The organism is Arcobacter vandammei, from assembly GCF_016106035.1.
GTDB lineage: Bacteria > Campylobacterota > Campylobacteria > Campylobacterales > Arcobacteraceae > Aliarcobacter > Aliarcobacter vandammei.
Genome location: NZ_JADKPZ010000007.1, coordinates 57,672 through 109,229, shown reverse-complemented (window position 1 = coordinate 109,229; position 51,558 = coordinate 57,672). Strand labels below are relative to the sequence as shown.

Genomic DNA, 51,558 nt, shown 5'->3' with positions numbered 1-51,558 from the left:
AAAATAATGTTGATTTATATAAATAATTTATAAAAAATAACTAAATTTTAAAAAAGAGAAAATCTTCTCTTTTTTATTATTTTCCAAAAACTTGTTTTAGAATTGAGCTTGTTTGCTCAAGTGGATTTGCTCTAATACTTGCCTCTTTTTGTGCAATTATAGTAAAAAGTCCATCCATAGCTTTTGAAGTAATATAGTCATCTAAATTTTCACTACTATTTCCTGGAATATAAGAATCAACTCCTAAATTTTTTGCAAAACCTGTAACTGCACTATTTTGAACAAGATTTTTTGCAGTTCCTTGATAAAAATTATTTGCAGCATCATAATATTTTGCAACATTATTTTCTTTCATACTATCTTGAACTATTGGTTTTATCATAGCTTTAAGCTCATTTGAACTATTTTTCTTAAAATATTCAGTTGCAGCACTATCTCCACCATTTAAAATATTTTGAGCATCTGTTAAACTCATTTTAGAAATAGAGTTCATAAAAATTTCTGCTGTTTTAGGAGCTGCTTTTGATGCAGCACTATTCATTGAGTTTATTAAATCATCAGCCATTTTATCACCACCTGCTTTTCTAATAGCACTTTCAATAGTTGAAAGATTGTTTGGAAGTGGGATTTTTACATCTTTATTATTTAAGTAACCTCCATCAGCTCCTAAAGTTGAAGTAGCATAAGTAACACCAGTTTTTAAAGCCTCTTTTAATCCATTTGAGATTGTTGAGTTGTCTAAATTTGAACCTTTTGTTGAATTTTGAGTTGTTGTTGGTATATTTTTTGATACCTCACTTGCGATTTGTTTTAAATCAAATCCAAAACTTAGAGTTGAAAATAAAATAGTTGTAGCAATTAATGATTTTTTCATATCTTTTCCTTTTAAAATAAATTACAAGATTATATAAAAAACTATGTAAAAATTGTGAAATTAGGAAAATAATATTTTTATACCATTTTAGATAGAATATCTACTTTTATAGAAAAAATTAGGAAATTTATGGAACAATTTATTCAAGATTGGGGCTATATAGCTCTATTTTTATACACTTTTGGTGGTGGTTTTTTGGCTCTTGCTATTGCTGGAGCTTTTTCTTATGCAGGTGATTTAAATATATATATTTGTGTTGCGGTCGCTGCTACTTCAAATTTTTTAGGTAGCCAATTTCTATTTTATATGGGAAAATATAATAAAGCCTATGTTGATGATATGATGAAAAATCATAAAAAAAAGATAGCTTTGGTTAAGGTCTTGCTAAAAAAATATGGAATTTTAATAGTATTTATTCAAAAATATATTTATGGTATTAAAACTTTAATTCCTCTTGTAATGGGAGTTTCAGAGTATAATCCATATAAATTTATGATTTTAAATGTTTTTGCTTCTATTTTATGGGCTTGTGTTATTGGATATATTAGTTTTGTTGCTGGTGAATTTTTGATGAGTATAGCAGATAAGTTTCAATATTTAGGTTTTGTGATCGTTTTTGTGATTATTTTTATATTGATTTCAAATTTTAAGAAAAAAAGAAAAAAGGTAGAAAATAGTGAAGTTTAATGAGCTGAAAATAAGTGAAGATTTTAAGAAAAATCTTGAAAGTCAAGGATATATAAATCTTACACCAATTCAAGAGCTAAGTTTAAATAGCTCTTTAGAAGGAAGAGATTTAATTGCAAGAGCAAAAACAGGAAGTGGTAAAACTCTTGCTTTTTCTTTACCAATTGTTGAAAAATTAAGAGTAAAAGAGTTTAAGGTTCAAGCCTTACTTTTAGCACCTACAAGAGAATTAGCAAATCAAATCGCCCAAAATTTGAGACTTTTATTTAGACATATTCATAATGTAAAAATTTTAACACTTTGTGGTGGAGTTCCTTTTAAACCTCAAGTTGTCTCACTAAATCATCAAGCTCATATTATTGTAGGAACACCTGGAAGAGTTTTAAAACATTTAGGTGAGAAAAATTTAAATTTAGATTTTGTAGATACTTTTGTTCTTGATGAAGCTGATAAAATGCTTGATATGGGATTTTTTGAAGATATAGAAAAAGTTGCTAGTTTTTTACCAAAAAAGAGACAAACTATGCTATTTTCTGCAACTTATACAGATGATATTAAAAATTTAGTTTCAAATATTTTGGATAATCCACTTCATATTGAAGTTGAAAATGAAGAGAAAAATATAATTAAACAAGAGTTTTATGCTCTTGAAGAGAGAGAAAAAGCACAAAATATAAAAAAATTAATAAGAAGTTTTGAAGCAAAATCTACAATTATTTTTTGTAATCAAAAAATAACTTGTGAAGATTTAGCAGATATTTTACATGATGATGGTTTAGATGTTCTAACAATGCACAGCGATTTGGAGCAAAAGCAAAGAGATGAAACTTTAATCTTATTTTCAAACCAAACTTATCCAATTTTAATAGCATCTGATGTAGCTAGTCGAGGACTTGATATTGATGATGTGGATTTAGTTATAAATTATGATTTAGCACTAAACTCAAAAATTCATACTCACAGAATTGGAAGAACAGCAAGAGCAGGAAAAGGTGGAGTTGCAATTTCATTTTTTACAAATGATGAAGAGCAAAGAGCAAATGAATTTAAAGAGATATTTGATGATATTGAGTTTAAAGATGCAAAAACTATAAGAGATAATTCAAATTTTGAGATAGATTTAGGTTTAAGAGCTATTTTTATAAATGGCGGAAAAAAACATAAATTAAGAAAAATGGATATTTTAGGAAGCTTAACAGCTGGAATTGGTTTGGATAAAGATGATATTGGTAAAATCGATGTTTTAGACTTTTGTTCTTATGTTGCAGTAAAAAAAGATAAACTAAATATAATTTTAGATAGATTAAATAAAACAAAAATTAAAGGTAAATATTATAATATATATGAAAAATAATTCATATATTAACGAATTAACAGTAGAATAATCAAATAAATAATCAAAAGGAATACTTTGTTTAAAGATAAACTTTTTCTTAAAATAATAACAATTTTTACTCTTCCTATTTTATTAATATTGCTTTATAGTGCTTATTTAGTTTATGAAAAAACTTTGATGATAAAAGAAGTTGAGGTATTGAAGCAAAATGAAGTTTTTATAAAAAATGTAAAAGAGTTTATTTTTGCTATTGATAAAGAGGAAAAAAGTGTAATTAAATATTTTTTAGCACCAAGAAATTTGGCAGAGTTAAAAAATGATTATCTACTAAGTGATACTAGTTTTAAAAATCTTATACTTACAGTAGAAAAACTAAATTTAGATAGAAAAATTGAAAGTTTAGATTATGATTTAAAACAAGTAGAAGAAGTAAGAAAAGAGTTAGAAAGTGGAAGTGTTAATTTACAAAAAATCCAAGAAGCTTATTTTAATGCAAAGAAAAATATTTTAACTTCTATCTTTTTTTCAAAGCAGTTTAGATATGCAAATCAAGCAAATATTGATATGAGTAAAATTGTAGAGTTTTTATCAAGAGATGAAAATTCAAAATATTTAAGAGAAGTCTTAGGCTTATTAGTTCAAGCAGTTAATAAAGAGATAGATGATCTTGAAAGTTCTACTTTGAACTCAAAAGATCTTGCTATTATCTTTTTAGTTATTGTATTTTTTACTATGCTTTCTTTGTTTTTTGTTTTAAGAGATATTGTTTCAAAAGAGCAATCAAACTTTTTAAAAATAAAAAATTATAAAGAGATTTATGAGATTTTGAGTAAGACAAATAAATTTTTAACAAAAACTTATGATAAAAAATCTCTGTATCCAAATGTTTGTGAAATTTTAGCTCAAAATGAGAATTTAAAATTTGCATTTTTTTATGATGTTTATGAGAAAAAAATCTATGCTCAAGATGGAAAATTAAAAGATATTATATCTTCTCAAGTAAACTATTATCAAGATATTTCTCACGAAAATTTAGTTTCAAGAACTACAAAATGGCAAACAAATATTGTTATAAATAATTTCAATGAGAAAAATTTATCAGTTTTCTATAATGAAGCAAAAGGTTTAAATATAAACTCAATGGCAACATTTCCAATTAAAAGCTTTGGAGAAGTTATTGCTGTTATGATAATTTATTCAACAAAAGTTGGCTTTTTTGATAAAGAGGTTGAAGTTTTATTTGATAAGCTTGTAAATGATATTGACCATTGTATAGAGAAGATAAAATATGAAGAGCAAAGATTGGCACAAGAAGATGAATTAAGATTATCTTCTTACTCTTTTGATGTTGCAGAACCTATGTTAATTACTGATACAGAAGGATTTATTGTAAAAGTTAATCAATCATTTTGCTCTATTATGGGATACACAAAAGATGAACTTATAGGAAGAAATCCAAGAATATTTAAAACTGCTCACCAAGATGAGAAATTTATAGAGTCTTTATGGAATGATATAAGAATAAATGGTTTTTGGAGTGGAGAAATCTATAATAAAAAATCAAATGATGAGATAATTCCTTTAAAAGCAACAATAAATGCAATTAAAAATAATCAAGGAAAAATTACACATTATGTTGGACAATATTTTGATATTGGAAAAATAAAAGATAAAGAGAAAATCTTAGAGTATCAAGCAACACACGATAATTTAACAGGTCTTCCAAATAGAGTTTTATTAACAGATAGAATAGAACAAGCAATTAGAAAAGTAACAAGACATAAAATAATTGGTGGATTGATTTTTATAGATTTAGATAATTTTAAAATTATAAATGATACTTTAGGGCATGATATAGGTGATATTTTACTGATAAATGTTGCTAAAAAAATGAAAGAGAGCATTAGAGAAGAAGATACAGTTTCACGAGTTGGTGGAGATGAATTTGTAATTTTACTTGATAATTTAGGTTCAACAAAAGATGAAGCTAGAAGAAATATTATCTATCTTGCAACAAAAATAAAAGATACTTTAAACAGTATTGAAAAAATAGAAGGACACAAAAATATCTCAACACCAAGTATTGGTATAACTCTATTTAGTGATGATAGTGTTAGCGTAAAAGATTTAATAAAACAAGCTGATACGGCCATGTATGAAGCAAAAAAACAGGGTAAAAACTCTATAGAGTTGTTTGAAGATTAAAAATTAAAAGATTAGGGAGCTAATCTTTTAATTTCCCAAGAACCATTTTCTTGTAGTTCATAAGAAAATCTATCATGAAGTCTATCTTCTCCACCTTGCCAAAACTCTATTTTTACAGGTTTTAAGATATAACCACCCCAAAAAGATGGAAAAGGAATCTCTTTATTTAAAAATTTTTCTTTCATCTCTCTAAACTTATTTTCCAATAAAGCTCTTGAACTTATAACTTCACTTTGTCTTGAAACCCAAGCTCCTAATTGACTCCCTTTTGGTCTTGATAAGAAATATTTTAAAGAGTCAGCTTTTGATATTTTTTCTACATTTGCCTCTATTTTTATCTGTCTTTCTAGTGTTAGCCAAGTAAATAGTGCTGCTGCTTTTGGATTAGCTTCAAGTTGTTTTGCTTTTTTACTATCATAGTTTGTAAAAAATACAAAACCTTTTTCACTAAAATATTTTAAAAGTACAGTTCTTAAACTAGGCATCATATCAAGACCAGTTGTTGCAAGTGAAAAAGCATTTGGCTCTGGAAGATTTTCATTTATTGCATCATTGAACCAAATTTCAAATTGTTTAAATGGATTTTTATCTAAATCTTTTATATCAAAATCTTTAGTAGTATATTTTCCTCTAATATTTGCAATATCCAAAATTTATCCTTTTTTTATTCATATTTTATCTAAATAATATTTATTCTTTATTTTTTGTTAAATAAAAGAGGCTATAATTGAAAGAAATAATTTTAAAGGAATTGAGAATTGTTTAATTCTAAACTAAAAAAAGAGATTGAAGAGTTAAAAAAAGAGAATCATATCCTAAATCAATACTACAATGCTGCAAAAGAGACAAACATCGTATCAAGAGGTGATTTAGAAGGTAAAGTAACTTATGTAAATGATAAGTTTATTGAAGTTTCTCAATATACAAAAGATGAAGTATTGGGAAAACCTCATAGTCTTTTAAAAGGTGAAAATAATAAAAATAAATTTTTTGAACTATGGAAAACAATAAAAGGTAAAGATAGTTGGAAAGGTTTATTAAGAAATAAGAAAAAAGATGGAACATATTATTTTGTAGATAATGTAATTTCTCCTATTTTAGATGAAAATGGGGAGATTATAGAGTACATATCTTTTAGATATGAAGTTACTGATTTAGTTGAAAAAACAGTAAGATTAGAAAAGGCTTTAAGAGAAGATGTTGTTAGTAAAATAGCAAATAGATATAGCCTTTTGGAAGATATTAAAGAGGTAGAATGCCCATCTATCGTTCTTTTGGATATTGTTGATTTTAGCTCTGTAAATGACCTTTATGGAAATGTAAAAGGTGATAAATTATTAAAAACAATAGCAAAAAGATTGGATGATGAGATAAGAAATTATTCAAATTATAGTGTTTATAGAGTTCATTCAGATGAGTTCGCTATTTTGGCAGATTTAGAGATAAAAGATGAATTTATTTTAAATGTAAAAGAGATTATAAAAAAAGTTACAAAAGAGCCAATAATGCTAAGGGATAAAGATATTTTTATTGATTTTAGATATGTATTCTCTTTTGAAAATAAGGAATATTTGCTAGAAAGTGCAAATATGGTGAAAAAATACTCTAAAACAAATAAAGATGCAATTATCTATACAAAAGAGTTAGAGTTAGAGAAATTCTATGAAAATAATAGAAGTTGGACTTTAAAAATAAAAAATGCCATAAAAGAAGATAGAATAGTTCCATATTACCAAGCAATTTATAATACAAAAACACAAAAGATAGAAAAATATGAGTGTTTGGTTAGATTAATAGAAGATGATAAAGTATATTCACCATATTTCTTTTTAGATATTGCGAAAAAATCAAGACAATATTTGTCAATTACAAAAATAGTAATTGAAAAATCATTTGAATATTTTAAAGATAAAGATTTTGAATTTAGTATAAATTTAACACTAGAAGATATATCAAGCCCTAATATGAGAAAGTTTATTTTAGATAAATTAAATGAATATAATATAGCTTCTAAAGTTGTTTTTGAAATTGTTGAAAGTGAAGAGATAGCCGATTTTGACGAGATAAATGACTTTATTGCAACAGTTAGAAGAATGGGTTGTAAAATAGCAATAGATGATTTTGGAAGTGGTTATTCAAATTTTGCTTATTTGGTTAAATTGAAGGCTGATTATATAAAAATAGATGGTTCTTTGATTAAAGATTTTGTTAATAATAGTGACCATTGTGATATTGTAACAACAATTTTGGAGTTTGCGAAGCTTCAGAATATAAAAACTATAGCTGAATTTGTATCTCAAAAAGAGATTTTGGATAAAGTTTCAAAAGTAGGTATTGATTATGCACAAGGTTTCTATATTCACGAACCAAGTAAAACTATTTAAAACTCTTAAGAAAAATTCTTAAGAGTTTGTAAGTTTTGCAAGTTTTTGTAAAATAGCTTTTGCACTATCTTCATTTAGTGCTTTTTCGTAAGTTGTTAATATTTCTCTAGCTAAAATATTTGCTCCAAGGTGTTGAAACATAATTCTCATAGCTTGAAGACCTTTTTGTCCGCCACCACCACTGTGTGTTGCTAATGCTACATCTTTATCATTAAAAGCATCTCTCCAATTTTTTGTAGCTCTTGAAGTCCAAGCCATAGCATTATTTAAAACAGGTGGCATAACTCCGTTGTATTCAGGAGCAACAATAATAAAAGCTCTTAAATCCATAATTTTTGTCGCTAAATCCAAAACACTTTCAGGAATTCCATTTTTTTCCTCTTCATTTGTACTATAAAGTGGAAGATTATAATCAACTAAATTTATTAAATCTGTATCTATACTTAACTCTTTTGCTAACTCTTGAAATTTTAAACCAAGTTTTAAATTGTTATTTGAACTTGCAACTATTATTCCTATTTTTGACATATCCATTCCTTATAAAATTTTAAAAATTGATTATAACTTATAAAGGTAAATTAAATAATAAAGCAGAATTTATGAAAAAAATTCATATAATGAAGTAATAATTAAATTTTGTATTCAAGAAGTCCAATATGAATAAAGATAAAGATAAAGATAAAGAAAAACAGTTACTAAAAATAATAAGATATGCTCCTGTTTTATTAATACTATTTATCACTACATTTTTACTATTTTTTCTATATTTAGAAAATAAAAAAATGTTTTTAGTTGCAAAAAAAGATTTAGAAGAGAAGTTCTATTTACAAAATGCAAACCAGATAAAAGATGAAGTAAATAGAGCCTATGCTTATATAAAATATATTCAAGAAAACTCAGAATTTCAACTAAGAACATCTATAAAAAGTAGAGTTTATGAAGCCCATACAATAGCTACACATATTTATGAAACATATAAAAATAAAAAAAGTAAAGATGAAATTTTTGAATTAATAAAAACAACTCTTGACAAAGTAAGATATAACGAAGGAAGAGGATATTTTTATATAGATGATGAGTTTGGAAATAAACTAATGCTTCCTTTGGATAAAGAGAATGAAGGTAAAAACTTTTTTGAACACAAAGATGATAGAGGATATACCTTTGTAAAAACTATTGTTGATACAATTAAAAATAAAACAGAGAGATTTGATGAGTACTATTGGAAAAATCCAGTTACAAATCTATCTTCAAGAAAAATAGCTTTTTATAAATATTTTGAACCATTTAATGTTGCTATTGGAACGGGAGAGTATTTTGATGAGTATAATTTAAATGTTCAAAGAGAAGTTATTGAGTATTTAAATAGCATAAAATTTGGTAAAAATGGAAGTATCTTTATAGTTACAAATGATGGTGTTTGTTTAAGTAAAGATGAGACTATTGATAAGCTAAATTATAATAAAGAAACTATTTTTGCTTCAAGACAAGAAAACTTACATGGTCTTATAAAAGCTGCAAATTCGGAAGATAATTTTTATAAATATGAAGAGAGATATAACACTTCAAATATTGATTATAAAGTTAATAAAGTTACTTATGTAAAAGCTTTAGCTAATTGGAATTGGGTTATTGGTTCAGCATTTTATGAAGATGATGTAAATTTTGAAATTATACAGATGAAAGTAAAACTTGATAAAGATTTTGATGATAAATTAAAAAATATTTTAATAGCTAGTTTTGTTCTAATTATGATTTTATTGATAATTTCTATTTATGTATCAAAATATATTGAGGAGAAATTCCTTGACTATAAAGATGAAATAGGAAGCAGACAAGCTTTATTGTTCCAGCAATCAAAAATGGCAACAATGGGTGAAATGATAGGAAATATAGCTCATCAATGGAGACAACCACTATCTGTTATAACAGCAACAACAAGTGGAATGTTAATACAAAAAGAGATGGGAGCTTTAAGTGATGAATTTTTTGTTGAGGGTTCAAAAAAGATAAATAGTTCAGCTGCTTATCTTTCTCAAACAATAGATGATTTTAGAAATTTCTTTAATCCAAATAAAGAGAAGCAAAAATTTAAAATATCAGATACAATTAATAAAACTTTGGACTTATTGTCTGCTCAGTTTAATGCAAAAGATATTTTTATTATCAAAAATATAGAGGATATTGAAATTACCTCTTATGAAAATGAGTTAATTCAAGCATTAATAAATATTTTAAATAATGCAAGAGATGAGTTAATAGGAAAAACACAAGAAAAGTATATTTTTATTGATATAAATAAAAAAGATAATCATATAAAAATTGTTATAAAGGATAATGCTGGAGGTATTAAAAAAGAGAATATATCAAAAGTATTTAATCCATATTTCACTACAAAAGATAAAACACAAGGTACTGGAATAGGGCTTTATATGACTCAGGAGATTATTTTACAGTTAAAAGGTGAAATCAGTGTAAGAAATGTTGATTTTATCTATAATAAACAAAACTATAAAGGTGCAGAATTTACTATTACTTTAAATCTTTAATGAACTTTTAGATAATATTGCAACCTAGTTGCAAATATAAATAAAAGGTCAATATGAATTTAATACAAATAGAGAATTTATCGCACTCTTACTCAAATACAAAAGCTTTAGAGAATGTAAATCTTACTATAAAAAGTGATGATTTTTTAGCTATTATTGGTCCAAATGGTGGCGGAAAATCTACTTTACTTAAGCTTATTTTGGAACTTTTACCACTTCAAAATGGGAAATTAATAAAAAATATAAAAAATAGTGAAGTAGGTTATGTTCCTCAAAATACAAATTTAAATATAGATTTTCCAATAACAGCTCTTGAAGTTGTATTAATGGGGCATATAAAGAGAAAGAAAAAACTTTTTGGATATGCAAAAGAGGATATTTCTTGTGCTTTGAACTCTTTAAAGCAAGTTGGAATGGAGAATTTTGCAGATAAAAAAATAGGTGATTTAAGTGGAGGACAAAGACAAAGAGTTTTTATTGCACGAGCTTTGTGTTCAAATCCAAAAATTTTAATGCTAGATGAACCAACAGCTAGTATTGATGTAAAAGGTCAGCAAGATATTTATGAACTTTTAAAAGAGCTAAATAAAGCTATTGCTATTGTTGTTGTAAGCCACGATTTATCAATACTTTTAAACTATGCAAAAGATGTAGCTCATGTAAATAGAACTTTAGTTTATCATAGTTTAAAAGATGTAAAAAGAGATGTTACACTAAGTGATGACCATTTGTGTGAAGTTGAGTTGCTTTCAGCTTTGGGTAAAACACAAATTTGTTGTAATCATGAACATTAAAAGGTAAAAATATGATTGAAATACTTCAATATGATTTTATACAAAATGCTATCTTAACTGGGATTTTAATCTCTATTGCAGCTGGAATAATTGGAAGTTTAGTTGTAGTAAATAAGATTACATTTCTAACAGGGGGAATAGCACATAGTGCTTATGGTGGAATTGGAATGGCTATTTATTTAGGAATTCCAGTACTTTTTGGAGCTACAATTTTTTCTATAATAACAGCCATTTTAATAGCAATTATAACTCTAAAAAACAAAAGTAGAATAGATGCTATTATTGGTATGATGTGGGCTAGTGGAATGGCTATTGGAATAGTTTTAATAGATTTAAGCCCTGGATATAATGTAGATTTGATGAGCTATTTGTTTGGAAGTATAATTGCAGTTTCAAGTGCTGATTTACTTTATATGAGTTTGCTTGATCTGTTTATTGTTTTTATAGTTCTGTTTTTTTATAAGCAAATCTTAGCAGTATCTTATGATAGCGAATTTGCAGGACTTAGAGGAATAAATGTAAAGTTCTTTTATACTTTAATTCTTATTTTATCTGCACTTTGTGTGGTTGCAGCTATTAAAGCTGTTGGACTTATTTTGGTTATTGCACTTCTTACAATTCCAACTTATATGGCTGAAGCATTTTCAAATAGATTATCAACAATGATGATAATTAGCTCAATTTTAGCTACAATATTCACACTTCTTGGGCTTTATATATCTTATATGTATGATATAAGTTCAGGAGCTAGTATAATTATAGTTAGTGTTGTTGCTTTAGGGCTTGTAAAAATATTAAAAAAATAAGAAAAGAGACGGAAAAACCAGATGAAAAATGAAAATAGAAAATTAGATAAATATATCAAACAAGGTGTTGTAAATACCCTAAAAGTATCAAGAGTTAGCCAACCAGGGATATATTTAATAAGTGGAGATGAAACAGAAGTTTTATTACCAAATATATATGTAAAAAAAGAGATGAATATAGATAGTTTAGTTGATGTTTTTATCTACACAGATAGTGAAGATAGATTAGTTGCAACTACACTAAAGCCATATTTATATTTAAATGAATTTGCAAGTTTAAAAATAGTTGATAGTGCAAAATTTGGATATTTTGTAGATATTGGTTTAGCAAAAGATTTGCTTGTACCAAAAAATAGACAAAAAAGCAGTACTTTTTTTGTAGGAAATTACAAAGTTTTACAAATGCAGTTTGATACTAAAACAAATAGATTAATTGCAAGTGAGAAATTTATTTTAAGTAGTGAACCAAAAAATTTAAAACAAGGTGATGAAGTTGAGATTATTTTATACTCAAAAACTCCTTTAGGATTTAAAGTTATTGTAAATAATCTTTATGAAGGTATGATTTTTCACTCTGAAATTTTTGAAAATTTAAAAATAGGAGATAAAAAAAGAGCCTATATAAAAAATCTTAGAGATGATAGTAAACTAGATATTTCTTTACAAAAAATAGGACAAAAAATCGATACAAACAAGATTTTAGATATTTTAAAAGCAAATGGTGGAACAATGAATTTCACATATAAAAGTGATGTTGAAGATATAAAAAAAGTTTTTGCAATGAGTAAAAAAGCATATAAAGCAACTTTAACAAAGCTTTTGGAAGAGAAAAAAATAATTTTAAATGAGAGTAGTATTAGCTTATTAAATTAAGACAAACTTTATCCTATTTAAAATATAATTTTGAGATTTAATTTAAAAACAAAGGAAAAATATGGCAACAGTAAAATTTCATGGTGAAGTAGATGTAAATTTAAGTGGAACAGAATTAAATGTAGGAGATATTGCACCAGTTGTAAATGGTGTAGGTGCTGATTTAAGTGATGTTCAAATTGGTGGGCAACAAGGGAAAGCTCAAATTATTTTAGCAGTTCCATCTTTAGATACAGGTGTTTGTGCAGCTGAAGCTAGAAAATTTAATGAGGAAGCAGCTAAATTAGGACATACAGAAGTTGTAGTTGTATCTATGGATTTACCATTTGCAATGAAAAGATTCTGTACAACTGAAGGAATATCAAATTTAAAAGTTGCTTCAGATTTTAGAGCAAAAGCTTTTGCAAAATCTTATGGTGTTCTTCAAGCAAATGGACCATTAGCAGGATTAACTGCAAGAGCAATTTTTATAGTAAATCCATCTGGAAAAATTACATATAAAGAGATTGTTCCTGAAATTACAGATGAGCCAAATTATTCAGCTGTTTTAGCAGCTGCAACTGAAGCTAGTTCAACTTCTTGTTGTGGATCTTGCCACTAAAAACTAATAAATTTTAGGCAAGATTTCTTGCCTAAAATTCTCTCTTTACCTAATATTAATCAAAAAGTTGTAATATTGTTGAAATTTGAATAAAAGGATAAATTATGCAAAAAATAATTAAAACTCTGTTTATTTTAATGCTAAGTTTCTCATTTTCTAATGCTTCATTGGTAGAAGATGGATATATCGAACTTGAAAAAGGAAATGTCCTAGAAGCGGCAAATATTTTTAAAAATGCTTGTGATAAAGGTGCTTTTGCTGGTTGTTATAATTTAGCTATTATGTATTTTGATGATAAGCATATTGCAAAAAATTATACAAAAGCTTATGAACTTTTCGATAAAGCTTGTCAAGAGGGGCATCAACAAGCTTGTTTTAATTTAGCATATATGAGTGAAAAAGCTTTGGGTGTAGAAAAAGATTTAAATAGAGCAATAGGACTTTATAACAATGCTTGTGAAAATGGGAACTCTAGTGCTTGTTATAATTTAGCAGGAATTTATGAAAAAGAGCAGGATAATTTCAAAAATGTTGAACTTCTTACAAAAGCTTGTAATCTTGATCACGGAAGAGCTTGTTATAATTTGGCATATAAATATTATAATGAAGAGGGAGTTGAGTTATCACCTTTAAAGGCTGTTAATTTATATGAAAAATCTTGTAATTTAGGATATTCAAATGCTTGTTATAATCTAGGAGTTGCTTATTTAGATGGTAGATTTTTTACTGTAAATAAAAGTCTTGCAAAAAGCTATTTTTCTAAGGCTTGTTCTTTGAATAATGAAAAGGCTTGTGAAGAGTTAGGAAAACTATAAAATAGCCTAAAAATCAATATATACTTGCTTAAAGTCAATAAAAAATTAGTAAAATAAAGATAAAATCTTCTAAAAATTTTTAGGAGATTTTATGAATTTATGGTATAAAAAATTTTCATCCCAACCACATCAACCATTTTTTACAAATGGAGTTTTATTTTTTGCTCTATTTATGATTTTGTTTTTTTTGGCTTACTCAAGTACTTTAAATCTTGATAGTACAGTTTTAACTTATCATGCTTATAGCTTAATTTTCGTTGTTTTTATTCAGTTCTTTTTAGGATTCTTATTTGTAGTTTTTCCAAAATTCTTAATGCAGAGTGAAATAGAAGTAAAAGATTATATGAACCAGTTTTTCCTATATTTTATATCTAGTATAGGTATTTTTTTATCTTTGATTTTCTATACAAAGCTTACAATACTTTTTCAAGTTTTAATGCTTTTTGCACAAATTTTAAGTTTTAAACTTCTATATAGTATTCATAAAAAAAGTATTATGCAAGATAAAAATGATACAAAATGGGTTTTAATATCATTTGCAGCAGGACTTGTATCTCATCTATTATTTATTGTTTCAGAATTTGATTTCTCTTCTTCATATTTGGTTTCAAGAGTTGCAATAAATAGTGGTTTTTACCTATTTTTATTTATGATTATTTTTACAATTTCTCAAAGAATGATTCCATTTTTTACAAGAGTTATGAAACCTGAATATATTATAAATAAAAGTTCAAAGCTACTTGAAGTTATCTGCTTATTATTGGTTTTAAAAGTGTTTTTGCTTAGTTTTGAAAATCCAAAATTAAATTTAATAGCTGATATTCCACTATTTATATTTGTTTTAAAAGAACTTTTTAGGTGGAAACTTCCAACACTTTCAATGCCCCCAATAGTTTGGGTTTTACATTTAGGACTTTTTTGGATACCTTTTGCTTTTTTTATCTCAATAATTCAAGGAGTTATGGTATTTGTAAATCCAGAATTCTTCTTTGAAAAAGCAGTACTTCACACTTTAGCTTTAGGATATTTTGTAACTGTTCTAATAGGATTTGGTACAAGAGTAATCCTGGGACACTCAGGAAGAAAAATTCAAACTACAAAATTTGCAGTAACTATTTTTATTGCAGTTCAGATTTTAACTTTGATTAGAATTTTTGCATCTATTAGTTCAAATTTTAATTTAAATTATATGTTATTAGTTGATATTACTGCACTTTTATTGGTAGTTACTTTGATTATTTGGTCTTGTAAATATGTTGTTATTTTAGTAGAAAATGAGAAAAAACTAGAAGAAAAACCAAAATGGAAAGCTTAATATAATTTAAGATATAAAAAAAGTGTAAGGTTTAAAACCTTACACTTTTTATTAATGAATTTGATAAACTATAGGAATAGTAATATTCCAAACTTCTTTATTTTTTAACTCATCATCTAGCTCATCAGGAATTGGCTCAAATGTAGCAATGCTAATTAATAACTCCATTGTTGCTTCATCTAATTTCTCAAATTTAGAGTGTTTAGCTATTCTTACATTTTTAACATTACCTTTTTTATGTACATCAAAATTAACTTCAACTGTTCCTGTTTGATGTAATCTTTTTGCTGCTTTTGGATATACCTTATGTTTTTCAACTTTTGCTTTTACTCTTGCTAAATAAGCATCTCTTAAGTTTTTTGCTTGTTCAGAGCTTATATTTCTCTTTGTAGGAGCTTCAGCAATAGGTATATTTGGTTGAATTGGTGCAGTGTTTTCTGAGAATTTTTCTACAGGTACGATAGGTGCTTCAACTACTTTTTCAACAACCTTTTCAACTGGTTTTTCTATTGGCTTCTCTTTTTTTGGTTTAGGTTTTTTAGGCTTATCTGGTACTTTTACAGGAGTTGGTTTTTCAACAACTGGTTCTGGTTCAGGTGGTGTTGGTTCTGGTGGTGTAGGCATTGGAGGTGGTGCTTGAGTCAATTCAACCATTGCCAAAGAGATTGTTGTAACATCTTTTTGTGGTTCAGGTATAGTAAAAGCATTTGCAAATACAAAAAATGTTAAAAAACCTACTATTGCATAAGTTGTACTTGTGATTAAGAAAGAGCTTTTATATCTACTCATTGTTTACTTCTTTGTTACTATTGAAATATTTGCATATGAATTTTTCTTTAACATATCAAGTATGTTTACAAATGACTCAAATTTTGTATTTTTATCTGTGTGAATATGTACAGGTGTTTCTGCTGATTTTAATAAAATTTGTTTCTCTAACTCTTCAATTATTATTGGAGTCTCTTCTAAAAAAAGCTCTCCTTTTTCATTGATTACAATTATAATCTCTTTATCTGGTTTTAGTTGCTCAGCACTAGTAGAACTAGGTAGAGCAACTGGAATAATTCCTCGTGTAATAAATGTTGAAGTTAGTAAAACTATTGCTAAAAGTACAAGTAATACATCAATAAATGGGATTACATTTATTGAATCATATTTCTGTAGCTTCATAATCACCCTCCAAAACTTCAGCTGATCTTCCTAAAATATTATACATAACCATAGAAATGATAGCAACAACAAGACCAACAGCAGTTGCTTTTAAGGCTAGTGCTAAACTTTCCATAATTTTTGCTGCATCAATCTCGCCACTTCCCATTGTCATAAAAGTAAGCATAATGGCTAAAACAGTTCCTAAAAGTCCTATATATGGAGAATTTGAGGCTATTGTTCCAATAATTGTAAGGTGTTTTGTAAGTGCAACATCTAAAGCCTTTTTTGTTTTGTAAGATTTTAAATCTATTTTTCTATAAAATATTACTCTTTCAATAAAAAAGAAAACAGCAACAAAACTCATTAATATCAGAAGAGTAATAACTCCATAATCAACTAAATGCTTTAGTGTTTCTATATCTCCCATAAATACAATCCTTTGTTTAATTTTTTGGCATTTTATTACAATATTAATAATAATTATCTTAAAGGTCAAAAAAATATTAATTTTGTTAAAATATTGTTAAATTAGAGAAGATAAGATTCTGAAATTAGAAAAGACAAAGGAAGAGATTGAAAAAAATAATAATTTACTCGATTTTCTGCTCTTTTGCTTTAGCAAATCCAAATAATTTGGATATTTTGCAAAAAGATAAAAAAGAGTATAGAGATTTGGATAAGAAATCTATAGAGACAAAGTATGAGAGTTTAAGAAATGATTGGATAGGAACTCTTGATTTTAGTTCAGGTTTGACTACAACTCACAGTTTTGATAATAATAAAAATGGTAATTTTGGTAAAAATGCAAAAATTGGATTTACTCAATCTATTTTTGAATCAGGTGGAATAGAGTTTAAAATAGATTATGCTAAAGATAAATTAAAATATGATTTATTATCTTGGGAGAATCAAAACTATCAAATTTTATACTCAATTTACAATACTTTACTTGAGATTAAGAAATTAAAATTAGAGATGACACAAAATGATATTAGAGTTGTAAATAAAGATATAGAGCAGATTATTAAAAAAATCCAATATGATGCAGGAAAAGTTGATATTATTGAGCTAAATAATGCAATTATGAGTAAAAACCTAATTTTAAAAGAGAAAATATCTTTGGAAAACTCTTTGAAAGAGAAAGAGCAAGAGTTAGCAAAATATACTGATTTAAAGTATGATGAGATTGAGATTATGGATTTTAAAGAGATAAGTAAAGAGGATTTTTTGAATAAAAATCTAGCACTTATGCAAGAAGATGCAAAAATTGATATGTTAAATACAGATTATAAAAAGAAAAAAACTGAATATCTACCAAAAGTTGCTCTTTCAACAAATGCTAGTTATTCTAATAGTGATGAGAGTTTTAATAGAACAATCAAAGATACAAATAAAGATGATGCAAGTGCAAATGTTGGACTTACTTTAAGTATGCCTTTATTTGACTATAATAAAACATCAAAGCTTGAAGAGTCAAAATTGGAAGTTTTAAAACAAAGAGCTTATTTAAATGATTTAAAAAATGAGACAGCTTATGATTATGAGCAAACTTTAACAAAACTTGATACATATTTTAAGCAAAATGAGACAATAAGAAAAAATATTGAGCTTTATGAAGAGCTAATAAGTGCAAATAAAATATCAAATGAATCAGGAATGACATCAACTTATGATTTAGAGATTTTGGAAAATACAAAATTAATAAATGATTTTGATATTTTGTTAAATGATATAAGTATTGTTCAACAATATGCAAAACTATATTTTAAAATAAAAGGCTAAGGGTTAGGTTTATGAGCGATTTAAGAGATGATTTAAAAAAATATGAGAGCAAAGGAAGTAGTAAAAAATATCTGATTATTGTTTTACTAATAGTTTTAGTTGCTATTGGATTTGCTATTAAAATGTTTACAACAGAAAACAAATCTACAAAGATAGAGTATGTTACAAAAGCTGTTGAAAAAGGAGATTTGAGTGTAATTGTAAGTGCAACAGGAAACTTAAATCCAACAAATAGTGTAGAAATTGGAATTGAAGTAAGTGGAACAATTAAAGAGATTTATGTAGATTTTAATGATGAGGTAAAAGTAGGGCAAGTTTTAGCAACACTTGATACTGTAAAACTTCAATCTCAAGTAGATAGCTCAATTGCAGCTTTAGCAATATCAAGAGCAAATCAAAAAGAGAGTGAAGTAAATGTAAAAAATAAAAAACTTTTATATGATAGAACTTTAAAGATGTTTAATGACTCAAATGGAAAATATCCATCTAAAAATGAACTTGATGATACAAGATTCTCTTATGAAGCAGCAGTTGCTTCACTTGAAGCTACAAAAGCAAAAGTTTTACAAAGTGAATCAAATCTAAAAACAGATAGACAAAATCTTGAAAAAGCTAGTGTAAAATCAAGTATTGACGGAATTGTTTTAAATAGAGAGGTTGAAATAGGGCAGACTTTAGCTGCAACTATGTCTGCTCCAAAACTATTTACTTTGGCAAAAGATTTAACAAATATGGATTTAATTGTAAGTATTGATGAAGCTGATGTTTCAGATATTAAAAAAGATTTGCCAGTAACATTTACAGTTGATGCATATCCTAATAAAGTTTTTAATGGAAAGATAAAACAAGTAAGATTAAATCCTATTGATTCAAATGGAGTAATCACTTATGAAACTGTTGTTGAGGTTAATAATGAAAACTTACTTTTAAAACCAGGTATGACAGCTACAGCAAAAATTGTTACAAAAGATAGCAAAGATAATATCTTAATTCCAAATAGTGCTTTAAGATTTAAGCCAAAAGTTCAAGAAGCATCTAAAGGTGGACCTATGAGTTTTACTGGTCCAAATATGAATAGACCTGCAAATGCTACAAGAGATTTAAGTAAAAGAGAGTTATCTCCTATATTTATTTTAGAAAATGGAGAGCCAAAAAGAGTTATGGTTAAGGTGTTAGATACAGATGGAAAATCATCTGCTATTGAGTCAAAAGATTTAAAAATTGGTGATTTGGTAATAATTTCACAAAAGAGCAGTGATGGAAAATAGAAAAACTATCATAGAGTTTAAAAATATTGTAAAAAGCTATGGAAGTGGTCAAAATATCACTCATGCTTTAAACGGTGTAGATTTAAAGATTTATGAGGGCGAATTTGTTGCTATTATGGGAGCTAGTGGAAGTGGAAAATCTACATCTATGAATATGATAGGTTGTTTGGATAAGCCAACAAGTGGAGAGTATTTGTTTAATGGAATAAATGTTGAGAAGCTAAATAGAGATCAAATGGCACTTTTAAGAAGAAACTATTTAGGTTTTGTTTTTCAAGGATTTAATCTACTTGGTAGAACTTCCGCTTTAGAAAATGTTGAACTTCCTTTGATATATAGAAAAATTCCAGCAAAAGAGCGAGAAATTTTGGCTATTGAGGCTTTAAATAAAGTTGGTCTTGGAAGTGTTATTAAAAATACTCCTGCTGAACTTTCAGGAGGTCAGCAACAAAGAGTGGCAATTGCAAGAGCAATTGTAACAAATCCTTTAGTGCTTCTTGCAGATGAACCAACTGGAAATCTTGATAGTATTAAAAGTGTTGAGATTATGGAGCTTTTAAAAAATTTAAATGAAGAGTCAAATATAACTATTGTTATGGTAACTCACGAAGAGGATATGGCTAAATATGCTAATAGAATAATATATTTTAGAGATGGAAATATAGAAGATAGTTTGAAAAAAGGATATAAATAATGTTATCAAATGCCTTTTTAATAGCAATAAAAGAGATAAGAAGAAATATTTTAAGATCTATTCTTACAATTTTAGGAATAGTAATAGGTGTAGCTTCTGTTATTGCTATGGTTATGATTGGAGATGGAACAACACAAAGTGTAAAAGATAGTATTACAAAACTTGGAAGTAATATGCTAATACTTATAGTTGGTCAAGAAAGAAGAGGAGTTCCAAGAGAGGATAATAGTGCAAAACCATTTAAAAATGAAGATATAGTGGCTATTAAAAATGAAGTTGCAAATATAAAAGCAGCTACATCTGAAGGCTCATCAAGAATGAATATTGTATATGGAAACAAAAGCCACACTGCAAGTGTAGTTGGAACAGATAATGATTACTTTATCATTAAAGATTGGGCTTTACAAGAGGGAAGATTATTTGAAGAGAGTGAAATTGCTAGTGGAAGATCATCTTGTATAATTGGAACAACGATTCAAAAGCAACTTTTTGTAGATGAAAATCCAATTGGTGCAAATATTAGGCTAAAAAATTTATCTTGTAATGTAATAGGTGTTTTAAGCTCAAAAGGAGCAGCAGCTTTTGGAAATGACCAAGATGAGATTGTTTTAATTCCTGTAAATATGTTTCAACGACAAATTTTGGGTAAAAAAGATATTTCATCTATAATTATTTCAATTACACAAGAGAAATATATAGAAGATGCAAAAACAGATATTACTTCTTTAATGCAAGAAAGAAGAGCTGTAAAAATTGGAGAACCTGATAATTTTTATATTAGAGATATGCAAGATATTTTGGAAACTATGACAAGTACAACAAAAATGCTTACATATTTATTGGGTTCTATTGCTGCTATTTCTTTGCTTGTTGGTGGGATTGGAATTATGAATATTATGCTAGTTTCTGTAACTGAAAGAACAAGAGAAATTGGAACAAGACTTGCAATTGGAGCTATGGAAAAAGAGGTTTTAATGCAGTTTTTGGTTGAAGCAATAGTATTATCAACTTGGGGTGGAATTATTGGAATTTTTCTTGGGCTTGGAATTGGTTATGGTGTTGTAACTATGATGCAATTGCCATTTATTTTAAATGAACAGATTATTTTAATATCTTTTGTTTTTTCTACTTTAATTGGGGTTGTTTTTGGATATTTTCCTGCAAGAAAAGCTGCAAGGTTAAATCCTATCGAAGCTTTAAGATATGAGTAGGAAACAGGGATAAAATCCAATTTCAACATTTTCGGAACAGGGACTTCAGTCCCTGCATTTATTGGTCTGTAAAACTCCACTTTTTAGTCTTTTTAAAGCATCTTTTAAAAGTTCTTTAGGAGTTGCAATATTTACTCTTATAAAATTATCCCCATCTTTTCCAAAAGTAATTCCAGAAATCACTCTTAGTTTTGCAAAATCTTCAAGAATTTTTGTAAACTCTGCTGAGCTTATATTTAAGCTTGAAATATCAATCCACATAAGATAAGTTGCTTCAAGATTTACCACTTTTAACTCTTTTAGTTCATTTTTTATAAAATCTTCTACAAGTTTTTTGTTGCTTTCAAGATAACTTATAAGTTCATCTAGCCAATCTTCACAAGAGTTATAAGCAGTTATTGTAGAGTTTATTCCAAAAATATTTAGCTTTTTTATCTCATTTCTTCCTAAAACTTTGTTTAGTTTTACTCTTAAGTTTTGGTTTGCCACAATAATATTTGAAGCTTTAAGCCCTGCAATATTAAAGCTTTTTGTTGCAGATGTAAGAGTAATTGAATTTTGTAAAAAATCTTCAGATATAGAGCCAAATGCTGTGTGAGAAAAGCCATTTAGTATTAAATCTCTATGAATCTCATCACTAATTACCAAAACATTATGTTTTAGACATAATTTTCCCATTTTTTCAAGTTCCTCTTTGCTCCAAGCTCTTCCTACAGGATTGTGAGGATTACAAAGTATGAAAAGCTTCACTTTTTCATCTTTTACTTTTTCTTCAAAATCAGCAAAATCTATACTATAAATTCCGTTTTCATAGATTAGATGGTTTCTTACAATCTCTATATCATTTTGTTTTATAGCTATATCAAAATAGTGATAAACAGGGCTTTGTATTAAAACTTTGTCTCCTTTTTCGCAAAAAGTTTGCACAATTGAACTAAGACTTGGAATCACTCCATTTGTTGGTTCTATCCACTCTTTATTTATATCAAAATTAAATCTTCTTTTACTCCAATTTATCTCAGCTTCAAAATACTCATTTGGAATTACTGTATATCCAAAAATCCCATGATTTGCTGTTTGCATAATATTTTCTATAATATTTGGTGCTACTTTAAAATCCATATCAGCAACCCACATAGGCAAAACACTAGCTTTTGTAGTGTCCCATTTTGAACTATTTGTTCCTATTCTATTTGTTATTTCATCAAAGTTATATTGCATTTTAATTTTTCCTTATTTTTAAAGCTTCAATTATACAAGATTATAATTTATATAAGCTATTATGAATTAATAAAAGAAAATATAGATAAAATTGCAAGATTAAAATAAAGGAGCAAAATGCAAAATTTTAGTTTTTATAATCCAACAAAAATAGAGTTTGGAAAAGATAAAGAGAAAAATATTGGAAAATATATAAGTGAATTTGGTGTAAAAAAAGTTTTAATAGTTTATGGAAGTGAACGAATAAAAAAAGATGGGCTTTTTGATGATGTAACAAAAAGTTTAAAAGAGCATAATATTGAATTTATAAGTTTTGGTGGAGTTATAAGCAATCCAATTTTAAGTACCATTAAAGATGCTATAAAAGTAGCAAAAGAGCAAAAAGCGGAAGCCATTTTAAGTGTTGGTGGAGGTTCTGTTTTAGATAGTTCAAAAACAATCGCTGTTGGAGCTTTGGCAACTTGTGATGTTTGGGATTTTTTTACTCAAAAAGAGAAAATCACAAAAGCACTTCCTATTTTTGATATTATAACTCTTGCAGCAACAGGAAGTGAGATGAATGGATATGCTGTTGTTACAAATGAAGAACTACAGAAAAAAGACTCAATTTGGTCGCCTTTAATCTATCCAAAACTATCTGTTATAAATCCAGAACTTCAAAAAAGTGTAAGCAAAGATTATTTAGTTTATTCAGCAGCTGATATTATTGCACACTGTATTGAAGGATATTTTACAGCAAAAAATCACCCAAAATATAATAGCCGTTATGTTGAAGCTATTATAAAAACTGTAATAGAAACAACAGAGATTTTACTAGAAAACCCTAGTGATTTTGATACAAGAGCAGAGTTTGCATGGGCTGCTACAAATGCACTAAATGAGACAACAACAGTTGGATTAAGCGATTTTTCTTTTCCAAATCATATGATAGAACATTCACTTTCAGCACTTTACAATGTACCTCACGGAGCAGGGCTTAGTGTTGTAATTCCTGCTTGGGCAAAGTGGTATTATAAACAAAATGAAGCACAATTTATAAGATTTGCAAAAGAGGTTTTTGGAAAAAATAGTGCAATAGAAGGGATTTTGGCACTTGAAAACTGGTTTAATAAAATAGGAACACCAACAAAACTAAAACAGTTTGATTTAGATGAAAACAGTATTGCAGAAATTATAGAAAATCTATCATTTCAAGATGAGATAAAAAAAGATGATTTAGAGATTATTTTAAGAAATGCACTTTAAAATATAAAAAAGAATTACAATTTGTTATATTTTTATATATTATTAAATTTTTTTGCTATTATTTTGTATTTTAATAAAGGAGAGTAATATGAAATCAAATGATAGTATAAAAATTTTTGAAGATAAAAAAGTGCGAACCCTTTGGGATGAAGATAGTGAAAAATGGTATATCTCAATTGTTGATGTAATAGAGATTTTAACGGATAGTCCAAGACCTAGAAAATATTGGAGTGACTTAAAAAGGAAGTTAGAACTAGAGGGAAGTGAGTTGTCCGAAAAAATCGGACAACTGAAAATGAAATCATCTGATGGAAAATACTATAAAACTGATGTTGCAAATACAGAGCAACTATTTCGACTTATACAATCTATTCCATCTCCAAAGGCAGAGCCTTTTAAACTTTGGTTAGCTTCAATTGCAAAAGAGCGATTAGATGAGATGAGCGACCCAGAATTAAGTATTGATAGAGCTTTAAAACAATATTTGGAGCTGGGATATAGTCAAAATTGGATAAATCAAAGATTAAAAAGTATAGAAATAAGAAAAGAACTAGCAGATGAGTGGCAAAGAGTTGGAGTGAAGCAAGAAGAAGAATTTGCGACACTTACTGATATTATCACAAAAACTTGGGCAGATAAAACTACAAAAGAGTATAAAATCTTAAAAGGTCTAAAAAAAGAGAACTTAAGAGATAATATGACAAATACGGAGCTTATTTTAAATATGTTGGCTGAAGCTTCTACAAAAGATATAAGTAAAGCCATAAATCCAAAAGATTTTGATGAGAGCAAAAAAGTTGCAGTTCAAGGTGGAAATGTAGCAAAAGTTGCAAGAGCTGAATTAGAAGCAAAAACTGGAAAACAAGTAATAACAAGTAAAAATGCTAAAAATTTAATTGAAAAATAAAGGGCTATTTTTATAAAAACTAGAATAAAATCCTAGTTCTTATACTTTCAAGACTATTTACAAGCAACCCTTTTTATCTCATTTAGGTTTTCAAAAAGTTTTAAAGAGTTTTCTTCTATCTCTTTTGCTTTTTGATTTAGGATATTATTTGTTGCTTTAGATGAATTTAATTTTACTAAATTTTCCAAATCATCAAAGAAATTTTTATTTTGCTGTTTTATCTTTTCTACTAGTTCTAAATCTATGTGTTTACCAGAGTTTTGTAACTCTTTTAACCACTCATTTATATCATTGTTCTCTACAATTTTGAAATCATTTTGGTTTGAAAGTTTTGAGTAAACTTCATCTTTTTGTGCTAAAAGTTTTACTTTTAAAAGTGCTGTATCATAAACTAAATCGACATCACAAACTTTATTTAAGCTATCTTCCAAAAAAGAGGCTCTAGCAGCAGCTGTTACAAGAGAGTTTGACATAAGAGCTATTTCATTTGCCATTTGTGAAATTTCATCTGAAACTTGAGCATTTTTCTGTGTGGATTGGTCAAGTAAATTTACAGCATCATTTATCTGCATAATTCCTCTTTCTTGCTCTTTTGAAGCTCTTGCCACATTATCAATTGTAGAAATTGTATTTGAAATATTTTGATTTAAATCATTAAATCCTTCTATCATATTATTTGAAATATCTTTCCCACTTTTTGCTTTTTGTCCTGCTTTTTCAACAATAGCTTTAATCTCCCTAGCAGCTTCAGCACTTCTATTTGCAAGGTTTCTAACTTCACCAGCAACAACAGCAAAACCTTTTCCAGCTTCACCAGCTGTTGCTGCTTCAACTGCTGCATTTAGACTTAGAATATTTGTTTGGAATGCAATTTGGTCAATTACCTCTATTGCTTCATTTATTGAGTTTACCTCTTTAAAAATATCATCCATTGATTTTGCAGTCTCATTTGCTAGGCTTTCACCTTTTTTTGCGGAAAGATTTAGTTTTTGAGCAAGATTAGCCATTTGTGTTGTAGCAACTGTGTTTGCTTGGATTGTTCCTGTTATCTCTTCTAAAGCAGCAGCTGTTTGTTCTAGTGAAGCAGCTTGAGAGTTTGAAGATGTTGCTAGATTATTTGAAGCACTAGAAAGTGTTTGAGTACTATTTTTTAAAGAGTTTCCAGTATTCATAATCATAGCTAATATCTCAGAAGTATTATTTCCTACAAGTTTAATCCCAGCAACAAGTGAGCCTAAATTCCCATGAATTCCTTTGTCATCCATAATATAATCATATTTTGATTCAGAGTAGTTTCTCAAAGTGATATTTATTTTGTCCAAAGTCTCTTTTGTCTTTTCAATCATAACATTTAGTTTATTTTTCAAATCTTCCACATGATGATTTGAGGCTGTACTATTTACTTTATAAACAAAAAATCCATTTGAAGTTTTTTCTATAATATCATTAGCCTCTTCTATTACAATTGCATCTTGTTTTAAACCATCTCTTACTTTATTCATATAAGAGTTAAATAAGTTTGCAACTTCTCCTATTTCATCTTTTGAAGTTACTTCTAATTGAATATTTGTGTCATTTGAATGAAGTAGATTTTCAAATCCATTTTTTAGGTTTTCGATTGGATTTGTAGCTCTTCTTACAACAAAAAATATTAAAGAAATAGTAATAAGACCTAAAACAAGAGAGATAAACGAGATCTCTTTTAATAAAGATGAAATTTTTGCATCTGTTTCAGCAAGAGAAAATGTTAAATCCATAACTCCAATAACATCACCAACCTCTTGATTTGCATGACAAGCCATACATTCGGCTGTTGCAATCATAGGTTTTATCATTCTAATTGTATGGTCACCACTCTCATTTGATTGGATTATTTGGTTCTCTTTTGTATCAAAGCTTTTTAAAACTTCTTTATCTGTTGTGTATGGAGTTTTGCTCTCATATAGCTCCATCAAAGGTCTTCCTTTTGCAACAGTTAAATTTTTTACACCTTTAATCTCTCTTGCTTCATTTTCAGCTTTTGCTATTAACTCAGGATCACCTGTATTCATAGTATTTCTTAGTGTTTGAAAAATTGAAGCATTCAACATCTCAAGACTATCTTTTGCATTTGCAATTGAGTCTTTCGTAACTTTAGTAGTAGTAGAATAAACTATAGTTATGCTACTTATAAACATTAAAATAAATAAAGCAAAAATGATTTTGTTACTTATTTTTTTCGTTATTATTTCTAACATATCTCTTCCTTATAATGTTTAAGCGGAATTATTATATAATGAAAGTTATTTATTGAATATTAATTTATACAAAAAAATTATTAAATTTATAAAAAAAATTGATAAAGAGTTTTAAATGATTATCGGATTAATAGGAAAAATTGTAAAAAAAGAACCTACAGTACTTCAATTAAATGTCAATGGAGTTATTTATGAAGTTTTTGTCTCATTAAACTGTAGTTCAAAAATTATTTCTGATGAAGTGAAGTTGGAAATTACAGAAATTATAAGAGAAGATGCACACAATTTATATGGCTTTTTAGATAGCAATGAAAAAAAATTGTTTGATACAGTTATAAAAATAAATGGTGTTGGGCCAAAAGTAGCACTTGCTATTTGTTCAACTTTTACTCCAAGCTCTTTTGCTCAAATTGTTACAAGCCATGATATAAATATGTTAAAAAGAGTTCCAGGGATTGGACCAAAAGGTGCTAGTAGGATTTTGGTTGAGCTTAGTGGCTTTATTGTTGATGGTGAAAATGGTGATGAATTAACATCAATAAACCTTGAAGCAGCTCTAGCTTTAGAGTCTTTAGGTTTCAAAAAAGATTTAGTATCAAGTATTTTAAAATCTTGTACAAGTACAACAACAGCAGAATTAGTGCGAGAAGCACTTAAAAAATTACAAAAATAAAAAGGAAAAATTTATAATGAAAATAGCTATACTTTTTGGTGGATTAAGTTTTGAACACGAAATTTCAATAGTAAGCTCAATTGCTATGAAAGATGTTTTAAAAGATGATTTAATATATTTTTATATTGATGAAAATAGAGAGATTTTTGAAATTCCAACTTTTAAAATCAACTCAAAACTATTTTCTAGTAAAGAGTACAAAAAGTGTCCAAAAGTTCATTTTAAAATGAAAGGTTTTTATAAAGAGTCTGGTTTTTTAAGAAGTAAACAAAATATTGATTATGATTTAGTTTTAAATCTATCTCACGGTGGAGATGGTGAAGATGGTGTTATAGCTTCAGTTTTAGATTTTTATAATATTCCTTATATATCTCCACGAACAGAAGCTTGTGTTGTTAGTTCAAATAAATTTATCACAAAAGGTTATGCTGCAAGTGTTGGAGTAAATACTCTTGATTACAAATATTTTACAAAAAATGATGAGATAAAAGTTGATATGTTTCCAGTTATTTTAAAACCAGTTAAATTGGGAAGTTCAATTGGTGTTGCTATTGTAAAAAATCAAGAAGAGTTAGATTATGCAAAAGATGTAGCTTTTGAATTTGATGATGCTATTATTATTGAACCATTTATTAGTGGAGTTAAAGAGTACAATCTTGCAGGAACAAAAGTAAATGGGGAGTTTATTTTATCTATTATAGAAGAGCCACAAAAAGCAGAATTCTTGGATTTTGATAAAAAATATCTTGATTTTTCAAGAACTTCAAAAGCAAAAGAGGTTGATTTAGGGGAAAAATTAAATAGTGAAATAAAAGAGAGCTTCAAAAGACTTTATAATACACTTTTTGAAGGCTCAATAATCAGATGTGATTTTTTTGTTGTTGATGATAAAGTTTATTTAAATGAGATAAACTCAATTCCAGGATCTATGGCAAACTATCTATTTAGTGATTTTCAAGATGTATTCAACAAAGTTGCTTCAAATCTTCCAAAGAAAAAACATATTCCTGTTACATTTGAGTATGTAAATAAAATCCAATTTGCAAAAGGAAAATAAGTTTGGCAATAAAAAATCTTGTAGTTGAAGGAAAAAGTTTTGAACTCTCTTATGAGTTATTAAATCCTTCACAAACAAAAGATATTCTATTTTTACATGGTTGGGGTTCAAATAAAGATATTATGAAAGGTGCATTCTCTTCTTATTTAAAAGATTATAGACATATTTACCTTGATATGCCAGGTTTTGGAAAATCGCAAAATTCATATATTTTAACTACAAATGATTATTCAAAAATTGTAAAAGAGTTTTTAATATCTATAAATTCAAATACTATAGCAATAGCTGGACACTCTTTTGGTGGTAAAGTAGCAACACTTCTAAATCCAGAAAATCTAATATTATTAAGCAGTGCAGGAATTTTAGAGGAAAAATCAACAAAGGTAAAAATAAAAATATTTTTTGCTAAACTTTTAAATAGTTTAGGACTTAAAAATTTTACAAAAATTTTTAGAAGTAAAGATGTAGAAAAAATGAGTGAAAATATGTATGCTACTTTTAAAAATGTTGTAGATGAAGATTTTAGCTCATATTTTGCAAACTTCTCAAATAATACTTTGATTTTTTGGGGAGAAGAAGATAGTGCTACATCTTTGGAGTCTGGAAAAAAAATAGCAAATTTGATAAAAAACTCTAGTTTTGTATCATATAGTGGAGATCACTATTTTTTCCTAAAAAATGCAGAAAATATTAGTAAAAGAGTGGAAGATGGAATATCTTAATATAATTACACATATTATTTTAATTATGAGTTTAGGTTGGTATTTAATTACAAACCTTCAATGGTACAACTATAAACTAGATAGAGTTATATTTAAACACCACAAATGGCAGTGGCATATAACATATTTTGCTTCTCCTATAATTCTTTTTTATTTAATACCTGAACCATATTTTGCAGCATATTTCTTTGTTATTTATCTTACAAGTTTTATTTTATGGAATAGAAAACTTACAAATCCACTTATAATGACATCAAGAGTAAAGAGATTTTTGGCAATTTTACTGATTTTATCTTTTATGCTTATTGCTTTGTGTCTTAGTTTTGAAGATTGTGTTGAAAAAATTATTTTTATTCCTCTTATTTTAACTTATATAGTAAGTACTATTTTAGAAAAAATATTTTTTATCTCATTTAAAAATAGAGCAAAACAAAGACATAGAAGTATAGCAGGTCTTAGAACAGTTGCAATTACGGCATCTTTTGGAAAAACTTCTATTAAAAATTTTTTATACCATGTTTTAAAATCAAGATTTAAAGTATATAAAACTCCAAGAAGTGTGAATACAATTGCTGGATTAGTTCTTGATGTAAATAGAGATTTACCTCTTGATACTCAAATTTATATAGCAGAAGCAGGAGCTAGAGTAAAAGGTGATATAGAAGAAATTACACTTTTTTTAGAGCCACAAATTTGTGTTATTGGAAGTGTTGGAGAACAACATATTGAGTATTTCAAAACTTTAAATAATATTATTCATACAAAAATGGAGATATTAAAATCTCCTAGAATGGAGATGGGATTTGTTCACGAAAGTGTTCCAATTAATGATTATCCAAAAATTACGAAATTTCCAAATAATTTAAATATTACAAAAAGTACTTTAGACGGTATTTGGTTTGAAGTTGAAGTTGGTGGTAGAATTGAAGATTTTTATGCTCCAATTTTAGGAAGTTTTAATGCGATAAATTTAACAGCAGTTATTTTAGTAGCATATAACTTAGGAATGAGTATTTTAGAGATAAAAGCAGCACTTACAACTATTCCCCAAGTTGAACATAGACTTCAAAAAATAGAGCAAAATGGAAAAGTTATTTTAGATGACTCATTTAATGGAAATCTTGAAGGTATGCTTGAAGCTGTTAAAATATCTTCAACTTATGATGGAAGAAGAGTTATTATAACTCCAGGACTTGTTGAAGCTACTGATACAGCAAATATTATGTTAGCAAAAGCAATTAATGAAACTTTTGATTTAGTAATAGTAACAGGAAGTTTAAATACACATATTTTTACTTCAAATATAGACAAAAGTAAATTAATAGTTCTAAAAGACAAAGCTCAAATGACAACTATTTTGGCAAGAAGTACAAGAGTAGGTGATTTGATTTTGTTTGCAAATGATGCACCAAACTTTATTTAAGGTTAAATAATGGAACACATTTATGCACCTTGGCGATACTCTTATGTTAGCGATGAGAAAATAAAAGATTGTATTTTTTGTCATATCTCAAAAAATAGAGATGATGAGAAATATGAAGTTTTATTTTCTGATGAGTATTGCTATGTCGTTATGAATAAATATCCTTATAGCCCTGGGCATTTTATGGTAATTCCACATTTTCACACTTCAAATATCGAAGATTTAGATGAAGTTGTTTGGCAAAGAGTTTCAAAAAGAGCAAGACAAGCTGTTAAGCTTTTAAAAGAGATTATGCCTTGTGAGGGTGTAAATTTAGGAATGAATTTGGGAAAAGCTGCTGGTGCTGGAATAGAACAACATGTACATTATCATTTAGTTCCAAGATGGCTAGGAGATACAAACTTTATTTCAACTATCGCTGGAGTTAGAGTTTATCCTGCAGATTTTAGTGAGATTTATTCTAAACTTAAAAATAATGTAGAAAAATATTTCTTATAAACAATATGCTATTATTTCCCATATTATAAAATAAGGGAAACAATGAAAAATTTTATTCAAAAATTTTACAAAAATAATTTTGTCTATGGTACAAAAGAGAAACTATCAAAATTGACGATTCTTTTTATTATTATATTAAATATTATAGTTTTTAATATAATTTTAGAAGGACTAAATTTTCAAACAAGCTTTGTAAACTCTCCTTCAAATAAATATCCATACTATTGTACAAATATTATTAAAAGTGAAAATATATCAAATTTTGATACATTTACAAATCTTGCTTATTATCAAAGCTATGAAGATAGTACATCTAACTATAAAAATGAAATACAAAAAAATAAAGATGAAGTAGATTTAAGATGCTTAGATGTGGATAAATTTGTTAATCTTGTAAAAAATGAGTACAACAAAAAAGAGATAAAAAAAGAAATTCAAAAATTAAATAATGAGATTTATAAGCTTGAAGATGAGTTAAATTATTATAGAAATAATTATAATACTATATTGTTTGAAAAAATTGCATCTCAAAGTGATGATAAATCTTTGATTGAAAATGGTGTGAATTCTGAAAATATTAAGCAAAAATATGATGATTCTTTAAATAAATTAGAAAGTTTAAAATCGCAAAAAGATGATATATATAAAAATTTTGCAAGTATATCAACTATAAAAGAGCTTGAAAACTTTATTTTAAAAAATAAAGAGAGTTATTTAGAAGATGAGAGAAAAGCTTTTAGATTCTATTACTATATGATTGAGATAGTTAAAATGCTATTTTTACTTCCTTTGGTTTTTGCATTTTTTTATATTATGAAGAAATATCAAAAAGATGAAAAATATATACTATATATAATTTTTAAAAACCTATTTTTTATAGCATTAATTCCTACACTTTTTACAATTTTTGAAATTATTTATAAATTTCTTCCAAAAGTATTTTTGTCAAAAATTATAGAATTTTTCTATAATTTGGATATTCCATTTGTTGTTTATTATTTTTTAGTAATAGTTTTTGTAGTTATTTTTGCAATTATAATTATCAAAATACAAAAAAGATTTAAAGAACAAAATGAATTAATGAAAAAAAATAAGATTTCAAGAATAGATTCATTTAATCAAAATTTATGTAATTCTTGCGGAAATAGAGTCTCATATTTGATGATGAATTTTTGCCCAATTTGCCAAAATAAATTAACTACAAAATGTAATTATTGCCAAAAAGATACTATTTTAGGATTTAATTTTTGCCAATATTGTGGTACTTCTATGGAAAACGAATAAACTTTCAAATCTTAATTATAGCTTTTAGTATAGCTAAAAAGCTATAATTATTCCTTTTATAAAGGAAATAAATTTAAATATTTTTTTAGCAAACACCCATAATTCTTGACATTTAACCCCTTTTAAGTTATAATCCGCGTCCACTTAATGTGGTTAGAGCCAAATTTTGGAGTCTAACGAGTTCTTTAAAGGAAAAAATATATGGAAAAAATCAGATTAAAGCTTAAAGCTTATGATCATAGAGTTTTAGACAGAAGTGTTGCTTCAATTGTTGAAGCTGTTAAAAGAACTGGTGCTGATTTGAGAGGTCCAATCCCTCTTCCTACAAAAATCAGAAGATATACAGTTATCAAAGGTCCTCACGTAAACAAAGATTCAAGAGAACAATTTGAGATTAGAGTTCATTCAAGAATTATCGATATTATCGCAGCTACTGCTGATACTGTTGATTCTTTAATGAAACTAGACTTAGCTCCTGAAGTTGATGTTGAAGTAAGATCAATGGGTCAAGAATAATTAAGAAAGGGTAATACAAGATGGAATTCATAGTTCAAAAAATCGGTATGAGTAGAACAGTATCTGTTCCAAGTACAGCGGTTACACTTTTAAAAGTTCTTGATACAAAGGTATGTCAAGTTACTGATGGTGTAGCATTAGTTTCTTATAGCAATGGTAAAAAATTTAACAAAGCTATAGAAGGTCAACAAAAAAAATATAGCCTATCTAAAGAGTTTAACAGATTTGCAACAATTACTGTAGCAAATAGTGAAGCTGGAGATTTAGATCTTGCAGGATTAGGTGAAGCAAAAGTAGTTAAGACAACTTTTAAAACAAAAGGTAGAGGTTTCTCTGGTGTTGTTAAAAGATGGAATTTTGCTGGTGGAAGAAGTTCTCACGGACATAGAATGGGTAAAAGAACAGGTTCAATTGGTAACTGTGAGTTCCCAGGAAGAGTTCAACCAGGTAAAAAAATGCCAGGTCAATACGGAAATACAAATGTAACTGTAAAAAATGAAGTTTTATCATTTGATGCAGAAACTGGAATTTTAGTTTTAAAAGGTTCAGTATCTGGAGCTAATGGAAGACTAGGAAAAGTAAAGGTTGCTAAATGAGTAAAGCAATAGTATTAAATGCAAAATTTGAAAATAATGGTGAAGTAGTTTTACCAGCAAGTTATGAAGAGATAAATAGACATAACTTATATTTATATGTTAAATCATATTTATCATCTTTAAGAGCAAACACTGCAGCTGCAAAAACAAGAGCAGAAGTAAGTGGTGGTGGTAAAAAACCAAAAGCTCAAAAAGGTTCTGGTGGAGCTAGATGGGGTTCAAAAAGATCTCCTTTATTTGTTGGTGGGGGAGTTGTTTTCGGTCCTACTAAAAGAAATTATGAGCAAAAAGTAAATAAAAAACAAAAAGCTTTAGCACTTAAATATGCTTTAAATGCACAAGCAAATAATGGTTCACTTTTTGTTGTTGATTCTTTAAAATTAGAGTCAGGTAAAACAAAAGATGCGGTTGCAGTTTTAGCTAAATTAAATAAAAGAGATACATTAATCGTAGTTGATACAATTGATGAAAAAACTTATTTAGCATTTAGAAACATTAAAAACTGTTATGTAGTAGAAAAACAAGAAGTAAATGCTTATTTACTTGCAGTTTATCACTCTGTGCTAATTGAAAAATCAGTACTTGATTTATTAACAAAAGAGGCTTAAGATGGCAGATATTACAGATATTAAATCAATTTTATATACAGAAAAAACAATTGAGCTTCAAGAAAACGGTGTAATCGTTGTTCAAACTAGTCCTAGAATGACTAAAACAGGTTTAAAAGAGGTTTTCAAAGAGTATTTTGGAGTTGTTCCAACAAAAATTAACTCTTTAAGACAAGATGGAAAAGTTAAAAGATTTAGAGGGAAACTTGGTAAAAGAGTTGATTTCAAAAAATTCTATGTAACACTACCAGAAGGCGCAGCAATTGCGAACCTTTCAGCATAAGGAGTAAAAAATGTCAATTAAAAAATTTAGACCAATAACTCCTGCTAGAAGATTTATGTCAGTTATTGATAGTTCTGATATTACTTCAAAACCAACGGTAAGATCATTACTTGTAAGAGTAAAAGCTGCAGCTGGTAGAAATAATAACGGAAGAATTACTTCAAGACACAAAGAAGCAGGTGCTAAAAAACTATACAGAATTATCGATTTCAAAAGAGATAAATTTGGAATAGAAGGAACAATTGCAACTGTTGAATATGATCCATATAGAAATTGTAGAATTTGTTTAGTTTCATATGTAGATGGAGACAAAAGATATATCATTCAACCATCAGGAATGAAAGTTGGGGATAAAGTACAAGCTGCTATATCTGGACTTGATATTTTACCAGGTAATGCAATGCAATTAGCAAATATTCCAGTTGGAACAATGGTTCACAACATAGAATTAAAACCAGGGAAAGGTGCTCAATTTGCAAGATCTGCTGGTGGGTATGCTCAAATCATGGGTAGAGAAGATAAATATGTTATCTTAAGATTACCTTCAGGTGAGATGAGAAAAATTCTTGGAGTTTGTATGGCTACAATTGGTGTAGTTGGAAACGAAGATTATATAAATATGGTAGTTGGAAAAGCTGGTAGAAGTAGACACCTAGGTATTAGACCTCAAACAAGAGGATCTGCTATGAACCCTATTGATCACCCACACGGTGGAGGGGAAGGTAAAACTAACTCTGGAAGACATCCTGTTACTCCATGGGGTATGCCAACTAAAGGTTATAAAACTAGAAAGAAAAAAGCTAGTGATAAACTAATCATTTCAAGAAGAAAGAAATAAGGGTATAAGATGGCAAGATCAATAAAAAAAGGTCCATTTATAGATGCACACTTATTAAAAAAAGTAGTAAGTGCAAATGCTGCAAAAGATAAAAAACCAATCAAAACTTGGTCAAGAAGATCTACAGTATTACCAGATATGATTGGATTAACATTCAATGTACATAACGGAAGAAACTTTGTTCCTGTATTAATTACAGAGAACCATGTTGGATATAAATTAGGTGAGTTTGCACCAACTAGAACATTCAAGGGCCACAAAGGTTCTGTTCAAAGAAAGGCGTAATTATGGCAAGAGCAATATTAAAATTTATTAGAGTTTCTCCAATTAAAGCAAGACTTATTGCTAGAGAAGTTCAAGGAATGAATGCAGAGTATGCAATTGCATCTTTACAATTTACTCCAAACAAAGCTGCTGGAATTATCTCTAAAGTAATAGCTTCAGCTGTTGCAAATTCTGGTTTAGATCCTGTTGATGCAGTTATTACATCAGCTAGAGTTGATAAAGGACCAGTTTTAAAAAGATTTACTCCAAGAGCAAGAGGTTCAGCTTCTCCAAAGCATAAACCAACTGCACATATTATGATTGAAGTAGCTGCTTCTACAAAAGGAGACAAATAATGGGTCAAAAAGTTAGTCCAATAGGTTTAAGATTAGGTATCAATAGAAACTGGGATTCAAGATGGTTCCCAAAATTTGAAACAATGCCTGCAAATGTAGCTGAAGATGACAAAATAAGAAAATTTGTTAAAAAAGAGTTATATTATGCTGGAATTGCTCAAACTGTTATTGAAAGAACAGCTAAAAAAGTAAGAGTAACTGTTGTTGCAGCAAGACCTGGAATTATCATTGGTAAAAAAGGTGCAGATGTTGAAAAACTAAAAGACTCTTTATCTAAATTAGTTGGAAAAGAGATTGCTGTTAATATTAAAGAAGAGAGAAAACCTCAAACTTCTGCTCAATTATCAGCTGAAAATGTTGCTCAACAACTTGAAAGAAGAGTTGCATTTAGAAGAGCAATGAAAAGAGTTATGCAAAATGCATTAAAAGGTGGAGCAAAAGGTATTAAAGTATCTGTTTCTGGAAGACTTGGTGGAGCTGAAATGGCTAGAACTGAGTGGTATTTAGAAGGAAGAGTTCCATTACATACATTAAGAGCAAGAATTGATTATGGTTTTGCTGAAGCTCACACAACTTATGGTTGTATTGGTATTAAAGTATGGATTTTCAAAGGTGAAGTATTAGCTAAAGGAATTCCAACTGAAAAAGCTGAAACAAGTGAAGCTAAACCAAAAAGAAGACCTGCTAAGAAAAGAGGTAAATAATCATGTTAATTCCTAAAAGAACTAAATTTAGAAAAATGATGAAAGGCCGAAATAGAGGTCAAGCTCATAGAGGTAACTCTTTAGCTTACGGAGATTTCGGAATTAAAGCTCTAGAGCATGGTAGAATTGATTCAAGACAAATTGAAGCATCAAGAATTGCAATGACTAGAAAAGTAAAAAGACAAGCGAAAGTTTGGATTATGGTATTCCCTGATAAACCACTTACTGCAAAACCATTAGAAACAAGAATGGGTAAAGGTAAAGGTTCAGTTGATAAATGGGTAATGAACATCAAACCAGGAAGAATTTGTTTTGAAATGGCTGGAGTTGGTGAAGAATTAGCAAGAGAAGCTTTAGCTTTAGCTATGTACAAATTACCTTTTAAAACTAAAATTGTAACAAGAGATAGCGAAAATGAACTATACTGATTTAAAAGATAAAAACTTGAATGAATTACAAGTACTATTAAAAGAGAAAAAGGTGCTTCTTTTTGAATTAAAAGCTAAGCTAAAAACTATGCAGCTAACAAATACATCTGAGTTAAGAACAGCAAAAAAAGATATTGCTAGAATTCAGACTGCTATTACAGCTCTTAATGCTAACTAAGGATCTAGTATGACACATAAAAGAGAGATTCAAGGTGTAGTAGTAAAAAGATCAGGTGATAAAACAGCTTCTGTTTTAGTTACAAGATCAGTTTTACACCCAAAGTATCATAAAACTGTAAAAAGATTTAAAAAATATTTAATTCATGACGAAAGAAATGAGTTAAATGTTGGTGACACTGTAGTTGCAGTTGAATGTAGACCATTGTCAAAAACTAAATCTTTTAGACTAAAAACTATCCTTGCTACAGGAGTTAAATAATGATTCAAAGTTTTTCAAGATTAAATGTAGCAGATAACACAGGTGCTAAAGAGATTATGTGTATCAAAGTTTTAGGTGGTTCTAAAAGAAGATATGCAACTGTTGGTGATGTTATCGTTGCTTCTGTTAAAAAAGCTCTTCCAACTGGAAAAATTAAAAAAGGTCAAGTTGTTAAAGCTGTAATTGTAAGAACTCATAAAGAAGTTCAAAGAGAAAATGGTTCATTAATTAGATTTGATGACAATGCTGCTGTTATTTTAGATGCTAAAAGAGAGCCTGTTGGAACAAGAATTTTTGGACCAGTTGCCAGAGAAGTTAGATATTCAGGATTTATGAAAATCGTTTCACTTGCACCGGAGGTACTATAATGGCTATTAAATTAAAAATTAAAAAAGGTGATACAGTTAAAATCATCGCTGGTGATGATAAAGGAAAAACTGGAGAAGTTTTAAGAGTATTACCAAAAGAGAACAAAGTAATTGTAAAAGATTGCAAAGTTGCTAAAAAAACTGTTAAACCAGACCAAGAAAGAAATCCAGATGGTGGATTTATAAACAAAGAGATGCCAATTGATATTTCAAATGTGGCAAAAGTGGAAGGGTAAGAAATGGCTTCAAGATTATTAGAAAAATATAAAGCTGAGATTAGACCTGTACTTGAGACAGAGTTTCCAAAAAACAAAACTTTAACAGCTAAAATTGAAAAAGTTGTTATCTCTGTTGGTGCTGGTGAAGCTATGAAAGATGCTAAACTAATCCAAAATATGCAAGATACAATCTCTTTAATTGCTGGTCAAAAAGCAGTTAAAGTTATTGCTAAAAAATCTGTTGCAGGATTTAAAGTAAGAGAAGGAATGCCTGTTGGTATTAAAGTTACTTTAAGAGGTGAGCAAATGTATAACTTCTTAGATAAACTTTGCACTATTGCATTACCAAGAGTAAAAGACTTTAGAGGTTTAAACAAAAATGGTTTTGATGGTAGAGGAAACTTTAACTTTGGTCTTGATGAGCAATTAATGTTCCCAGAAGTAGTTTATGATAACATCATTAAAACACATGGAATGAATATTTCTGTAGCAACTACTGCTTCAACTGATGCTGAAGCTTATAGACTATTAGAATTAATTGGAATTCCATTTACAAAAGGAAGAGCGTAATGGCAAAAAAATCTATGATCGCTAAACAACAAAGAACACCTAAATTTGCGGTAAGAGCATATACAAGATGTTCTGTTTGTGGAAGACCTCACTCAGTATATAAAGATTTTGGTCTATGTAGAGTTTGTTTAAGAAAAATGGCTAACGAAGGTTTATTACCTGGTGTTAGAAAAGCTAGTTGGTAGGAGAAAAAAGCTATGATGAATGATTTAATCGCAGATGCTTTGACTAGAATAAGAAATGCTGCAATGAGAAGATTAGAAGTTGCAACATTATTACACTCAAATACTGTAGTAGGTGTTTTAAATGTTTTACTACAAAAAGAGTATATTGCTGGTTTCAAAGTTATTGATGGACAAAACAATAAAAAAACAATTCAAGTTGAATTAAAATATGATGAAAAAGAAAAATCAGCAATTAACGAAATTGTAAGAGTTTCTAAACCAGGAAGAAGAGTTTATAAACCAGCTTCTGAAATTAAAAACTTTAAAAATGGGTACGGTACTATTATCCTTTCTACAAATAAAGGGATTATCGCTAACGATGAGGCTTATGCAGCAAACGTTGGTGGAGAAGTACTTTGTACTGTTTGGTAGGAGAGTGTAATGTCAAGAATTGGTAAAAAACCTATCACAATTCCTGCAGGAATTGAAGTAACTGTAAATGGAACACTAATTAGTGTTAAAAAAGGAAACAATGTTTCTACTGTTGAAACTCATGGGAGAGTTGGTGTTGAAGTTGCAAATGGTCAAGTTGTTTTAACTAAAAATGGTGAGACTAAAGAAGCAGCTGCATTTTGGGGAACTTATAGAGCATTAACTGCAAATGCAATTAATGGTTTACACGAAGGGTTCACAAAATCATTAGAAATCAACGGAGTTGGATATAAAGCAGCTGTAAAAGGTGATGTTTTAGAGTTAATCTTAGGTTACTCTCATCCAATTAACTTTGAAATTCAAAAAGGTTTAGAAATTTCAGTTGATAAAAATATCATAACTGTTAAAGGTGCAGATAAACAACAAGTTGGACAAGCTGCTGCAATTATTAGAGGCTTTAGAAAACCAGAACCATATAAAGGTAAAGGTGTTAAGTATACTGATGAGAAAATCATTAGAAAAGCCGGAAAAACTGCTAAGAAGTAAGGTGTAACTATGAGTAGAGTAAAAGATTTAGCAAAAAAAGTTGCTTTAAGAATTAAAAGAAAAAAAAGAGTTAGAGCTAATATTTTTGGTACAGCAGATAAACCAAGAGTATCTATTTTTAAATCAAACAAATACATTAGTGCACAAGCTATCAACGATGTTGAAGGTAGAACTTTAGCAGCTGTTAGCTCTCAAGCTATGGGTTTAAGTGGTAATAAAGAGAATGCTGCTAAAGTTGCAGCTGAGTTTGCTTCTAAATTAAAAGCAGCTGGAATTGAAACAGTTGTTTATGATAGAAACGGGTATCTTTATCATGGTGTTGTTGCAGCATTTGCTGACGCATTAAGAGAAAATGGTATTAAATTATAAGGATTAATGATGGCAGTAAATAGAGAAGATTTTCAAGAAGCAATCGTTAAAATCGGAAGAGTAACAAAAGTTGTAAAAGGTGGAAGAAGATTCAGATTTACAGCTTTAGTTGTTGTTGGAGATAAAAACGGAACAGTAGGATTTGGAACTGGTAAAGCTAAAGAAGTTCCTGATGCAATTAAAAAAGCATTAGATGATGCATTCAAAAGCTTAGTTACTATTTCTATTAAAGGTACTACTATAGCACATGATATTGAACACAAATATAATGCAAGTAAAATATTATTAAGACCAGCTTCAGAAGGAACTGGGCTAATCGCTGGAGGAGCTGCAAGACCTGTTCTTGAGCTTTCTGGAGTTAAAGATATTATTGCAAAATCTTTAGGTTCAAATAATCCAAATAACCTTGTACAAGCTACAGTTGAAGCTTTAGCAAGAATTAAAGGATAAGAAGATGATATTAGATAATTTACAACCAGCTTGCGGTAGTACAAAAGCTGCTAAAAGAAAAGGTAGAGGACAAGGAAGCGGTAACGGTAAAACTGCTGGAAAAGGTAATAAAGGTCAAAAAGCTAGATCTGGATATAATGTAAAAAGAGGTTTTGAAGGTGGACAACAACCACTAGCAAGAAGACTTCCTAAAGTTGGATTTATATCAAGAGTAGTTAAACCATATTCGATTAATGTTGAAAAAGTAACTGCAATTGCTGAATTACCAGAAATTACAGTTGAGACAATTAAATCTGTATATAAATTATCAAAATCTGTTGTAAAAGTTAAATTAATTGGTGCAACAGCTAAAAATTTAAGCGCTAAGATTAAAGACGAAAACGTTACAACTACTGGAAATTAATTATGAGTAAAGATCTAGTAAATAAGATTCTTATTACATTAGGTTTTATTCTTCTTTACAGGCTACTGGCATATGTGCCAGTTCCTGGAGTTAATATAGATGTAGTTAAAGAATTTTTTGATTCAAATGCAAACAATGCATTAGGTCTAGTTAATATGTTTAGTGGAAATGCAGTTGAAAGACTAAGTATTATCTCACTAGGAATTATGCCTTACATTACTGCTTCTATTATTATGGAGCTTCTAGCAGCAACTTTCCCCACACTTGGTAAAATGAAAAAAGAGAGAGATGGAATGCAAAAATATATGCAAATCATCAGATATACAACTATTGTTATTACTCTTATTCAGTCTATTGGTGTTTCTATTGGTTTAAATTCACTAACAGGTCAAAGTGGTCAAGCTGCAATTTCTATTGATATGAATACATTTATTGCTGTTTCGGCTATTTCAATGCTTACTGGAACAATGCTTTTAATGTGGATTGGAGAGCAAATTACTCAAAGAGGAATTGGAAATGGTATTTCTTTAATTATCTTTGCAGGTATCGTTTCAGCAATTCCGAGTGCTATTGGTGGAACTGTTGATTTAGTAAATAATGGTCAAATGCATTTCTTAACTGTTATTGGAATTATTTTAGTAATTTTAGCAACGGTAGGATCTATTATTTATGTTGAGTTAGGAGAGAGAAGAGTTCCTGTTTCTTACTCAAGAAAAGTAATTATGCAAAACCAAAACAAAAGAGTTATGAACTATATTCCAATTAAAGTAAATTTAAGTGGAGTAATTCCAGCAATTTTTGCAAGTGCTATTTTGATGTTTCCAAGTACAATTTTACAAGGAAGCCAAAATAAATATTTAGTAATGATTGCAGATTATTTAAATCCAAGTTCATATACTTTTAATTTATTTATGTTTTTATTTGTAGTTTTCTTTGCATTTTTCTATGCATCAATTACATTTAATGCAAAAGATATTAGTGAAAATTTAAAAAGACAAGGTGGATTCATCCCTGGAATTAGACCAGGAGAGGGAACAGCTGGTTATTTAAATGATGTTGCAGGAAGATTAACTTTCTGGGGAGCTATTTATATGGGATTAATATCTACTCTTCCTTGGTTAATAGTTAAAGCTATGGGAGTACCTTTCTATTTTGGTGGGGTTGCTGTTTTAATTGTTGTTCAAGTTGCTATAGATACTATGAGAAAAATTGAAGCTCAACAATATTCAAATAAATATCAAACTCTAAGTGCGGTTGGATTATAAAATGTCTATTGCAATTAGAAAACCACAAGAGATTGAAAAACTTTCTGTAGCAAATATTGCTGTTGCAAAAACTTTAAAATATTTAGAGGAAAATGTAAAAGCTGGAATGACTTTAAAAGAAGTTGATGCAATGGGAGATAAATTTATAGAAAGCCTTGGAGCAAGACCTGCTTTTAAAGGTTTATATGGATTTCCTAATGCTGTTTGTACATCTTTAAATGAAGTTATAATTCATGGAATTCCTAGTGATGTTGTCCTAAAAGAGGGCGATATTCTAGGTCTTGATATTGGAACAGAAATTGATGGTTGGTATGGTGATAGTGCTATTACTATGCCAATTGGAAAAATCTCTAAAAAAGATGAAGATTTGATAGCTTGTGCAAAAGATTCATTATATTATGCAATTGATATAATTGAAGAAGGTATGAGATTTAAAGAGCTATCAAAAGCTATTGAGGATTTTATTGTTGCTAGAGGATACCAGCCACTAGTTAGATTTTGTGGACATGGTATTGGAAGAAAACCACATGAAGATCCTGAAATTCCAAACTACTTGGAACATGGAAATACAAAATCTGGACCAAAAATAAAAAATGGAATGGTATTTTGTATTGAACCCATGATTTGTCAAAAAGATAGAAATCCTGTTATTTTAAAAAATGGTTGGGATGTTGTTTCTGCTGATGGATTAAGAGGGAGTCATTATGAGCATACAGTTGCTGTAGTTGATGGACGAGCAGTTATTTTAAGTAAAACGGAAAATTAAGGAACTAATGTGGCAAAAGATGATGTAATAGTTGTTGATGGAAAAGTTGTTGAAGCTTTACCAAATGCAATGTTTAGAGTTCAATTGGATAATGGACATATAGTTTTATGTCATATCTCAGGAAAAATGAGAATGCACTATATAAAAATATTACCAAACGATACTGTAAAAGTAGAAATTACACCTTATTCGCTAGATAAAGGTAGAATTACTCACAGATACAAATAGTATCTTAATTAAATAAGGATTTTCTCCTTATTTAATAATCTTTTTTTAAATCAATAATACTAAAGTATAATTTTTGTAAAATCCCTTATGACAATCAAAGTAAAGAATCAAGTTTTAAAATATTTGTATAATCTAAAATCATTTGGATATAGCTATCATGACGATTTTGATATTGGAAGTTTTGATATAAAAAATCAGAATTTACCAAATAGTTTAGTTGAATTACATAAAATAAGTGAAAATTGCTATTTATGTGAATTATCAAAATCAAGAAAAAAAGTTTTATTTGGTTTTGGTAGCCCTAAAAGTCAAATTATGTTTATACAAGATGAACCAAGTTCTAGTGAAGATGAATTAAATTCATTTTATGTTGGAAATAGTGGAGAGATACTATCTAAAATGATAGAGAATGTTTTAAATATAAAAAAAGAGGAAGTTTATATCACTTCATTGGTAAAATGTAAATCTTTAAATGGTGCTTCAAATTCTAATTTTGACACTTGTAATGACTATTTATTAAAACAAATAGATATTATAAAACCAAAATTAATTGTAGCTTTAGGTGAAAAAGTTTACTCTTATTTACTTAAAAGTGGTGATTTCTTGGCAAATAAAGGTAAATTTCTGAAGTTTAATGATACACAAATAATATCTATATACTCTCCTAGTTTCCTTCTTAGAAACCCATCACTTAAAAAAGAGACTTATTTTGATATGTTAAATATAAAAAGTTTTTTAGAGGAGTTAAATTGAAACAGTTATTAGTTTTACTATTAGTAGTTTTCGCCTTTTTTGGTTGTACTCAAAAGCAAGTTGTTCAGTTAAAAATGCCAGGTCAAAAGTCTCCTGTTGTTCAACCATCAACACCAAAACAAGTAGATGAAGATAAAGTTACAGTTGTAGAAGAGTTTGTTCCTGTTGAAGTTATGGAAACTGATATAAAAGAGCAAATAATCGATAACAATGGAAGCAAAAATGAAGTTTTTGAAGAAGATGAAAAATTTGCTACTATTGACTTAACAAGAGCTAATATTAATTTAGCTTTTGTTTATCCAACTGTTCTTTCAAAATATGCAAAAAGTTCATTAAATACAATTTCTGCTTATTTATCTTTTGCAAATGCACAATATAATCTTACTGTTATTGAAACAAGTGATGAAAATCTAAATAGCATTGAAGAAGCTTTTTCAAAGTTAAAAAATAGTGGTTTAAAAAATGTTATAGCACTTTTCTCGCCAAAAGCAATAAATAGTTTAAATAAAGTTGCAAGTTCCGATTTAAAAGTATATCTTCCTTTAATTGAGAAAAAGGATAGTTTAGAAAATAATGATAATTTAATTTTTGGTTCAATATCTTATGAAGAACAACTTAAAAAATTAAGTTATTACTCAAATGGAAATAATGTACTGTTTTTTCAAGATACTTTCTTAAGTAAAAATATTAAAAAAGCCTATAATAGTGTAGTTCCAAGTGGTATTGAAAGAGAGATTAGTAATAGTGAAAAAAATTTCAAAGGACTTGTTGGTGGACTTAACAATAAAAGTTTATACCTGAATTTGGATATTGTAAAAAGTGCTATGATTTTATCTCAATTAAGAGCAAATAATATTAATCCAGCTTTTGTATTTGGTACACAAGCAAATTATGATTTAAATTTACTTACTTTAACTCAAAGTGAAGATAGAAATAAATTAGTAATAGCAAACTCTATATCTGAAGTAAATAGCAAACTAAGAGAAGAGGTTACTTCAATGGGTGGAGATTTGAATTTTTCGTGGGTTGATTACTCTACTTTGGTTGGAACTAATTATTTGATAAATGGTAATAATGGACTAGTTCCTACAAAAATAGTAAATAATGAAGCAGTTTATATTCCAAGACTTTTTAAAGTAACAGAATATGGATTTGTTGAGATTAAGTAAGTTTTAGATAAAATCGCGGTTTATTTAGAAAAATGGAGTTTAATTTGAGAACACATTATAATACAAGTGTAAGAGAAAATTTAATAGGGCAAAAAGTAACTGTTGCTGGTTGGGTTAATAGCAGACGAGACCACGGTGGGATTATTTTTATAGATTTAAGAGATAAAAGTGGTTTAGTGCAACTAGTAGCTGACCCACAAGACTGTAAAGAGGCTTTAAGTGTTGCTGAAACAGTAAGAGATGAGTATGTTTTAATAGCAACTGGAACAGTTAGAGCTAGAGGTGAAGGCTTAGAAAATCCAAATCTTGAAACAGGAAAAATAGAGATTATTTTAGAAAATCTTGTGATTGAAAACAGAAGCAAAGCTATGCCTTTTGATATAAATGATGAAAAAGTAAATGATGAGATAAAGCTAAGAAATAGATTTTTAGAGCTTAGAAGTAAAAAATCATTTGATATTTTTCAATTAAGAAGTAAAGCAACTATTCAAGCAAGAAACACTCTTGATGAGTTAGGATTTTTAGATGTTGAAACTCCAATTTTAACAAAATCTACACCAGAAGGTGCAAGAGATTATTTAGTTCCTTCAAGGGTTCATGCTGGTGAGTTTTATGCATTACCACAATCTCCACAACTATTTAAACAACTTTTAATGGTTGCAGGGTTTGATAGATATTTTCAAATTGCAAAATGTTTTAGAGATGAAGATTTAAGAGCAGATAGACAACCAGAATTTACTCAAATAGATGTTGAGATGAGTTTTTGCTCTCAAGAAGATGTAATAGGTGTTGCTGAAAAATTAATCTATGATGTATTTACTAAATGTGGAAAAAATATTCCAAGTACATTTAGAAGAATGAAATATAGTGAAGCCATGGAGAGTTACGGAAGTGATAAACCAGATTTAAGATTTGATATGCCTCTGATTGATGTTATTGATATTTTTGCTAACTCTACAAATGAGATTTTTAGCGAAATAGCAAAAGAGAAAAAAGCCAATAGAATCAAAGCTTTAAGATGCCCAAATGGAGATAATATCTTCTCAAAAAGACAGATGAAAAGCTTTGAAGATTATGTAAGAAAATTTGGAGCAAAAGGTCTTGGATACTTCCAAATGAAAGAAGATGGATTAAAAGGTCCATTAACTAAGTTCTTTAGTGAAGCTGATTTAGAAGAGATTGTAAAAGTTACAAATCTTGAAGTTGGAGATGTAGTATTCTTTGGAGCAGGGGATAAAAAAACTGTATGGGATTATATGGGAAGATTTAGACTTTTCTTAGCAAATGAGATGAATATAATTCCAGCAGATGCTTATGAGTTTTTATGGGTTGTAGATTTCCCTATGTTTGAGGTTGAAGATGGAAGAACAAAAGCACTTCATCATCCATTTACTATGCCAAAAGATTTAAACAAAGAGGATTTAGAAGATATTGAATCAATCGCTTATGATATTGTTTTAAATGGTACTGAGCTTGGTGGTGGAAGCATAAGAATACATAAAGAGGAAATTCAAAGCAAAGTATTTGAATTAATGGGAATTAGTAAAGAAGAAGCACAAGAAAAATTTGGTTTCTTACTTGATGCACTTCAATATGGAGCTCCAAGCCACGGTGGATTTGCACTAGGACTTGATAGAATGATTATGCTTTTAGCTGGAACTGATTCTATACGAGATGTTATAGCATTCCCAAAAACTCAAAAAGCTCAATGTTTATTAACTCAAGCTCCATCAAGTGTTGATGAAGCTCAATTAAAAGAGTTGCATATCAGAGTGCGAAAAACAGAATTAAACTAATAAATAATAAGAAAATATAGTGAAAAAGTTAATATTTATACTAATTTTTCCTATTTTTCTATTTGCAAAAATACAAGTAACTACATATTTCCCTCTTGAAAGTGCAATTATTAAAAAAATTGTAAAACAAGAGGCAGAAATAACTGAAATTTCTCATAGATTTATAAATAAGTATATTGAAATCCCAACTTCTGAATTAAAAAAACTATCAAATTCAAAGTTTTTTCTTCATTTTGGTTTAGATATAGAGAATAAATATGCAGATATTCTAAAACAAAATAATAAAAAATTAGAGATTGTAGATTTATCAAAAAATATAGATAAAATTTCTTCAAATCCATATATTTGGACTGATCCTTTTGCTATAAAAGATATTGCAAAAAATGTTTTTGATTTATTTTCAAAAATAGATACAAGAAATCATAGTTTTTATAAGAAAAATTATGAGAGTTTTTTAAATGAAATAGATGAAACTTTTTTATTTATTCTTCAAAATTTAAATAAAAGTGATATTAATAGTTTTTATGCAATTGAAGATTATTGGGACTATTTTGCGAATAGATTTAGGTTAGAAGTTATAAAAAAAGATAAAAAGGTTTTTACTACTCTTGAGTTAAAAAATTTAAATAAAACTTATGAAAATAGTGAAGCAACAAAACTTTTGTATTGTTACTCTTATGATGAAAAATTTGCAAATATTTTAGCTACAAACTTAAAAGTTCAAGCTATTGAAAATAATATTTTTAATGAAGATTGGCATACAAATTTAATAAATCTTACTAATAGTATAATTAAGTAAAAGTAGCTAAATTAGCTACTTTTAAAAGTGTTAAGAAAGTGCTTCTATCATATCTTTTGTAACTTCACTTACATCTTTTGTACCGTCAAGTTCAATAAATAGATTCATTTTTTTATAAAAATCGATTAATGGAGAAGTTTGAGTGTGATATGCTTCAAGACGGCTTTTTACAGTCTCAGCATTATCATCTTTTCTAATTATTAATTCACCTTCACAATAATCGCAAATATCATCTTTTTTTGCAGGATTAAACTCTACATGGAAAGATGCTCCACATTTACCACAAACTCTTCTACCTGTTATTCTTCCTACTATTAGTTCATCTGGAACATTTAAAGAGATTACTTTGTCTAAATTTATATTCATATTTTTCATTAGCTCATTTAAAGCTTCAGCTTGAGCTAGAGTTCTTGGAAAACCATCTAAAATAAATCCATTTTTACAGTCAGGTTCAGCAAGTCTATCTTTAATAATTCCTATAATTGTAGAATCTGGAACTAATTTTCCAGCATCCATAAAGTTTTTTGCTTCCATTCCCATCTCTGTTTTATCAGCAATTGCAGCTCTTAAAATATCTCCTGTTGAGATTTGAGGGATATTGTACTTTTCTATCAAAAACTTTGCTTGAGTTCCTTTTCCAGCTCCAGGAGCACCAAATAGCATTAAATTCATATTTTATCCTTAAAATTTTTTTGCTTATTGTATATAAAAAGCATTTAATAGTAGATAAGTTTTTGAAGTTACACTTTGCTTTTAAATAATTTTTGATACAATAAAACATTAATCTTAAAGCTTCATTCTTGAAGCCCTTTAGGGTTTTCTCAAAGAGAGTTCTAAAGAACAAGCTACTTTTAGTAATTTTTTTACAAATTGCGATAAAAAGTAGTCATAAATGAAACGGTTCCTTTTAAATAGGAACTATTTAAAAGGTAAATAATATGAAAAAACTATTTTTAATAATTGGAGCTCCAGGAAGTGGAAAAACAACAGATGCAGAACTTATAGCAAAAAAGCACGAAAATATAACACATTATAGTACAGGCGATATGTTTAGAGCAGAAGTAAATAGCGGAAGCGAAACAGGAAAAATAATTGATACTTTTATAAAAGCTGGAAATATAGTGCCTATTAATATTGCAATAAAGACAATTTTAACTGCAATTAAAAATGCTCCAACAAATACAATAATAATAGATGGCTACCCACGAAGTTTGGAGCAAATGAGTGAACTTGATAAATATTTAAAAGATGAAAATGAAGTAAAACTTATATCTTGCATAGAAGTTGTGGTAAGCTCTGAAGTAGCAAGAGATAGAGTTTTGGGAAGAAATAGGGGAGCTGATGACAAAGAAGAAGTTTTCAACAATAGAATGAGAGTTTATACAGAACCTTTAAAAGCTATTCAAGATTTTTATGAAGCAAAAAATATTTTAACAAAAATTAATGCAGAAAGAAGTATTGATGAGATTGTTGAGGATATGGAAAAATTTATTCTTTCAAAGATTTAAAATGATAGAAAATCCAAATTTCTATAGTGTAATAATTGGAACAGAGCTTTTAAATGGAAGAAGAGCAGATAAGCACTTCTCTTTTATAAATAGTGAACTTCTAAAGCGTGGTTGGGAGCAAAAAGCATCTTTTATGATAGAAGATGACCCAACTTTAATGCAAAATATCTTTAATCTTATAAAATCTGATTTAAATTCTGTAATGTTCTGTTTTGGTGGAATTGGGGCAACTCCTGATGATTATACAAGGGAAGTTGCTATAAAAAGTTTTACAGATGAAAAAAGTGAATTTCACGAAGAGTTAAAACAAAATATTATAAATCAATTTGGAGATGAAGCCTATCCACACCGTATAAATATGGCAAATCTTCCAATAGGTTCTAAACTTCTTAAAAATGTAGTAAACAATGTAAGTGGCTTTTATCTTGAAAATAGATTCTTCTTTATGCCAGGTTTTGTAGCTATGAGTCATCCAATGGTGATTGAAGCTTTGGATATGCTATATCCAAAATCAAGCTTAGAAAAATATAGAAAAACTATGACTGTGTTTACAAGTGAAAATGACTTAGTAAACTCTATGAAAATGATGCCAAAAGAGCTTGATTTTTCATCACTACCTAGGTTTATTGGCGATAAAAGAGCTGTTGTTTTAAGCCTTGCTGGATATGAAAAAGAGAAAGTAGATAACTATTTTCAAATTTTTATCGACTTTTGCACAAAATCTGGTTTTGAGTTTGAACTAAGAGATGTTTTTGAAGAAGTAAGTAAAAATATTTAAAAATTTAGAAATTTAACTATAACTGTAGTAAATCCCTAGAAACTAGGGATTTAACAACAATTTAATAATTAATTTAAATCTACTTCAATACCGTAAGATTCCAATAAATCAATCCAAATGATACTATTTCCATCTTTATCAAAAAGGCTAGGAGTACTTTGAATATTTAGTTCTTGAGCTAAATTTATATGTTCATTTAGCTTTTTCTCAAGCTTATCTAACTCAGTTTTTGAATATTTCATATTTTTAATTTTACTTAAATCATCTCCAATATTAAACTCAAACATAGCATCTATTTTTTGGTGATTTGTCTTTTGCCCCATAATATAAAGGCTTAAGTTCTTTGCATTTTCATGAAAATCAAGTGGATAGAAAAATATTTTAATTTTTACCTTATCTTTAATTTGTGGAAAATATGCTTCAAATTTCTTGCAATATTGACATTCTGGGTCTGTAAAGAGAATATATTCATCCTTTCCATTTCCATAAGTAAAAGCCTCTTTATTTTTTAACTTAGTTAAATCAACTGGTGTAGAAACTTGATTTCCAGATTTAACATCAACAACAACACCTGAAATAAGATAGTTTTTATCTTTTGTTAAAAAAATCTCGTCACTATTTCCTTTTACATTTATACTTAACATAAATAGACTTCCAATATCAAAAGCTTTGTTTATTTTTATACTATTTTTTTTAAGAAGTTCTAACTGCTCCAACTTTTGAGCTTCACTTTTTGAAAGCTCTTTTAGTGCTGCAAAACTATAATTTGCAAACAAAAATGTAAGCAAAACAATTTTTAAAATATAAGACATAATTATCCTTGGGAATTTTTTCGGTATTGTATCTATTTATTATTTAGATTATGTAAAGTAGCTAGGAAACAAATTTATCTTTTAAAAACTTTACAAAAGTTTCAAAAAGGAGGTTTCTATTTTTTTCTATATGGTAGATTAAATAAAACTCTCTTTTTAATTCCAAATTTTTAAGTTTTATTTGAAATAATTTTTTTTCATCTAGCTCTTTTTTTACAATTACTTTTGATAAACTTGTTACTGTATCTTTATTATTTAAAACAATAGTTTTTATCTCTTCAAAATCTTGTAGTTGCATAAAAATATCTAATTCTTTTGATATATTCCCAATTTTATTCATAAAAATTTCTCTAGTTCCACTTCCAGTTTCTCTTAATATCCATCTCTTTTTTATGCTATCAATAAAGGCACTTTGAGGATAATTCTCATCACTTGACACTACAATTAATTCATCATCTGCTAATTTTTCTTTTACTAAACTACTATTTTGTGTATCTACTTCTATAAGACCAATATCAA

General features: G+C 28.1%; 63 protein-coding genes (1 of these 63 cut by a window edge). 52 read left to right on the top strand and 11 right to left on the bottom strand.

Annotated features, from left to right (window positions below; translation table 11 throughout):
- Positions 1-76 precede the first annotated feature (76 nt).
- Positions 77-874: a DUF4197 domain-containing protein gene (locus IQC44_RS05475; RefSeq protein ID WP_198305338.1), complete on the bottom strand. Its 798-nt coding sequence runs from the start codon at positions 872-874 to the stop codon at positions 77-79.
- A 129-nt stretch (positions 875-1,003) separates the two neighbouring features.
- Between IQC44_RS05475 and IQC44_RS05470 the strand changes: the two genes are divergently transcribed.
- Genes IQC44_RS05470 through IQC44_RS05460 form a run of 3 tightly spaced genes read left to right on the top strand, consistent with a single transcriptional unit; the run spans position 1,004 to position 5,102 of the window.
- Positions 1,004-1,561: a DedA family protein gene (locus IQC44_RS05470; RefSeq protein WP_198305337.1), complete on the top strand. Its 558-nt coding sequence runs from the start codon at positions 1,004-1,006 to the stop codon at positions 1,559-1,561.
- Positions 1,551-2,915, top strand: coding sequence for an ATP-dependent RNA helicase DbpA (gene dbpA / locus IQC44_RS05465; RefSeq protein ID WP_198305336.1), 1,365 nt, complete (start codon positions 1,551-1,553; stop codon positions 2,913-2,915). Before IQC44_RS05470 ends, dbpA begins: the two co-directional genes overlap by 11 nt.
- A gap of 57 nt (positions 2,916-2,972) precedes the next feature.
- Positions 2,973-5,102, top strand: a complete 2,130-nt coding sequence (locus IQC44_RS05460) for a sensor domain-containing diguanylate cyclase (RefSeq protein ID WP_198305335.1) — start codon at positions 2,973-2,975, stop codon at positions 5,100-5,102.
- Positions 5,103-5,113: 11 nt separating this feature from the next.
- On the opposite strand, the gene pdxH is transcribed toward IQC44_RS05460, so the two are convergent.
- Entirely contained in the window at positions 5,114-5,752 is a 639-nt protein-coding gene (gene pdxH, locus IQC44_RS05455; protein WP_198305334.1) for a pyridoxamine 5'-phosphate oxidase, read from the bottom strand.
- 108 nt (positions 5,753-5,860) lie between these two features.
- On the opposite strand from pdxH, the gene IQC44_RS05450 reads away from it, so the two are divergent.
- A complete protein-coding gene (locus IQC44_RS05450) occupies positions 5,861-7,486 on the top strand; it encodes a bifunctional diguanylate cyclase/phosphodiesterase (RefSeq protein WP_198305333.1) in 1,626 nt (541 codons plus the stop codon).
- 18 nt (positions 7,487-7,504) lie between these two features.
- Here IQC44_RS05450 and IQC44_RS05445 read toward each other — a convergent pair whose 3' ends face one another.
- Positions 7,505-8,014 (bottom strand): NADPH-dependent FMN reductase, encoded by a 510-nt coding sequence (locus tag IQC44_RS05445; RefSeq protein ID WP_198305332.1) that lies wholly within the window; start codon positions 8,012-8,014, stop codon positions 7,505-7,507.
- A 128-nt stretch (positions 8,015-8,142) separates the two neighbouring features.
- Here IQC44_RS05445 and IQC44_RS05440 point away from each other — a divergent pair, with 128 nt between their 5' ends.
- From IQC44_RS05440 to IQC44_RS05410, 7 genes are all read left to right on the top strand, one after another.
- The gene (locus IQC44_RS05440) at positions 8,143-10,035 is read left to right on the top strand and encodes a sensor histidine kinase (protein WP_198305331.1); all 1,893 of its coding nucleotides are present in this window, start codon (positions 8,143-8,145) and stop codon (positions 10,033-10,035) included.
- Between the two features lie 53 nt (positions 10,036-10,088).
- Positions 10,089-10,829 carry a metal ABC transporter ATP-binding protein gene (locus tag IQC44_RS05435; RefSeq protein WP_198305330.1) on the top strand — a complete coding sequence of 247 codons (741 nt, stop codon included), beginning with the start codon at positions 10,089-10,091 and terminating at the stop codon, positions 10,827-10,829.
- Positions 10,830-10,840: 11 nt separating this feature from the next.
- Positions 10,841-11,635 carry a metal ABC transporter permease gene (locus IQC44_RS05430; RefSeq protein WP_198305329.1) on the top strand — a complete coding sequence of 265 codons (795 nt, stop codon included), beginning with the start codon at positions 10,841-10,843 and terminating at the stop codon, positions 11,633-11,635.
- Between the two features lie 21 nt (positions 11,636-11,656).
- Complete coding sequence (locus tag IQC44_RS05425; protein ID WP_198305328.1) at positions 11,657-12,508, top strand: CvfB family protein; 852 nt, start codon at positions 11,657-11,659, stop codon at positions 12,506-12,508.
- Between the two features lie 61 nt (positions 12,509-12,569).
- On the top strand, positions 12,570-13,109 hold the full coding sequence (prx-suh, locus tag IQC44_RS05420) for a thiol peroxidase Prx-SUH (protein WP_198305327.1): 540 nt from the start codon (positions 12,570-12,572) through the stop codon (positions 13,107-13,109).
- Between the two features lie 104 nt (positions 13,110-13,213).
- A complete protein-coding gene (locus IQC44_RS05415) occupies positions 13,214-13,924 on the top strand; it encodes a tetratricopeptide repeat protein (protein ID WP_198305326.1) in 711 nt (236 codons plus the stop codon).
- Positions 13,925-14,015: 91 nt separating this feature from the next.
- The gene (locus IQC44_RS05410) at positions 14,016-15,239 is read left to right on the top strand and encodes an NnrS family protein (RefSeq protein ID WP_198305325.1); all 1,224 of its coding nucleotides are present in this window, start codon (positions 14,016-14,018) and stop codon (positions 15,237-15,239) included.
- Between the two features lie 51 nt (positions 15,240-15,290).
- Here IQC44_RS05410 and IQC44_RS05405 read toward each other — a convergent pair whose 3' ends face one another.
- The 3 genes from IQC44_RS05405 to exbB are packed head-to-tail and all read right to left on the bottom strand — an operon-like array spanning position 15,291 to position 16,818.
- The gene (locus IQC44_RS05405) at positions 15,291-16,028 is read right to left on the bottom strand and encodes an energy transducer TonB (RefSeq protein WP_198305324.1); all 738 of its coding nucleotides are present in this window, start codon (positions 16,026-16,028) and stop codon (positions 15,291-15,293) included.
- A gap of 3 nt (positions 16,029-16,031) precedes the next feature.
- Positions 16,032-16,409 carry a TonB system transport protein ExbD gene (exbD, locus tag IQC44_RS05400; RefSeq protein ID WP_198305323.1) on the bottom strand — a complete coding sequence of 126 codons (378 nt, stop codon included), beginning with the start codon at positions 16,407-16,409 and terminating at the stop codon, positions 16,032-16,034.
- A complete protein-coding gene (gene exbB / locus IQC44_RS05395) occupies positions 16,390-16,818 on the bottom strand; it encodes a TonB-system energizer ExbB (RefSeq protein WP_198305322.1) in 429 nt (142 codons plus the stop codon). The genes exbD and exbB overlap by 20 nt, the downstream gene beginning before the upstream one ends.
- A 146-nt stretch (positions 16,819-16,964) precedes the next feature.
- Here exbB and IQC44_RS05390 point away from each other — a divergent pair, with 146 nt between their 5' ends.
- From IQC44_RS05390 to IQC44_RS05375, 4 genes are read left to right on the top strand one after another with little or no spacing between them, the layout of a single operon-like run.
- Positions 16,965-18,173 carry a TolC family protein gene (locus tag IQC44_RS05390; RefSeq protein ID WP_198305321.1) on the top strand — a complete coding sequence of 403 codons (1,209 nt, stop codon included), beginning with the start codon at positions 16,965-16,967 and terminating at the stop codon, positions 18,171-18,173.
- 11 nt (positions 18,174-18,184) lie between these two features.
- A complete protein-coding gene (locus IQC44_RS05385; protein WP_198305320.1) occupies positions 18,185-19,441 on the top strand; it encodes an efflux RND transporter periplasmic adaptor subunit in 1,257 nt (418 codons plus the stop codon).
- Positions 19,431-20,135 carry an ABC transporter ATP-binding protein gene (locus IQC44_RS05380; RefSeq protein ID WP_228286260.1) on the top strand — a complete coding sequence of 235 codons (705 nt, stop codon included), beginning with the start codon at positions 19,431-19,433 and terminating at the stop codon, positions 20,133-20,135. The genes IQC44_RS05385 and IQC44_RS05380 overlap by 11 nt, the downstream gene beginning before the upstream one ends.
- Complete coding sequence (locus IQC44_RS05375; protein ID WP_198305319.1) at positions 20,135-21,346, top strand: ABC transporter permease; 1,212 nt, start codon at positions 20,135-20,137, stop codon at positions 21,344-21,346. Before IQC44_RS05380 ends, IQC44_RS05375 begins: the two co-directional genes overlap by 1 nt.
- A 45-nt stretch (positions 21,347-21,391) precedes the next feature.
- On the opposite strand, the gene IQC44_RS05370 is transcribed toward IQC44_RS05375, so the two are convergent.
- Positions 21,392-22,567, bottom strand: a complete 1,176-nt coding sequence (locus IQC44_RS05370; RefSeq protein ID WP_198305318.1) for a MalY/PatB family protein — start codon at positions 22,565-22,567, stop codon at positions 21,392-21,394.
- Positions 22,568-22,684: 117 nt separating this feature from the next.
- Between IQC44_RS05370 and IQC44_RS05365 the strand changes: the two genes are divergently transcribed.
- Both IQC44_RS05365 and IQC44_RS05360 read left to right on the top strand, forming a co-directional pair.
- On the top strand, positions 22,685-23,812 hold the full coding sequence (locus tag IQC44_RS05365; protein WP_198305317.1) for an iron-containing alcohol dehydrogenase: 1,128 nt from the start codon (positions 22,685-22,687) through the stop codon (positions 23,810-23,812).
- A gap of 88 nt (positions 23,813-23,900) precedes the next feature.
- Positions 23,901-24,719: a BRO-N domain-containing protein gene (locus tag IQC44_RS05360; protein WP_198305316.1), complete on the top strand. Its 819-nt coding sequence runs from the start codon at positions 23,901-23,903 to the stop codon at positions 24,717-24,719.
- A gap of 53 nt (positions 24,720-24,772) precedes the next feature.
- On the opposite strand, the gene IQC44_RS05355 is transcribed toward IQC44_RS05360, so the two are convergent.
- Positions 24,773-26,956: a methyl-accepting chemotaxis protein gene (locus IQC44_RS05355; RefSeq protein ID WP_198305315.1), complete on the bottom strand. Its 2,184-nt coding sequence runs from the start codon at positions 26,954-26,956 to the stop codon at positions 24,773-24,775.
- 115 nt (positions 26,957-27,071) lie between these two features.
- Here IQC44_RS05355 and ruvA point away from each other — a divergent pair, with 115 nt between their 5' ends.
- From ruvA to IQC44_RS05190, 33 genes are all read left to right on the top strand, one after another.
- On the top strand, positions 27,072-27,629 hold the full coding sequence (ruvA, locus tag IQC44_RS05350; protein WP_198305314.1) for a Holliday junction branch migration protein RuvA: 558 nt from the start codon (positions 27,072-27,074) through the stop codon (positions 27,627-27,629).
- A gap of 16 nt (positions 27,630-27,645) precedes the next feature.
- A complete protein-coding gene (locus IQC44_RS05345) occupies positions 27,646-28,686 on the top strand; it encodes a D-alanine--D-alanine ligase (RefSeq protein WP_198305313.1) in 1,041 nt (346 codons plus the stop codon).
- 2 nt (positions 28,687-28,688) lie between these two features.
- Positions 28,689-29,408 (top strand): alpha/beta fold hydrolase, encoded by a 720-nt coding sequence (locus IQC44_RS05340; protein WP_198305312.1) that lies wholly within the window; start codon positions 28,689-28,691, stop codon positions 29,406-29,408.
- The gene (locus IQC44_RS05335) at positions 29,395-30,831 is read left to right on the top strand and encodes a Mur ligase family protein (RefSeq protein WP_198305311.1); all 1,437 of its coding nucleotides are present in this window, start codon (positions 29,395-29,397) and stop codon (positions 30,829-30,831) included. Before IQC44_RS05340 ends, IQC44_RS05335 begins: the two co-directional genes overlap by 14 nt.
- A gap of 9 nt (positions 30,832-30,840) precedes the next feature.
- The gene (locus IQC44_RS05330; RefSeq protein WP_198305310.1) at positions 30,841-31,329 is read left to right on the top strand and encodes an HIT family protein; all 489 of its coding nucleotides are present in this window, start codon (positions 30,841-30,843) and stop codon (positions 31,327-31,329) included.
- A 42-nt stretch (positions 31,330-31,371) separates the two neighbouring features.
- The gene (locus tag IQC44_RS05325; RefSeq protein ID WP_198305309.1) at positions 31,372-32,613 is read left to right on the top strand and encodes a zinc ribbon domain-containing protein; all 1,242 of its coding nucleotides are present in this window, start codon (positions 31,372-31,374) and stop codon (positions 32,611-32,613) included.
- A 201-nt stretch (positions 32,614-32,814) separates the two neighbouring features.
- Complete coding sequence (gene rpsJ / locus IQC44_RS05320; protein ID WP_024776077.1) at positions 32,815-33,129, top strand: 30S ribosomal protein S10; 315 nt, start codon at positions 32,815-32,817, stop codon at positions 33,127-33,129.
- Positions 33,130-33,149: 20 nt separating this feature from the next.
- Positions 33,150-33,725 (top strand): 50S ribosomal protein L3, encoded by a 576-nt coding sequence (rplC, locus tag IQC44_RS05315; protein WP_198305308.1) that lies wholly within the window; start codon positions 33,150-33,152, stop codon positions 33,723-33,725.
- Positions 33,722-34,333 carry a 50S ribosomal protein L4 gene (gene rplD, locus IQC44_RS05310; protein ID WP_198305307.1) on the top strand — a complete coding sequence of 204 codons (612 nt, stop codon included), beginning with the start codon at positions 33,722-33,724 and terminating at the stop codon, positions 34,331-34,333. The genes rplC and rplD overlap by 4 nt, the downstream gene beginning before the upstream one ends.
- Position 34,334: 1 nt before the next feature.
- Positions 34,335-34,616 (top strand): 50S ribosomal protein L23, encoded by a 282-nt coding sequence (locus IQC44_RS05305; RefSeq protein ID WP_066154604.1) that lies wholly within the window; start codon positions 34,335-34,337, stop codon positions 34,614-34,616.
- A gap of 10 nt (positions 34,617-34,626) precedes the next feature.
- Positions 34,627-35,454 (top strand): 50S ribosomal protein L2, encoded by an 828-nt coding sequence (gene rplB / locus IQC44_RS05300; RefSeq protein WP_198305306.1) that lies wholly within the window; start codon positions 34,627-34,629, stop codon positions 35,452-35,454.
- A gap of 9 nt (positions 35,455-35,463) precedes the next feature.
- The gene (gene rpsS, locus IQC44_RS05295; protein WP_024776082.1) at positions 35,464-35,739 is read left to right on the top strand and encodes a 30S ribosomal protein S19; all 276 of its coding nucleotides are present in this window, start codon (positions 35,464-35,466) and stop codon (positions 35,737-35,739) included.
- A gap of 2 nt (positions 35,740-35,741) precedes the next feature.
- Positions 35,742-36,074 (top strand): 50S ribosomal protein L22, encoded by a 333-nt coding sequence (gene rplV / locus IQC44_RS05290; protein ID WP_034216216.1) that lies wholly within the window; start codon positions 35,742-35,744, stop codon positions 36,072-36,074.
- Entirely contained in the window at positions 36,074-36,778 is a 705-nt protein-coding gene (gene rpsC / locus IQC44_RS05285; RefSeq protein ID WP_198305305.1) for a 30S ribosomal protein S3, read from the top strand. The genes rplV and rpsC overlap by 1 nt, the downstream gene beginning before the upstream one ends.
- 2 nt (positions 36,779-36,780) lie before the next feature.
- Entirely contained in the window at positions 36,781-37,206 is a 426-nt protein-coding gene (rplP, locus tag IQC44_RS05280; protein WP_198305304.1) for a 50S ribosomal protein L16, read from the top strand.
- On the top strand, positions 37,193-37,384 hold the full coding sequence (gene rpmC, locus IQC44_RS05275) for a 50S ribosomal protein L29 (protein WP_198305303.1): 192 nt from the start codon (positions 37,193-37,195) through the stop codon (positions 37,382-37,384). Before rplP ends, rpmC begins: the two co-directional genes overlap by 14 nt.
- 9 nt (positions 37,385-37,393) lie before the next feature.
- A complete protein-coding gene (gene rpsQ, locus IQC44_RS05270; protein ID WP_198305302.1) occupies positions 37,394-37,645 on the top strand; it encodes a 30S ribosomal protein S17 in 252 nt (83 codons plus the stop codon).
- The gene (rplN, locus tag IQC44_RS05265) at positions 37,645-38,013 is read left to right on the top strand and encodes a 50S ribosomal protein L14 (protein ID WP_198305301.1); all 369 of its coding nucleotides are present in this window, start codon (positions 37,645-37,647) and stop codon (positions 38,011-38,013) included. The genes rpsQ and rplN overlap by 1 nt, the downstream gene beginning before the upstream one ends.
- On the top strand, positions 38,013-38,249 hold the full coding sequence (gene rplX / locus IQC44_RS05260; RefSeq protein ID WP_198305300.1) for a 50S ribosomal protein L24: 237 nt from the start codon (positions 38,013-38,015) through the stop codon (positions 38,247-38,249). The genes rplN and rplX overlap by 1 nt, the downstream gene beginning before the upstream one ends.
- Positions 38,250-38,252: 3 nt before the next feature.
- On the top strand, positions 38,253-38,801 hold the full coding sequence (gene rplE, locus IQC44_RS05255; protein WP_198305299.1) for a 50S ribosomal protein L5: 549 nt from the start codon (positions 38,253-38,255) through the stop codon (positions 38,799-38,801).
- The gene (locus IQC44_RS05250; protein ID WP_024776091.1) at positions 38,801-38,986 is read left to right on the top strand and encodes a type Z 30S ribosomal protein S14; all 186 of its coding nucleotides are present in this window, start codon (positions 38,801-38,803) and stop codon (positions 38,984-38,986) included. The genes rplE and IQC44_RS05250 overlap by 1 nt, the downstream gene beginning before the upstream one ends.
- Before the next feature lie 12 nt (positions 38,987-38,998).
- Entirely contained in the window at positions 38,999-39,397 is a 399-nt protein-coding gene (rpsH, locus tag IQC44_RS05245) for a 30S ribosomal protein S8 (protein ID WP_198305298.1), read from the top strand.
- Positions 39,398-39,406: 9 nt separating this feature from the next.
- Complete coding sequence (rplF, locus tag IQC44_RS05240; protein WP_198305297.1) at positions 39,407-39,943, top strand: 50S ribosomal protein L6; 537 nt, start codon at positions 39,407-39,409, stop codon at positions 39,941-39,943.
- 9 nt (positions 39,944-39,952) lie between these two features.
- Entirely contained in the window at positions 39,953-40,312 is a 360-nt protein-coding gene (gene rplR / locus IQC44_RS05235) for a 50S ribosomal protein L18 (RefSeq protein ID WP_198305296.1), read from the top strand.
- A gap of 9 nt (positions 40,313-40,321) precedes the next feature.
- On the top strand, positions 40,322-40,762 hold the full coding sequence (gene rpsE, locus IQC44_RS05230) for a 30S ribosomal protein S5 (protein WP_198305295.1): 441 nt from the start codon (positions 40,322-40,324) through the stop codon (positions 40,760-40,762).
- Between the two features lie 4 nt (positions 40,763-40,766).
- Positions 40,767-41,165 carry a 50S ribosomal protein L15 gene (gene rplO / locus IQC44_RS05225; RefSeq protein WP_198305294.1) on the top strand — a complete coding sequence of 133 codons (399 nt, stop codon included), beginning with the start codon at positions 40,767-40,769 and terminating at the stop codon, positions 41,163-41,165.
- A 2-nt stretch (positions 41,166-41,167) separates the two neighbouring features.
- Positions 41,168-42,430 (top strand): preprotein translocase subunit SecY, encoded by a 1,263-nt coding sequence (gene secY / locus IQC44_RS05220; RefSeq protein ID WP_198305293.1) that lies wholly within the window; start codon positions 41,168-41,170, stop codon positions 42,428-42,430.
- 1 nt (position 42,431) lies between these two features.
- The gene (gene map, locus IQC44_RS05215; RefSeq protein WP_198305292.1) at positions 42,432-43,196 is read left to right on the top strand and encodes a type I methionyl aminopeptidase; all 765 of its coding nucleotides are present in this window, start codon (positions 42,432-42,434) and stop codon (positions 43,194-43,196) included.
- Between the two features lie 9 nt (positions 43,197-43,205).
- A complete protein-coding gene (gene infA / locus IQC44_RS05210; protein WP_026805377.1) occupies positions 43,206-43,424 on the top strand; it encodes a translation initiation factor IF-1 in 219 nt (72 codons plus the stop codon).
- An 87-nt stretch (positions 43,425-43,511) separates the two neighbouring features.
- Positions 43,512-44,177, top strand: coding sequence for a uracil-DNA glycosylase (locus tag IQC44_RS05205; RefSeq protein WP_198305291.1), 666 nt, complete (start codon positions 43,512-43,514; stop codon positions 44,175-44,177).
- On the top strand, positions 44,174-45,346 hold the full coding sequence (locus tag IQC44_RS05200) for a hypothetical protein (RefSeq protein WP_198305290.1): 1,173 nt from the start codon (positions 44,174-44,176) through the stop codon (positions 45,344-45,346). The genes IQC44_RS05205 and IQC44_RS05200 overlap by 4 nt, the downstream gene beginning before the upstream one ends.
- Before the next feature lie 44 nt (positions 45,347-45,390).
- Positions 45,391-47,142: an aspartate--tRNA ligase gene (aspS, locus tag IQC44_RS05195; RefSeq protein WP_198305289.1), complete on the top strand. Its 1,752-nt coding sequence runs from the start codon at positions 45,391-45,393 to the stop codon at positions 47,140-47,142.
- Positions 47,143-47,161: 19 nt separating this feature from the next.
- The gene (locus tag IQC44_RS05190) at positions 47,162-47,941 is read left to right on the top strand and encodes a metal ABC transporter solute-binding protein, Zn/Mn family (protein ID WP_198305288.1); all 780 of its coding nucleotides are present in this window, start codon (positions 47,162-47,164) and stop codon (positions 47,939-47,941) included.
- Between the two features lie 30 nt (positions 47,942-47,971).
- Here the strand turns inward: IQC44_RS05190 and IQC44_RS05185 are convergent, their stop codons facing one another.
- The gene (locus IQC44_RS05185; RefSeq protein WP_198305287.1) at positions 47,972-48,613 is read right to left on the bottom strand and encodes an adenylate kinase; all 642 of its coding nucleotides are present in this window, start codon (positions 48,611-48,613) and stop codon (positions 47,972-47,974) included.
- A gap of 266 nt (positions 48,614-48,879) precedes the next feature.
- Between IQC44_RS05185 and IQC44_RS05180 the strand changes: the two genes are divergently transcribed.
- Complete coding sequence (locus IQC44_RS05180) at positions 48,880-49,449, top strand: adenylate kinase (RefSeq protein WP_198305286.1); 570 nt, start codon at positions 48,880-48,882, stop codon at positions 49,447-49,449.
- A gap of 1 nt (position 49,450) precedes the next feature.
- Positions 49,451-50,227 carry a molybdopterin-binding protein gene (locus IQC44_RS05175; protein ID WP_198305285.1) on the top strand — a complete coding sequence of 259 codons (777 nt, stop codon included), beginning with the start codon at positions 49,451-49,453 and terminating at the stop codon, positions 50,225-50,227.
- 68 nt (positions 50,228-50,295) lie between these two features.
- Here the strand turns inward: IQC44_RS05175 and IQC44_RS05170 are convergent, their stop codons facing one another.
- Positions 50,296-51,039, bottom strand: coding sequence for a thioredoxin fold domain-containing protein (locus tag IQC44_RS05170; protein ID WP_198305284.1), 744 nt, complete (start codon positions 51,037-51,039; stop codon positions 50,296-50,298).
- Positions 51,040-51,100: 61 nt separating this feature from the next.
- A protein-coding gene (locus IQC44_RS05165) for a LysR family transcriptional regulator (protein ID WP_198305283.1) crosses the window boundary here: on the bottom strand, positions 51,101-51,558 show its 3' portion. Its footprint extends 415 nt past the window's final position; 458 of the gene's 873 nt are visible here — the last part of the coding sequence; its start codon lies off the right edge, out of view — the gene reads right to left on this strand; it ends in the stop codon at positions 51,101-51,103.

What these genes read in the sequence shown, in the direction of transcription:
- IQC44_RS05440 (WP_198305331.1), top strand. Translation starts at nt 8,143, where the DNA reads ATGAATAAAGATAAAGATAAAGATAAAGAAAAACAGTTACTAAAAATA.
- IQC44_RS05435 (WP_198305330.1), top strand. Translation starts at nt 10,089, where the DNA reads ATGAATTTAATACAAATAGAGAATTTATCGCACTCTTACTCAAATACA.
- rplV (WP_034216216.1), top strand. Translation starts at nt 35,742, where the DNA reads ATGGCAAGAGCAATATTAAAATTTATTAGAGTTTCTCCAATTAAAGCA.
- IQC44_RS05380 (WP_228286260.1), top strand. Translation starts at nt 19,431, where the DNA reads ATGGAAAATAGAAAAACTATCATAGAGTTTAAAAATATTGTAAAAAGC.
- rplC (WP_198305308.1), top strand. Translation starts at nt 33,150, where the DNA reads ATGGAATTCATAGTTCAAAAAATCGGTATGAGTAGAACAGTATCTGTT.
- rpsJ (WP_024776077.1), top strand. Translation starts at nt 32,815, where the DNA reads ATGGAAAAAATCAGATTAAAGCTTAAAGCTTATGATCATAGAGTTTTA.
- rpsE (WP_198305295.1), top strand. Translation starts at nt 40,322, where the DNA reads ATGGCAGTAAATAGAGAAGATTTTCAAGAAGCAATCGTTAAAATCGGA.
- rplB (WP_198305306.1), top strand. Translation starts at nt 34,627, where the DNA reads ATGTCAATTAAAAAATTTAGACCAATAACTCCTGCTAGAAGATTTATG.
- IQC44_RS05175 (WP_198305285.1), top strand. Translation starts at nt 49,451, where the DNA reads ATGATAGAAAATCCAAATTTCTATAGTGTAATAATTGGAACAGAGCTT.
- IQC44_RS05305 (WP_066154604.1), top strand. Translation starts at nt 34,335, where the DNA reads ATGGCAGATATTACAGATATTAAATCAATTTTATATACAGAAAAAACA.
- IQC44_RS05375 (WP_198305319.1), top strand. Translation starts at nt 20,135, where the DNA reads ATGTTATCAAATGCCTTTTTAATAGCAATAAAAGAGATAAGAAGAAAT.
- exbD (WP_198305323.1), bottom strand. Translation starts at nt 16,409, where the DNA reads ATGAAGCTACAGAAATATGATTCAATAAATGTAATCCCATTTATTGAT.
- rpmC (WP_198305303.1), top strand. Translation starts at nt 37,193, where the DNA reads ATGAACTATACTGATTTAAAAGATAAAAACTTGAATGAATTACAAGTA.
- rplE (WP_198305299.1), top strand. Translation starts at nt 38,253, where the DNA reads ATGGCTTCAAGATTATTAGAAAAATATAAAGCTGAGATTAGACCTGTA.
- rplF (WP_198305297.1), top strand. Translation starts at nt 39,407, where the DNA reads ATGTCAAGAATTGGTAAAAAACCTATCACAATTCCTGCAGGAATTGAA.
- IQC44_RS05410 (WP_198305325.1), top strand. Translation starts at nt 14,016, where the DNA reads ATGAATTTATGGTATAAAAAATTTTCATCCCAACCACATCAACCATTT.
- rplP (WP_198305304.1), top strand. Translation starts at nt 36,781, where the DNA reads ATGTTAATTCCTAAAAGAACTAAATTTAGAAAAATGATGAAAGGCCGA.
- rpsS (WP_024776082.1), top strand. Translation starts at nt 35,464, where the DNA reads ATGGCAAGATCAATAAAAAAAGGTCCATTTATAGATGCACACTTATTA.
- rplN (WP_198305301.1), top strand. Translation starts at nt 37,645, where the DNA reads ATGATTCAAAGTTTTTCAAGATTAAATGTAGCAGATAACACAGGTGCT.
- rpsH (WP_198305298.1), top strand. Translation starts at nt 38,999, where the DNA reads ATGATGAATGATTTAATCGCAGATGCTTTGACTAGAATAAGAAATGCT.
- secY (WP_198305293.1), top strand. Translation starts at nt 41,168, where the DNA reads ATGAGTAAAGATCTAGTAAATAAGATTCTTATTACATTAGGTTTTATT.
- ruvA (WP_198305314.1), top strand. Translation starts at nt 27,072, where the DNA reads ATGATTATCGGATTAATAGGAAAAATTGTAAAAAAAGAACCTACAGTA.
- map (WP_198305292.1), top strand. Translation starts at nt 42,432, where the DNA reads ATGTCTATTGCAATTAGAAAACCACAAGAGATTGAAAAACTTTCTGTA.
- prx-suh (WP_198305327.1), top strand. Translation starts at nt 12,570, where the DNA reads ATGGCAACAGTAAAATTTCATGGTGAAGTAGATGTAAATTTAAGTGGA.
- IQC44_RS05415 (WP_198305326.1), top strand. Translation starts at nt 13,214, where the DNA reads ATGCAAAAAATAATTAAAACTCTGTTTATTTTAATGCTAAGTTTCTCA.
- IQC44_RS05360 (WP_198305316.1), top strand. Translation starts at nt 23,901, where the DNA reads ATGAAATCAAATGATAGTATAAAAATTTTTGAAGATAAAAAAGTGCGA.
- IQC44_RS05335 (WP_198305311.1), top strand. Translation starts at nt 29,395, where the DNA reads ATGGAATATCTTAATATAATTACACATATTATTTTAATTATGAGTTTA.
- exbB (WP_198305322.1), bottom strand. Translation starts at nt 16,818, where the DNA reads ATGGGAGATATAGAAACACTAAAGCATTTAGTTGATTATGGAGTTATT.
- rplX (WP_198305300.1), top strand. Translation starts at nt 38,013, where the DNA reads ATGGCTATTAAATTAAAAATTAAAAAAGGTGATACAGTTAAAATCATC.
- IQC44_RS05445 (WP_198305332.1), bottom strand. Translation starts at nt 8,014, where the DNA reads ATGTCAAAAATAGGAATAATAGTTGCAAGTTCAAATAACAATTTAAAA.
- IQC44_RS05250 (WP_024776091.1), top strand. Translation starts at nt 38,801, where the DNA reads ATGGCAAAAAAATCTATGATCGCTAAACAACAAAGAACACCTAAATTT.
- IQC44_RS05430 (WP_198305329.1), top strand. Translation starts at nt 10,841, where the DNA reads ATGATTGAAATACTTCAATATGATTTTATACAAAATGCTATCTTAACT.
- rplO (WP_198305294.1), top strand. Translation starts at nt 40,767, where the DNA reads ATGATATTAGATAATTTACAACCAGCTTGCGGTAGTACAAAAGCTGCT.
- IQC44_RS05370 (WP_198305318.1), bottom strand. Translation starts at nt 22,567, where the DNA reads ATGCAATATAACTTTGATGAAATAACAAATAGAATAGGAACAAATAGT.
- IQC44_RS05330 (WP_198305310.1), top strand. Translation starts at nt 30,841, where the DNA reads ATGGAACACATTTATGCACCTTGGCGATACTCTTATGTTAGCGATGAG.
- rpsQ (WP_198305302.1), top strand. Translation starts at nt 37,394, where the DNA reads ATGACACATAAAAGAGAGATTCAAGGTGTAGTAGTAAAAAGATCAGGT.
- IQC44_RS05365 (WP_198305317.1), top strand. Translation starts at nt 22,685, where the DNA reads ATGCAAAATTTTAGTTTTTATAATCCAACAAAAATAGAGTTTGGAAAA.
- rplR (WP_198305296.1), top strand. Translation starts at nt 39,953, where the DNA reads ATGAGTAGAGTAAAAGATTTAGCAAAAAAAGTTGCTTTAAGAATTAAA.
- IQC44_RS05385 (WP_198305320.1), top strand. Translation starts at nt 18,185, where the DNA reads ATGAGCGATTTAAGAGATGATTTAAAAAAATATGAGAGCAAAGGAAGT.
- IQC44_RS05470 (WP_198305337.1), top strand. Translation starts at nt 1,004, where the DNA reads ATGGAACAATTTATTCAAGATTGGGGCTATATAGCTCTATTTTTATAC.
- IQC44_RS05405 (WP_198305324.1), bottom strand. Translation starts at nt 16,028, where the DNA reads ATGAGTAGATATAAAAGCTCTTTCTTAATCACAAGTACAACTTATGCA.
- IQC44_RS05170 (WP_198305284.1), bottom strand. Translation starts at nt 51,039, where the DNA reads ATGTCTTATATTTTAAAAATTGTTTTGCTTACATTTTTGTTTGCAAAT.
- IQC44_RS05345 (WP_198305313.1), top strand. Translation starts at nt 27,646, where the DNA reads ATGAAAATAGCTATACTTTTTGGTGGATTAAGTTTTGAACACGAAATT.
- IQC44_RS05180 (WP_198305286.1), top strand. Translation starts at nt 48,880, where the DNA reads ATGAAAAAACTATTTTTAATAATTGGAGCTCCAGGAAGTGGAAAAACA.
- rpsC (WP_198305305.1), top strand. Translation starts at nt 36,074, where the DNA reads ATGGGTCAAAAAGTTAGTCCAATAGGTTTAAGATTAGGTATCAATAGA.
- IQC44_RS05425 (WP_198305328.1), top strand. Translation starts at nt 11,657, where the DNA reads ATGAAAAATGAAAATAGAAAATTAGATAAATATATCAAACAAGGTGTT.
- IQC44_RS05475 (WP_198305338.1), bottom strand. Translation starts at nt 874, where the DNA reads ATGAAAAAATCATTAATTGCTACAACTATTTTATTTTCAACTCTAAGT.
- rplD (WP_198305307.1), top strand. Translation starts at nt 33,722, where the DNA reads ATGAGTAAAGCAATAGTATTAAATGCAAAATTTGAAAATAATGGTGAA.
- IQC44_RS05185 (WP_198305287.1), bottom strand. Translation starts at nt 48,613, where the DNA reads ATGAATTTAATGCTATTTGGTGCTCCTGGAGCTGGAAAAGGAACTCAA.
- IQC44_RS05325 (WP_198305309.1), top strand. Translation starts at nt 31,372, where the DNA reads ATGAAAAATTTTATTCAAAAATTTTACAAAAATAATTTTGTCTATGGT.
- IQC44_RS05355 (WP_198305315.1), bottom strand. Translation starts at nt 26,956, where the DNA reads ATGTTAGAAATAATAACGAAAAAAATAAGTAACAAAATCATTTTTGCT.
- IQC44_RS05205 (WP_198305291.1), top strand. Translation starts at nt 43,512, where the DNA reads ATGACAATCAAAGTAAAGAATCAAGTTTTAAAATATTTGTATAATCTA.